The organism is Citrobacter gillenii, assembly GCF_013337685.1.
GTDB lineage: Bacteria > Pseudomonadota > Gammaproteobacteria > Enterobacterales > Enterobacteriaceae > Citrobacter > Citrobacter gillenii.
Map to the genome: position 1 here is coordinate 1 of NZ_SUQN01000011.1, position 57,671 is coordinate 57,671.

46 protein-coding genes (1 of these 46 running past the window's edge) are annotated in these 57,671 nt (G+C 52.7%); 21 read left to right on the top strand and 25 right to left on the bottom strand.

The features are described from left to right. Nucleotides 1-129: 129 nt before the first annotated feature. The gene (gene amiC / locus FCH32_RS21335; RefSeq protein ID WP_096755860.1) at nt 130-1,383 is read right to left on the bottom strand and encodes an N-acetylmuramoyl-L-alanine amidase AmiC; all 1,254 of its coding nucleotides are present in this window, start codon (nt 1,381-1,383) and stop codon (nt 130-132) included. Nucleotides 1,384-1,618: 235 nt separating this feature from the next. Here amiC and argA point away from each other — a divergent pair, with 235 nt between their 5' ends. Then, nucleotides 1,619-2,950, top strand: a complete 1,332-nt coding sequence (argA, locus tag FCH32_RS21340) for an amino-acid N-acetyltransferase (protein WP_096755859.1) — start codon at nt 1,619-1,621, stop codon at nt 2,948-2,950. A gap of 47 nt (nt 2,951-2,997) precedes the next feature. Here the strand turns inward: argA and recD are convergent, their stop codons facing one another. From recD to rppH, 12 genes are all read right to left on the bottom strand, one after another. Then, nucleotides 2,998-4,833, bottom strand: a complete 1,836-nt coding sequence (recD, locus tag FCH32_RS21345) for an exodeoxyribonuclease V subunit alpha (RefSeq protein ID WP_117343827.1) — start codon at nt 4,831-4,833, stop codon at nt 2,998-3,000. Then, nucleotides 4,830-8,375 carry an exodeoxyribonuclease V subunit beta gene (recB, locus tag FCH32_RS21350; RefSeq protein WP_174361481.1) on the bottom strand — a complete coding sequence of 1,182 codons (3,546 nt, stop codon included), beginning with the start codon at nt 8,373-8,375 and terminating at the stop codon, nt 4,830-4,832. The genes recD and recB overlap by 4 nt, the downstream gene beginning before the upstream one ends. Then, nucleotides 8,368-11,256, bottom strand: coding sequence for a pitrilysin (gene ptrA / locus FCH32_RS21355; protein ID WP_174361482.1), 2,889 nt, complete (start codon nt 11,254-11,256; stop codon nt 8,368-8,370). Before ptrA ends, recB begins: the two co-directional genes overlap by 8 nt. Before the next feature lie 177 nt (nt 11,257-11,433). Beyond that, nucleotides 11,434-14,802, bottom strand: coding sequence for an exodeoxyribonuclease V subunit gamma (gene recC / locus FCH32_RS21360; protein ID WP_174361483.1), 3,369 nt, complete (start codon nt 14,800-14,802; stop codon nt 11,434-11,436). A gap of 12 nt (nt 14,803-14,814) precedes the next feature. After that, the gene (locus FCH32_RS21365; RefSeq protein WP_096755854.1) at nt 14,815-15,138 is read right to left on the bottom strand and encodes a prepilin-type N-terminal cleavage/methylation domain-containing protein; all 324 of its coding nucleotides are present in this window, start codon (nt 15,136-15,138) and stop codon (nt 14,815-14,817) included. Next, entirely contained in the window at nt 15,123-15,530 is a 408-nt protein-coding gene (locus tag FCH32_RS21370) for a DUF2509 family protein (protein ID WP_146717863.1), read from the bottom strand. Before FCH32_RS21370 ends, FCH32_RS21365 begins: the two co-directional genes overlap by 16 nt. Further along, nucleotides 15,527-16,090, bottom strand: coding sequence for a prepilin peptidase-dependent protein (locus FCH32_RS21375; protein WP_137399910.1), 564 nt, complete (start codon nt 16,088-16,090; stop codon nt 15,527-15,529). The genes FCH32_RS21370 and FCH32_RS21375 overlap by 4 nt, the downstream gene beginning before the upstream one ends. Next, nucleotides 16,081-16,551 (bottom strand): prepilin peptidase-dependent protein, encoded by a 471-nt coding sequence (locus FCH32_RS21380; RefSeq protein ID WP_174361484.1) that lies wholly within the window; start codon nt 16,549-16,551, stop codon nt 16,081-16,083. Before FCH32_RS21380 ends, FCH32_RS21375 begins: the two co-directional genes overlap by 10 nt. A 184-nt stretch (nt 16,552-16,735) precedes the next feature. Then, a complete protein-coding gene (gene thyA / locus FCH32_RS21385; protein WP_174361485.1) occupies nt 16,736-17,530 on the bottom strand; it encodes a thymidylate synthase in 795 nt (264 codons plus the stop codon). Nucleotides 17,531-17,536: 6 nt separating this feature from the next. Then, complete coding sequence (gene lgt, locus FCH32_RS21390) at nt 17,537-18,412, bottom strand: prolipoprotein diacylglyceryl transferase (protein WP_115257571.1); 876 nt, start codon at nt 18,410-18,412, stop codon at nt 17,537-17,539. Between the two features lie 205 nt (nt 18,413-18,617). Beyond that, nucleotides 18,618-20,864 carry a phosphoenolpyruvate--protein phosphotransferase gene (gene ptsP, locus FCH32_RS21395; RefSeq protein ID WP_137363186.1) on the bottom strand — a complete coding sequence of 749 codons (2,247 nt, stop codon included), beginning with the start codon at nt 20,862-20,864 and terminating at the stop codon, nt 18,618-18,620. 12 nt (nt 20,865-20,876) lie between these two features. Further along, entirely contained in the window at nt 20,877-21,407 is a 531-nt protein-coding gene (rppH, locus tag FCH32_RS21400) for an RNA pyrophosphohydrolase (RefSeq protein WP_003825602.1), read from the bottom strand. Between the two features lie 684 nt (nt 21,408-22,091). Between rppH and mutH the strand changes: the two genes are divergently transcribed. From mutH to FCH32_RS21420, 4 genes are all read left to right on the top strand, one after another. Continuing rightward, nucleotides 22,092-22,784 (top strand): DNA mismatch repair endonuclease MutH, encoded by a 693-nt coding sequence (gene mutH, locus FCH32_RS21405; protein ID WP_174361486.1) that lies wholly within the window; start codon nt 22,092-22,094, stop codon nt 22,782-22,784. Nucleotides 22,785-22,862: 78 nt separating this feature from the next. Next, on the top strand, nt 22,863-23,576 hold the full coding sequence (locus tag FCH32_RS21410) for a TerC family protein (RefSeq protein WP_096755846.1): 714 nt from the start codon (nt 22,863-22,865) through the stop codon (nt 23,574-23,576). A gap of 144 nt (nt 23,577-23,720) precedes the next feature. Next, the gene (gene ygdR, locus FCH32_RS21415; protein WP_000758660.1) at nt 23,721-23,939 is read left to right on the top strand and encodes a lipoprotein YgdR; all 219 of its coding nucleotides are present in this window, start codon (nt 23,721-23,723) and stop codon (nt 23,937-23,939) included. A 107-nt stretch (nt 23,940-24,046) separates the two neighbouring features. Then, nucleotides 24,047-25,087: an NADP(H)-dependent aldo-keto reductase gene (locus FCH32_RS21420; protein ID WP_096755845.1), complete on the top strand. Its 1,041-nt coding sequence runs from the start codon at nt 24,047-24,049 to the stop codon at nt 25,085-25,087. A gap of 102 nt (nt 25,088-25,189) precedes the next feature. Here FCH32_RS21420 and lplT read toward each other — a convergent pair whose 3' ends face one another. Together lplT and aas are read right to left on the bottom strand one after the other, a co-directional pair. Then, complete coding sequence (gene lplT / locus FCH32_RS21425; RefSeq protein WP_174361487.1) at nt 25,190-26,383, bottom strand: lysophospholipid transporter LplT; 1,194 nt, start codon at nt 26,381-26,383, stop codon at nt 25,190-25,192. Continuing rightward, the gene (gene aas / locus FCH32_RS21430; RefSeq protein ID WP_115257566.1) at nt 26,376-28,535 is read right to left on the bottom strand and encodes a bifunctional acyl-ACP--phospholipid O-acyltransferase/long-chain-fatty-acid--ACP ligase; all 2,160 of its coding nucleotides are present in this window, start codon (nt 28,533-28,535) and stop codon (nt 26,376-26,378) included. The genes lplT and aas overlap by 8 nt, the downstream gene beginning before the upstream one ends. Nucleotides 28,536-29,137: 602 nt before the next feature. Between aas and galR the strand changes: the two genes are divergently transcribed. Continuing rightward, a complete protein-coding gene (galR, locus tag FCH32_RS21435; protein ID WP_174361488.1) occupies nt 29,138-30,166 on the top strand; it encodes an HTH-type transcriptional regulator GalR in 1,029 nt (342 codons plus the stop codon). A gap of 13 nt (nt 30,167-30,179) precedes the next feature. Further along, the gene (locus FCH32_RS21440) at nt 30,180-31,190 is read left to right on the top strand and encodes a LacI family DNA-binding transcriptional regulator (protein WP_096755840.1); all 1,011 of its coding nucleotides are present in this window, start codon (nt 30,180-30,182) and stop codon (nt 31,188-31,190) included. Between the two features lie 140 nt (nt 31,191-31,330). Here the strand turns inward: FCH32_RS21440 and lysA are convergent, their stop codons facing one another. Then, a complete protein-coding gene (lysA, locus tag FCH32_RS21445) occupies nt 31,331-32,587 on the bottom strand; it encodes a diaminopimelate decarboxylase (protein WP_174361489.1) in 1,257 nt (418 codons plus the stop codon). A 116-nt stretch (nt 32,588-32,703) separates the two neighbouring features. On the opposite strand from lysA, the gene FCH32_RS21450 reads away from it, so the two are divergent. The 5 genes from FCH32_RS21450 (at nt 32,704) to FCH32_RS23370 (ending at nt 39,046) form a co-directional block, all read left to right on the top strand. After that, nucleotides 32,704-33,627, top strand: a complete 924-nt coding sequence (locus tag FCH32_RS21450) for a LysR family transcriptional regulator (protein WP_174361490.1) — start codon at nt 32,704-32,706, stop codon at nt 33,625-33,627. A gap of 289 nt (nt 33,628-33,916) precedes the next feature. Continuing rightward, complete coding sequence (locus tag FCH32_RS21455) at nt 33,917-34,624, top strand: fimbria/pilus periplasmic chaperone (protein WP_174361491.1); 708 nt, start codon at nt 33,917-33,919, stop codon at nt 34,622-34,624. 30 nt (nt 34,625-34,654) lie between these two features. Next, nucleotides 34,655-35,164, top strand: a complete 510-nt coding sequence (locus tag FCH32_RS21460; protein ID WP_174361492.1) for a CS1 type fimbrial major subunit — start codon at nt 34,655-34,657, stop codon at nt 35,162-35,164. Nucleotides 35,165-35,243: 79 nt separating this feature from the next. Further along, nucleotides 35,244-37,940, top strand: coding sequence for a TcfC E-set like domain-containing protein (locus tag FCH32_RS21465; RefSeq protein WP_174361493.1), 2,697 nt, complete (start codon nt 35,244-35,246; stop codon nt 37,938-37,940). An 11-nt stretch (nt 37,941-37,951) separates the two neighbouring features. Continuing rightward, the gene (locus FCH32_RS23370) at nt 37,952-39,046 is read left to right on the top strand and encodes a CfaE/CblD family pilus tip adhesin (RefSeq protein ID WP_338075332.1); all 1,095 of its coding nucleotides are present in this window, start codon (nt 37,952-37,954) and stop codon (nt 39,044-39,046) included. A 69-nt stretch (nt 39,047-39,115) separates the two neighbouring features. Here the strand turns inward: FCH32_RS23370 and FCH32_RS21475 are convergent, their stop codons facing one another. After that, on the bottom strand, nt 39,116-39,808 hold the full coding sequence (locus FCH32_RS21475; RefSeq protein WP_174361521.1) for an aspartate/glutamate racemase: 693 nt from the start codon (nt 39,806-39,808) through the stop codon (nt 39,116-39,118). Between the two features lie 143 nt (nt 39,809-39,951). Here FCH32_RS21475 and FCH32_RS21480 point away from each other — a divergent pair, with 143 nt between their 5' ends. The 5 genes from FCH32_RS21480 to FCH32_RS21500 all read left to right on the top strand — a co-directional run bounded on the left by FCH32_RS21480 (nt 39,952) and on the right by FCH32_RS21500 (nt 44,984). Continuing rightward, on the top strand, nt 39,952-40,278 hold the full coding sequence (locus tag FCH32_RS21480; RefSeq protein ID WP_137363195.1) for a cupin domain-containing protein: 327 nt from the start codon (nt 39,952-39,954) through the stop codon (nt 40,276-40,278). 480 nt (nt 40,279-40,758) lie between these two features. Next, complete coding sequence (locus FCH32_RS21485) at nt 40,759-41,649, top strand: carbohydrate ABC transporter permease (RefSeq protein ID WP_096755836.1); 891 nt, start codon at nt 40,759-40,761, stop codon at nt 41,647-41,649. Continuing rightward, the gene (locus FCH32_RS21490; protein ID WP_096755835.1) at nt 41,642-42,544 is read left to right on the top strand and encodes a carbohydrate ABC transporter permease; all 903 of its coding nucleotides are present in this window, start codon (nt 41,642-41,644) and stop codon (nt 42,542-42,544) included. The genes FCH32_RS21485 and FCH32_RS21490 overlap by 8 nt, the downstream gene beginning before the upstream one ends. Nucleotides 42,545-42,556: 12 nt before the next feature. Continuing rightward, nucleotides 42,557-43,684 (top strand): ABC transporter ATP-binding protein, encoded by a 1,128-nt coding sequence (locus tag FCH32_RS21495; RefSeq protein ID WP_096755834.1) that lies wholly within the window; start codon nt 42,557-42,559, stop codon nt 43,682-43,684. A 13-nt stretch (nt 43,685-43,697) separates the two neighbouring features. Beyond that, nucleotides 43,698-44,984, top strand: coding sequence for an ABC transporter substrate-binding protein (locus FCH32_RS21500; RefSeq protein WP_096755833.1), 1,287 nt, complete (start codon nt 43,698-43,700; stop codon nt 44,982-44,984). 86 nt (nt 44,985-45,070) lie between these two features. Here FCH32_RS21500 and araE read toward each other — a convergent pair whose 3' ends face one another. From araE to kduI, 3 genes are all read right to left on the bottom strand, one after another. Next, entirely contained in the window at nt 45,071-46,489 is a 1,419-nt protein-coding gene (araE, locus tag FCH32_RS21505; RefSeq protein WP_096755832.1) for an arabinose-proton symporter AraE, read from the bottom strand. A gap of 314 nt (nt 46,490-46,803) precedes the next feature. Beyond that, nucleotides 46,804-47,565 carry a 2-dehydro-3-deoxy-D-gluconate 5-dehydrogenase KduD gene (gene kduD / locus FCH32_RS21510; RefSeq protein WP_096755831.1) on the bottom strand — a complete coding sequence of 254 codons (762 nt, stop codon included), beginning with the start codon at nt 47,563-47,565 and terminating at the stop codon, nt 46,804-46,806. A gap of 57 nt (nt 47,566-47,622) precedes the next feature. Then, nucleotides 47,623-48,459, bottom strand: coding sequence for a 5-dehydro-4-deoxy-D-glucuronate isomerase (gene kduI / locus FCH32_RS21515; RefSeq protein ID WP_096755830.1), 837 nt, complete (start codon nt 48,457-48,459; stop codon nt 47,623-47,625). Between the two features lie 459 nt (nt 48,460-48,918). Between kduI and FCH32_RS21520 the strand changes: the two genes are divergently transcribed. Continuing rightward, nucleotides 48,919-50,094 carry an oligogalacturonate lyase family protein gene (locus FCH32_RS21520; RefSeq protein WP_096755829.1) on the top strand — a complete coding sequence of 392 codons (1,176 nt, stop codon included), beginning with the start codon at nt 48,919-48,921 and terminating at the stop codon, nt 50,092-50,094. 167 nt (nt 50,095-50,261) lie between these two features. Here the strand turns inward: FCH32_RS21520 and FCH32_RS21525 are convergent, their stop codons facing one another. From FCH32_RS21525 to FCH32_RS21535, 3 genes are all read right to left on the bottom strand, one after another. Then, nucleotides 50,262-50,945, bottom strand: a complete 684-nt coding sequence (locus tag FCH32_RS21525) for an oligogalacturonate-specific porin KdgM family protein (RefSeq protein ID WP_096755828.1) — start codon at nt 50,943-50,945, stop codon at nt 50,262-50,264. A gap of 474 nt (nt 50,946-51,419) precedes the next feature. Continuing rightward, the gene (locus FCH32_RS21530) at nt 51,420-52,598 is read right to left on the bottom strand and encodes an acetyl-CoA C-acetyltransferase (RefSeq protein WP_096755827.1); all 1,179 of its coding nucleotides are present in this window, start codon (nt 52,596-52,598) and stop codon (nt 51,420-51,422) included. A 103-nt stretch (nt 52,599-52,701) separates the two neighbouring features. After that, the gene (locus tag FCH32_RS21535; RefSeq protein ID WP_174361494.1) at nt 52,702-53,586 is read right to left on the bottom strand and encodes a LysR family transcriptional regulator; all 885 of its coding nucleotides are present in this window, start codon (nt 53,584-53,586) and stop codon (nt 52,702-52,704) included. 101 nt (nt 53,587-53,687) lie between these two features. On the opposite strand from FCH32_RS21535, the gene FCH32_RS21540 reads away from it, so the two are divergent. Continuing rightward, nucleotides 53,688-54,143, top strand: coding sequence for a multidrug/biocide efflux PACE transporter (locus FCH32_RS21540; RefSeq protein WP_115257555.1), 456 nt, complete (start codon nt 53,688-53,690; stop codon nt 54,141-54,143). 142 nt (nt 54,144-54,285) lie between these two features. After that, nucleotides 54,286-55,515, top strand: a complete 1,230-nt coding sequence (locus FCH32_RS21545) for an amino acid permease (RefSeq protein WP_135911457.1) — start codon at nt 54,286-54,288, stop codon at nt 55,513-55,515. A 52-nt stretch (nt 55,516-55,567) separates the two neighbouring features. On the opposite strand, the gene rcnR is transcribed toward FCH32_RS21545, so the two are convergent. Next, entirely contained in the window at nt 55,568-55,840 is a 273-nt protein-coding gene (rcnR, locus tag FCH32_RS21550) for a Ni(II)/Co(II)-binding transcriptional repressor RcnR (RefSeq protein ID WP_016154292.1), read from the bottom strand. Nucleotides 55,841-55,959: 119 nt separating this feature from the next. On the opposite strand from rcnR, the gene FCH32_RS21555 reads away from it, so the two are divergent. After that, nucleotides 55,960-56,865 carry a nickel/cobalt efflux protein RcnA gene (locus tag FCH32_RS21555; protein WP_174361495.1) on the top strand — a complete coding sequence of 302 codons (906 nt, stop codon included), beginning with the start codon at nt 55,960-55,962 and terminating at the stop codon, nt 56,863-56,865. A 51-nt stretch (nt 56,866-56,916) separates the two neighbouring features. Here FCH32_RS21555 and FCH32_RS21560 read toward each other — a convergent pair whose 3' ends face one another. Continuing rightward, a protein-coding gene (locus FCH32_RS21560) for an amidohydrolase family protein (protein WP_174361496.1) crosses the window boundary here: on the bottom strand, nt 56,917-57,671 show its 3' portion. Its footprint extends 628 nt past the window's final position; the window shows 755 of its 1,383 coding nt (coding positions 629-1,383); the start codon falls outside the window, past its right edge; the stop codon is at nt 56,917-56,919.

A 57,671-nucleotide genomic window follows, 5' to 3' on the forward strand; every position in this document is an offset into this window, starting at 1 on the left:
GCTCGTCGGGCTCATAACCCGAAGGTCGTCGGTTCAAATCCGGCCCCCGCAACCAATACATTAAGCACCCTGACGGGTGTTTTTTTGTTTTTACGGCCCGTAAAAAAAGCGCTTTTCAGCGCTTTTTTGTTATCCCCTTCTTGCCAGCGTCGCCCCATCGGCAAAATACGCTTTGATCCCTGCCAGAATCGACTCCGCCACTTCCTGCTGGAACGTCGCTGTTTTGAGCTTACGCTCTTCTTCAACGTTACTGATAAATGCCGTTTCCACGAGGATAGACGGAATATCAGGGGCCTTCAGTACCGCAAACCCGGCCTGTTCAACCTGGTTCTTATGCAGATTATTCACCTTACCGAGTTTATTCAGTACCGCTTTACCAAACTTCAGGCTGTCGGCGATAGTCAGTGACTGCACCATATCAAACATAGTGTGGTCGACGTAGCGGTCACCACTCTTGCTGACGCCACCAATAAGATCCGAGGCGTTCTGGGTTTGCGCCAAAAATTTTGCGGCCGTACTGGTCGCGCCTTTGGTGGAGAGTGCGAACACCGACGAACCGCTGGGCTGTCGGCTGGTAAACGCATCGGCGTGAATAGAGACAAACAGATCGGCACGCTGTTTCTGAGCTTTAGCCACGCGCACCTTCAGCGGAATGAAGATATCTTCATTTCGCGTCATAAAGACCTTCATGTTGCCTTCTTTCTCAATCAGCGCGCGCAGACGGCGGGCAATTTGTAGCACCACGTCTTTTTCGCGCGTCTTGTATTTCCCCACGGCACCGGAGTCTTCTCCGCCGTGACCGGGATCGAGCATAATGACAATCGGACGATCGCGCCCCGCTTTACCCGGCTGTGGACCACTTTGCGCAGGCGGCACCTGCTTATCCAGATCGCCCTTGTTGTAATCTTCAAGCAACGCCAGCAGAGGATCCTGTACATCCTGGGCATTGGCCGGATAGAGATCCATCACCAGTCGTTCTTTAAAGCCCGCTACCGGTGCCAGCGCAAAAAGCTGTGGCTTCACGTTTTGCTTCAGCTCAAACACCATACGCACGGTCTGCGGGTCAAACTGTCCGACTCTTGCCGACTTGATGTACGGATCGTCCGGGCGGATCTGCGTCCCAATACCCTTAAGCACCGAGTTCAAATTGACGCCTTCAATATCTACCACCACACGCTCAGGATTACTCAGGGCAAACTGTTTGTATTTCAGCAGACGATTGGATTCTACCGTGACGCGGGTATAGCTGGACGCTGGCCATACGCGCACCGCAACGACCTGACTCACGGCAGCCAAACCGACCTGACTGACGCTCAAAAGCCACATAGCACCCGCACCTTTCAGTAAACGGCGGCGACTGATTGCTGAATTGGATCCCGACATGCTTCTCCCGAGCAAAAGAAATCTTTAGTAGAGGTAATACGTAAAACGTCCGATTTGACCGGAAACTTTAACGAATGACGCATAATCTGTCATCTACAAAAGGGTAAACATTCTTTTTATATTCACGGCATTACTGGGAAAAATCTTTAGCAGGAATAAAAATTACGCTTGCGCACAACGCAAAAACAGAATAAAAATACACAAATTACGAATAATCATGCAATAGAGGTGTGCCGTGGTGAAGGAGCGTAGAACCGAGCTGGTACAGGGATTCCGCCATTCTGTTCCCTATATCAATACCCATCGGGGAAAAACGTTTGTCATTATGCTGGGCGGCGAAGCCATCGAGCATGAAAATTTTTCCAGTATCGTCAATGATATTGGACTCCTTCATAGCCTCGGCATTCGCCTGGTTGTGGTGTATGGCGCACGACCACAGATTGATGCCAATCTTGCTGCGCATCATCATGAGCCGGTGTATCACAAGAATACGCGCGTGACCGACGCCAAAACGCTGGAGCTGGTCAAACAGGCGGCTGGTCTGCTCCAGCTTGATATTACTGCACGCCTGTCGATGAGCCTGAACAATACGCCCTTACAGGGTGCGCACATCAACGTGGTCAGCGGGAATTTTATTATCTCCCAGCCGTTGGGCGTGGATGACGGCGTCGATTACTGCCACAGCGGGCGCATTCGTCGTATTGATGAAGAGGCGATTCACCGCCAACTGGACAGCGGCGCCATTGTTCTGATGGGACCTGTCGCCGTTTCCGTGACCGGCGAGAGCTTTAACTTGACGTCTGAAGAGGTCGCCACTCAGTTAGCCATCAAACTGAAGGCAGAAAAGATGATCGGCTTTTGCTCCTCGCAAGGGGTCATTAACGATGATGGCGATATTGTGTCCGAACTGTTCCCCAACGAGGCCCAGGCGCGCGTTGAAGCCCAGGAAGCGATCGGTGACTACAGCTCCGGTACCGTGCGCTTCCTGCGGGGTGCAGTCAAAGCCTGTCGTAGCGGGGTACGCCGCTGCCACCTGATTAGCTATCAGGAAGACGGCACGCTATTGCAAGAACTGTTCTCACGTGACGGGATTGGGACGCAAATCGTGATGGAGAGTGCCGAGCAGATCCGTCGCGCAACCATTAATGATATCGGCGGGATCCTGGAGCTGATCCGTCCGCTGGAGCAGCAAGGTATTCTGGTTCGCCGCTCGCGCGAACAACTGGAAATGGAGATCGACAAGTTCACCATTATTCAGCGCGATAACCTGACCATCGCCTGTGCCGCGCTGTACCCTTTCCCGGAAGAACGAATTGGCGAAATGGCCTGCGTGGCGGTGCATCCGGACTATCGTAGTTCGTCGCGTGGCGAGGTTTTGCTGGAGCGGATCGCCGTGCAAGCCCGACAAATGGGGCTCAGCAAGCTGTTCGTGTTGACCACGCGCAGCATTCACTGGTTTCAGGAGCGCGGCTTTACCCCGGTGGATATCGACCTGCTACCGGAAAGTAAGAAAGAGATGTACAACTATCAGCGGCGGTCAAAAGTGCTGATGGCAGATTTGGGATAGAGGTCGTTGCCGGATGTGGCATAAATGCCTTATCCGGCCAACAAAACCTACTCTGTAATGCCGTCATTAAACAGCGCAGACAGCCCGCTGCGACGTTCCGTGCGAATAGCAACAGCCGCAGTTAATATCCGCTCATCGGCGTACAACGACAGGCGGCGTCGCGCGCGGGTAATGGCGGTATATACCAGTTCGCGGGTGACAACGGGCGAGTGCTGGCTAGGCAAAATCAACGCCGCATGATCAAATTCAGACCCTTGCGATTTGTGAACCGTCATCGCCCAGGTGGTTTCATGTTCCGGCAAACGGCTGGGCTGCACCGACTTGATGGACCCATCCGGCAAAGCGAACCATACCCGCAGCCCTTGCCCACGATCGAGCGCAATACCGATATCTCCGTTAAACAGCCCCAGCGAACTGTCATTACGCGCAATCATTACCGGTCGCCCCTCGTACCAGCGGGTATGCGCGGAACGCTGGATTTTACGTTTTTGTACCATCACCTGTTCAAGGCGTTCATTCAGTCCGCTTACGCCGAATGGCCCTTCTCGCAGGGCGCACAGCAGCTGATATTCATTAAATGCCTGAATGACAGCCCCCGGCTCTGCGCCTTCGCGCAACAACGTCAGGTAGCGGCCATATCCGGCTAACGCCTCTTCGAGCATAGCGACATAGTCTTCCCCGCTGCGCAGGGTACGTTTTTCAATATCGCTAAATCCCTGCTGGAATACCGTTTTCAGCGCGGCTTTATCACCGCGATTAATCGCCGACGCCAGCTGGCCGATACCGGAATCACTGCCGAAACGGTAGCTTTTTTGCAGCAGACAGAGGCTGTCCCGCAAAGAGGCGGCCTGGGTGCCCACGCCCGCCGGAATGGTGCTGCCGGTCAGCCGACTCAGCTGTTTTGCGCGTTCGGGGGTAAACCCGGCATTCACAAAGGCACAGATATCCCCCAGCACCGCGCCCGCCTCAACGGACGCCAGCTGGTCGCGATCGCCAAGAAAAATCACCCGCCCGTGCGGCGGTAGCGCATCAATCAGGCGTGACATCATGGGCAAATCAATCATCGAGGCTTCATCCACCACCAGCACATCAAGATGCAGGGGGTTGCCCGCATGATGGCGCAGGCGCTGGCTGCCGGGCTGCGCACCCAACAGCCGATGCAACGTACTGGCATCATCCGGAATGCGTTTCTTTTGCTCATCGGTCAGCGGCAGCTCACGCAGTGCCGCGCCCAGCGATGCGGTCAGACGCGCCGCCGCTTTTCCCGTCGGTGCCGCCAGGCGAATACGACAGCGCTCGCCGTCGGTCATCTGAATCAATGCCGCCAGCAGCCTCGCAACCGTGGTGGTTTTACCGGTGCCCGGTCCGCCGGAGATCACCGATATACGGCGAGTCAGCGCCACGGCCGCCGCCACTTTTTGCCAGTTAACGCCCTCTTCTGTTCGCGGAAAAAGCGTCTCCAGCGTCTGGGCCAGCCGCGACTCATCGACGTCGATGGCCTGGTTAACTTCACTGAAAAAACGGGCGACCGTACGTTCGTTATTCCACATCCGGTTCAGGTACAGGCGATCGCCGTACAGCACCAGCGGAGTAGGACGCTCGCCACGACTCACCGCCACGGAGGCTAGCAGGCATTCAGTCCAGTCTGCTGGCTCACCTGCTTCGCCTAGCCATGCGCTCAGCAGAGGATGGGCGTCTTCGCTTAAGGATAAACGGGAAAGCGGTAAACAGACGTGTCCCTCACCCGCTTCACGACTGAGTAGCGCCGCTGCCAGCGTGACCGCAGGGTTATCGTTACCGGCAACCGCCAGCGCAAACTGGGCATCCAGCGCCCGGAGCTGCTTTTGCTCTACCGCCTCCAGTAATCGCGTTTGGATTGTCATAACGCCTCCTCCAGTGTCGCACCGGCAAACATCTCGTCCATCAAAGCGACCAATTCTGCGTCAGGTCGGGTCGCGTAAATCCCCTGCCGCGGTTGTTCGCTGTCAACGCCGCGCAGGAAGAGGTAGATGACGCCGCCAAAATGACGTTCATAGTCGTAGTCTGCAATGCGATGACGTAAATAGCGATGCAGCGCCAGGGTATAAAGCTGATATTGCAGATCATAGCGATGCGCCTGCATAGCAGCGGCCATCGCCTGCTGGGTGTACGCCGTACTGTCTTCACCCAGCCAGTTAGACTTGTAGTCGAGCAGGTAATAACGCCCCTGATGACGGAACACCAGGTCGATAAACCCTTTCAGCATGCCGCGTACCTGCATAAAATCCAGCGGAGGACAGCCCGCCGAGAGCGGGTCATACTGGCGGATCAACGCATCCAGTTGGCTGGCAATCAGCGGCTGCGAAATCGGCAGATAAAACTCCATCTCCACCTGTTTTTCATGCGCTGAAAGTGCGCTCAGGCTCACGCCAGTTTCGTTGAGCGGCGCATGCAAAATGGCCTCCAGCCACGGGGTCAGAACCGGCGCCCAATGTGCGTCATACCCGCCAAGCGCGAGTTGTTCCTGCACCCAAAGCGGGTCCACCGGCTGGGTAAAATCAAGCGCTTCAAACAGGCTATGCAAAAATGTTCCCGGTGACGCCCCACGCGGGAACTGGTGCGGCGTGAGTCCGGATTCCACAATCGCTTCACCGACGCCCGCCGCATCAACGTCCAGCCGGGGGATCAGATCCTGCGCGATACCGTGCCCGCGCTGTTGCAGGCCGGAATAACTGGTAACGCGCCAGTTATCGCCTGGCAGGCGCGGCAGCGTCCGCGCGCTCAACGGCTCGCGGCTTTCTTCAGCAGAAAGCCAGCGTTCGGTGTCCGGTTCATCAGGGACCCGACAGGCAATATCGTCACTACAAAGCGCATCAATGGCGGCGCGCAGTCCGGCAGCGTCCATCGGCTCGCCTTTTTGCAACAGACGGCCCAGCGCGCTTTGATGCACATCGGTGTCACCTTTTTTATCTCCCCGGCGGCGTACCAGCGGCGCAACGCCAAGGCTGCAGTGCCATACCGAACGGGTCAGCGCGACGTAGAGCAAACGCAGGTCTTCCGCCAGACGTTCAACCTCAGCCAGCTCGATGCTCTCATCAGCCTGGCTGAGATCCAGCACCGCTTCAAACGAACGGCGATCGTGATAGAACGCCTGATCCTGCACGCGAAAATGAGTGATGAAAGGCAGCCAGACCAGCGGGTATTCCAGCCCTTTCGATTTGTGAATAGTGACGATTTTGACCAGGTGCTTATCGCTTTCCAGCCTGAGCTGCTGGCTGGATGCATTGCTGTCCGGCTCAAGAATATGCTGGGATAACCAGCGCACCAGCGCATGCTCGCTTTCCAACTGCGAACCGGCTTCCTGTAGCAGCTCGCTGATGTGTAAAATATCAGTCAGGCGACGCTCGCCTCCCGCCGTTGCCAGCAGGTTTTCCGCAATCTGACGCGCCGACATCAGCGCGCGAAGCATCGGCATCACGCCGCGCTTGTGCCAGAGCTGACGGTAGCCGTCAAACTCCTCGACTACCGCATCCCAGGCATGCTCATCATTATTGAGCGTTTCGATATCCTGCGCATTCAGCCCCATCATCGACGTTGCCAGTGCGCTACGCAGCGTATTTTCACGCTCCGGCGTCATCACCGCCTGCAATACCCACAGCAGTTCCTGCGCTTCGAGGGTATCAAAGACGCTGTCACGGTTGGAAAGATAGACCGACGGGATCGCCAGTTGCGTCAGCGCATCGCGGATGAGCGCTGCCTCCTGGCGACTGCGCACCAGCACGCTGATATCCGACGCGCGTACCGGTCGTGATGTTTTAGCGCTCGTCAGAAGCGCCTTGCCCGCGTGTCCGGCTTTCAGCCAGTCACGAATTTGCGTCGCACAAACCCGGGCCATGTAATTCTGATAGTCACCGACACCGCAACTTTCCCCGTTCATCAACCACATGTTGATCGCTGGCTGTGTTTCACCGTTCAGGACAAACCGCAACGACTGATTTTTTTCGGCGGATTTCACCGGACTAAAGGGGATCTCGCGGAACATAAAGGCGTCGGTCATCTGGCTAAACAGCGTATTCACACCATTAACCATGCCAGGCGCCGAGCGCCAGTTGGTGTCGAGCGTGTAGTGCGCGCTCACTTCGCTGCGCGCCTTCATATAGGTAAAAATATCCGCGCCGCGAAACGCGTAAATCGCCTGTTTCGGGTCGCCAATCAGCAGCAGGGCCGTATCCGGCTGATGCTGCCAGATACGGCGGAAAATGCGATATTGCTGCGGATCGGTGTCCTGGAATTCATCAATCATTGCCACCGGAAAACGGCTACGGATGGCTGTCGCCAGTGCGTCGCCGCTTTCACTGCGCAGCGCCGCATCGAGACGACTGAGCATATCGTCAAAACCCAGCTCACCGCGTCGACGTTTTTCTGCAGCCACCGTTTCGCGGATCTCCGCCAGTGCCCGTGTGATCACCAAATCGCGAATGGTCAGCGGCTCAGCGAGCAGTTCATCAATGGCAACAAAGAGCGGATGCTGTGGCGTGATGCCGCCCGCTTTGGTACGTTCTTCCAGAAAACGCTGGGAGAATTTTTCCAGGGCATCCGGCAACTGATAACTTTGCGTTTCTTCCTGCGCCCAGGCGCTTATCTTCTCAATCCACTTGCCCTGATTACCCCGGTTAAATTTACGTCTGTCGATCCCCGAGGCTTCCAGCAATCCGTCCAGCTCATCAACCGAATCGCACCATTGCTGCTTGATTTGGTTGATGCGTGCGAGGATTTTTTCGTGTCGGGATGCCAGCGTTTCATCTGCTGACGGCGGTGCTTTAATGACCGGCGCTTCCCCTTGCAAGTAGCGATCGATATCCCTCAACAGCGCCTGCGGCCCTTTCCACGTTTCAAAAACCACCTGCGCAATATCGCGAGACAGTGGGTAGCAATGCCGACGCCAAAAGTCCGCGCAGGCCTGATAACGCAGCAGTGATTCATCTTCAATCAGCTGTTGTTCAAACAACATGCCGGACTCAAAGGCATTGAGACTGAGCATGCGCTGACAAAAACCGTGGATGGTAAACACCGCCGCTTCATCCATCTGTCGTTCAGCCAGCAGCAGCCACTGCGCGGCCTGCTTTTTATCGGCAATTTCATCTAACAGACGGACGTACAGCGGGTTTTCGGTGGTTTCACGCAGGCAAGCAATGCGCAGTTCATGGATGTTGCTACGAATACGTCCACGCAGTTCTTCAGTAGCCGCCTCCGTAAAGGTGACCACTAATAGCTCTTCGACGGTCAGCGGACGGGGAAAGGCGGCAGAGCCGCCCAGTCCAAGCAGTAAACGTAAATACAGGGCGGCGATGGTAAAGGTTTTACCGGTGCCTGCGGAGGCTTCAATCAAACGCTCGCCCGTCAGGGGCAAGCGGAGAGGATCAAGGGACTCAGCGGCATCATTCATTCTTTTCACTCATCAGGGGTAAGGTTTGCTGCAACGCGCTGACGGTCTGCCACACTTTCCAGCCTTCCGGGTGCACATAGTCTGCTTTCCCGTTCTGACTGCCGGAAACCTGTGACAGTATCGCCATGCCTTGCGGCTCAACCACCGCCTGATGGAAGAAATCGGCAAGCTTTTGCGGCGTCAGCAGTTTAATCTGAGCCACGATTTTATCACGTGAATCGAAGCGCATATTACCCCGATCGAAATCTTTGCTTAACTGCGAAGCTTCTGCCCCTAACGTTTGCGGCGCCTGCAGCATTTGCGCAATGATAGCCTGCTGAATTTGCGCGAACTCATCGGCTTTCATCGCCCGCAGCTTCGCTTCCGCCGTGGGGAAAAATGCTTTGTAGCGGTCCCACAGATAAGACGGCTGCTTGTCACTGCTTTGCAGCAGGAAGCCCATCCCCCACTGACGGCCTACGCTCATCGGGAAGGCAAATACGGCATATCCCAACTGCTCTTCGGTACGCAGCTGATTGTAGAACCACGGCTGCACAATCTGTCCTAACATGGCGCTGTAGGCTGAGCTGGTGTATTCATCGTAGCCGGTGGGGACAAATACCGCCGCCAGCGCGGAGTCTGTACTGCTGCCCGCTTTTTCAAAGATAACGGACTGCTTTTTGTCCACCACCACATCTTTGTTACGACACCACTCCGAGCCGTTAGCACCCAGCTGTTTCTGGATGTCCCGCGCCATGGTCTTCGCCTGCGCCTCGCTCATATTACCAATCACGAGGAATTCAGGTCGCGCCCCGGCTTTTAACGTGTCACGGTAGGTCATCACCTCATTTAAGGTAATAGAAGGCAGCAACTTACGGCGCTCATCACGCGAGAAGTACGGCACCTGAGAAAGCATCTGTACCGGCATAATCGCCTGGTCGTAGGCTTTGCCTTTTTCCGCAGAGTCCATCATCTGCGCGTACCAGGATTTCGCCTGTTCCAGTTGTTCCTCCGTAGAGGTATAGCTGAAATAACCGCTCAGCAGCGCCTGAAAAAGCTGCGGTAAACGTTGCGTATAACCGTTAGCGTTGAGCATCAAACCGTTGTTGGCGTTGGTCGAGAAGCCAATACCGCCCACCGCAGCCTGATTACTCAACTGGTCAAGCGCAATGCCTGCCAGGTAATCGTTAAGCGCGAATAACACCTGGTTTTTGGCACTGTCCATCGCCTTCGGGTTACGCAGGATCACGCTGACGTCGGCTTTCGGCTCAGTGGCAAAATACTGGCTCGGCGCATAGACCACGCGTAAATCCGGCTCATCGGCAATCAGATCCGGACGCGCATATTTTTTATCCGCTTTAATCAGCGTGAAATCGTCAGGAATATAGGGGTTTAACTCCGGCAAAGACAGCGCAATGCCCTGCGCTTTTTGCTGCCAGTCAGCGAAGGTTTTATCGCTTATTTTATCGACCTGATAAGGCGCATCAACAAAGTATGCGGTTTTGTTGTGCGGCTCTTTTGGACTGATGTACCAAATACGCGCGTTCTGCGGCGTCATCATCGCCAGACGCTGCTGCACGGCTTTCGCATCGTACTGGTCGGCAATATTTACCGCATCCAGCGTATGTTCTACCGGAACGCGGATCATGGTATCTGCCAGCCATTCCACATAGTCCATATCACGGGTGATGGACGGATAGCGGAAGTCGAGATCCAGCACGTGCGCCAGTTCGTCGAAATAACGTTTATCGACGCCTTTATCGCGTAACAGGTTGAGATAGCTAAAGATGGCCGCGACCACTTCATCGCGATTCGCCAGGCCTTTGTCGGTTAAGGTCGCGGAAATGGCTAATACACCGCTGTTACCGTTGACCACCGGGTCAGAGTCCGCACGGATGCCTTCCACTAATCCCTGCTTTTGCAGCCAGTCAGACAAGGTACCTGGGCTGCGGTTGCCAATCAGGTACGTCACCAGCTCATCGGTTTTACTGCGAAACTGTGCGCTATTGTTATCAATACGAAACTCAATGCGCAGCACTTTACGCGGCATCGCCGGGACATAGTGGATTATGATGCCCTTTTGCGCGTCGGTAACTACCGGGACGGTGATTTCCGGCTTTTCGATATTTTTGTTCGGCACCCGTCCGAAGGTATCAGCGGCTATCCGCGCCAGTTCTGGCAGCGGTTTATTGCTGTAAATTACCGCTTTCATCACGTTTGCCGAGTAGTACTTTTCATGAAACGTCTGTAAAGCCTGCAGCACCGGATTACCCGGCTTGTCGCTCAGCGTTTGCAAGTTACCGCCGGAGAAGCGCGAGCCCGGGTGCGCCGGGTTGATGGTCTCGGCACTCACCTGCGCCATACGCATACCGTCACGGGTACGCGCCAGCGTCAGCTCAGAGTTAACGGCATTACGCTCGCGATCGGCATATTTTTTATCCAGCAACGGTTCGGCAATGGCATCCGCCAGACGATCCACCGCCCCGAGCAGCGCGTCGTTTTCAACTTCAAGATAGAAAGCCGTGCGATAAGGCGCCGTGCTGGCATTGTGGCTGCCGCCGTGCATTTTAAGGAATTCCGCTAAGCTATCCGGCTGCGGGTATTTTTTCGAGCCCATCAGGCACATGTGTTCGAGGTAATGCGCCAGCCCCTGATGATCGTCGGGATCTTCCAGAGACCCAACGGGCACCACCAGTGCGGAAAGGGATTTCACGGCCTGGGGATCGGATACCAGCAACACGACCATGCCGTTGTCCAGGCGCACGGCCTGATACTGGCGGGTATCTTTATCGCTTTTACGGATGGTTTCAGCTAAGGGCTGCCAACCGGTATCTGCCTGACTTACGGGCGCCCAAAGGGCGACGAACAACAGTATTGCGCAAAACCAGGTGCTGCGGGGCATTCACAAACCTCATCATTAACGTATTCACCTGTTCACAGCAAACCACGCAGAAAGGCGGGGTCTGAACAGGGCAAGACTTTGTGCTGAACGAGTCAGCATCTTATGTGTAAGAATCAGTCCGTGACAGAAAGCGCATCATAGAGGAAGCCATCGAATTGCGCAATTTTTATACAATCATCATGACTGATTAAAGCGAAATAACGGTAACAAAAAGCGCTGAGACTGCGCCACGATGGCCTCCAGCGTATCCGGCTCCAGCTGACGCCACAGGCGTTGATACCAGATATCGTCACCCTCACCGCGTACCATCATGTTGCCTTCATAGGCCTGCAAAAACTTACTACGCGCTTTTTGCCGCGTGTCGTCATCCTCTAACATGGCATCATTTGCGGCGTCATAACAGGTTTTTATCCATGCCCCACCGCTTTCCGGTAGCACCAGCAACGGCGATGACATGCCCTCGCGATACCCGTCAACAAGCTGCGCCAGGTAGCGCATTGCCTGCTCGGCATCCAGTGGAGGAAAACGCCACTCTGCATCTTTACGCAGGAACAGCCGGCTCTCACCCGTTCCACCACTGGCACAATAGACAAGATGTTCCAGCCAAAGTTGCACGCCCTGAGAAACGCTTAACAAAGATGGGCGCCAGCGCAACAAACCGTCCTGCTGAACCTGCGGTAGCCACCCGGTGATTTGCACGCCGTTGCAGTTGAGATCGATCTCCATACTCTGACCCGGCTGGCGACAAGCGATAATACGCTCGGCCAGCGACTGCATTTCCTGGCGCTGGGCATCCCATAGGATTTCGCCAAATGCCCCGAAAGGCAGCGAGCCTGCCGCACGGAAGTGACGGAACAAACGCTCCGGATCATGCTCTTCAACCAGCGTGTTAAGCAGCTGCTGATTAAGCTGATAGCGGGTTAATCCTTCAAGGATAAAGGGTTCTGTCTCCGGTATATCACTCTCTTCAGAGCGGAAGTTCACCTGTAGCCGCATCTGGAAAAAAGCCCGCACCGGGTGTGCCCAAAATCTCTGCAGCGTCTCTAGTGTCAGGATTTCAGGCATGACATATGGCAGTGGTTGCACAAAATCAGTGTGTGCTTTGCCTGTCAGGCTCGCCGCGGGCAGCCACTCCCGGGCATAACTTTGCTGCTCTCCCGGCAGATAGTTTTGTGCGTCAAAAGGCATGCGGGTATGCAAACGGGTTATGTGCGCTTTTACCCGGGCCTCGCTTTCATCACAGGTGAGCGCTTCATCACCCGGCAAATAGTGGCTTTGCCCAATATAGTCCAGCAACTCTTGTACCAGCACCGACGGAAAGCGTTCGCTGTTGTCCTGGATTGAACGACCAATGTAGCTGATGTAGAGCGTTTGCTGCGCCGAAATCAGGGCTTCCAGAAACAGATAGCGGTCATCATCGCGGCGGCTTCGATCACCACGCATCGGCTTTTGGCTCATCAGATCGAAACCCAGAGGCGCAAGCTGGCGCGGATAAACGCCGTCGTTCATGCCCAGCAGACACACTACCTTGAAAGGAATCGATCGCATCGGCATCAGGGTACAGATATTGACCGGACCTGCGAGGAAACGCTGGCTAATGCGTTCCTGATCGAGCCGTTGTGCCAGCTCATCGCGTAACAGCGAAAGCGGCACGGCCTCGCCGTATTTAGCCCCCAGACCTTCAGCGATAATGGCCTGCCACTGATCTTTAATCAGCGTCATTGCTGCTTCGGTATCCACATCCGGCAGGAAGAAATCATTAAGCATGTCGTTGCAAACAGGCAACCACTCTTCCAGCGGACGTTCCTGCGCCAGACCCCGACGCCAGAGATTCAGTTTCATCAACAGCGAAGCCAGATGCCCCACCAGTTCGGCGATCAAACCGCTGGACTCATCATACGGCAGTACGGATTGCCACTCCCCCTGCGCACTTTCCATCGCATAGCCCAACAGCATTCGCGTCAAACCAAATTGCCAGGTGTGTTGGCCTGTCGGCGGCAGTGCCAGTTCACGCACGTTGTCATCGTCAATGCCCCAGCGAATGCCTGACTCATTCACCCATAAGCGGAGATAGCGCAGCCCTTCTTCGTTGATGTTGAAGCGCGCCGCCAGCACGGGAACATCCAGTAATGCCAGCACATCCTCGGAGACAAAGCGGCTGTCCGGCAGCGACAGCAGGCTAATAAACGCCTGTAAAACCGGATGGGACTGGCGCGCACGACGGTCAGAAATGGCATACGGTAAATAGCGATCGGCCGGCGCGCTGCCAAAAACAGCCTGAATAAAGGGGCTGTAGCTGTCGATATCCGCCACCATGACGATGATATCGCGCGGCGTCAGCGTTGGGTCCGCCGCCAGCATCGCCAGCAGGCGGTCATGAAGAATTTCCACCTCACGCTGTGGACTGTGGCAGACGTGAAACGTTACGCTGGTGTCATTCGGCTCAAGTAAGCGCTTATTATCGCTGCGCGAATACTCCTCCAGATTAACGCCCGCCACGGCCCGGCTTTCCAGTTCAAGGATATCCGACTGAATGTTATGCAAAAGATTGTCAGGCGTGATATCCACAAACGCATCCAGCTCCTGGCTGTTTTCCAGTTCGGAAAGCAGGTAAATATAGTCCCGCCCCAGTTTGCCCCACGAGGCCAGAAGCGGGTTACTGACATCCTGTTCGCCGTCGCTGTTAAACAACTCTTCAGCATTCTGGCTATCACGAAACAGCGGCAGATGACGTTCTTCAAAGCTATGCCGACGCTGACGTGCCAGCAGCTTTGCCAGATACGCGGGGTCTTTAATATCACCCCAGTAGTAACGACATGGATTAGTAAACAGCAGATGAATTTCAATATGCTTCCCCAGCGCCTGCAGGGCCTGAAGATACACGGGCGGCAGTGCGGAAATGCCGCAAATAAAGACGCGAGCGGGCAGCCCCTGCGGACAGCTTGAGGCATTTTCCAGGGTCTGAATAAATCGCTGATATAAATTGGCGCGATGCCAGCGCTCTTGCCCCAACTCTGCGGTGTATTCCACCAACGCTTTCCACAACGGTGCCTGCCAGGCCTGAGACTCCCCCAATCCTTCAACCTGTTTCCCCGACTCCCACTGCGTCAACCAGTCAGGGCGGTAGACTAAGTACTGGTCAAACAGGTCAGCGGCACGTGAGGAGAGCTGAAACAGCTTACGCTTGTCGGTATCGTCTGTCAGATACTGGCGCAGCAACGTGAACGCCTCGTCATCCAACAACTGCGGCAGCAGCGTCATCAGCTTCCAGCTCATACTCTGCTTGCTGAACGCACTTTCTTTTGGGATATCCGGCAGTACCCGCACAAACATATCCCAGATAAAACTCGCAGGTAGCGGGAAGTCAATATTGGCGGCAATGCCGAACTTCTGTGCCAGAGTCATTTGTAGCCATTGCGCCATGCCGGTACTTTGAACCAGGATCATTTCAGGTTCAAAGGGATCGATGAGCCGGTCGCGCTCAACGATATATTCCATTAACGCTTCCAGCACATCCAGACGATTGGAGTGGTAGACCCTTAACATAGCGGCTCCTGACTACTGACTGTTTGGGCAGTGCAGACGCGTCATTTGACCTTGCCTGCCCAAGGGTGAAGAAAGTTTGACGTTGATGCTGACACATCCCGCCCGCGTTGTCTGCATTCGGTTTACCTGCCAGTTTAACGGCGACGGAAATGCCGTCATTTGGGTTTGCATCCACGCATGACGCCACAGCTGCTGGTACTGACTTCTGATGAGGAAACTGTTCATTAATACCCTTTGATACCCCGACAATGCGGTCACAATCATGACCATAAGTACCATTGCCAGCATCACTTCTGGCAGGCTAAAACCGCGTTGCCGGTTCAGGGTAGCAGGCACAGAGCAGCCTCTCTTAGCGGGCAGAAATCGCTCCAGCCATGTGCGGAAAATACAATATTGCCATCGATAACCTCGCCCTGCCGCCATAGTGACATCCCTTCATAGTCGGTAATAAGCAACACGTTATTCTCGCCATGTAATCGCAGGCATACGGCTGCATTCGCGGTTGAATCTCGCCGGCATTGCACGGCCGGTTGCCGTTGCCAGGACTGCATACGTCCCCATTCCATGGCGGATTGCACCACAGCCTGGTGCTGCAAAGCCTGGCTTTCCGTGGCAACGCGCGAAGCAAAACTGGCTTCCTGTTGGCTAAGCCCCTGGAGCAGCAGACCGCCGAGCAGCAGAAGCAAAAGCACCATCGCCAGGGACGATACGCCGCGTTCCCGGTTCACAGGTTAAACCCCGTCACGCTATAGCGCGCTTCAATAACCTTTTGTGGCGCACTTTTGCTGGCTCCGCGCAGACGCAAGGTCAGGATGGGCGCAAATCCGCTGATGTTCTGGCGTTCAACCTGAAATGTCTCAATCAGAACAGTGTCAGGATCGGTCATTTTATCCCAGCCCTTTCCATCGCAGGATGTCGCACCACGCAAGGTTTCCAGCACCTGGTCTTGTAAACGAAAACCTATCTGGTCCGCGTCTTTAGCTGGGGTTGTCTCCCAAATGCCGTTACCGTTAGCGTCCCAACGCGCAATTACGCAATCACCGTGTCCTGATATCACCAGCCCTTCACCGCTACAGTTTCCGTGACAGTACCCTGCCCGCTGGAGATGTTTAGCCACCGTATAGGCTCGCTGCCAGAGCTCATCTTCAAGGGCTAACTGGCGCGTGTTGAGCAATATATCGTGCTGAAGCGACGGTAAAAAGCGCGCAGCCCCCAGTAGCAAAACGCTGCTGATAGCCATCGCGATCAGCACCTCCAGCAATGAAAAACCGCGTTCGTTTACCGACATACATCTGCCTCATCACGCTCACAAAGCCGAATTCGCCCCCAGGTCGATATCACCACCCACCGTTCACCCGCTGCATTTTTTAGGCCTATATGTCCAGCCCATGCGGTGTTGCGCAGGCCAAAAAAGGCCAGCGATGGCGTGATGTCTGCCATCTCAACATCATCCCAGCGCGGGATTAACACCAACGCAGAAGCGGGCTTACAGGTATTTTGAGCCGCAGCAGAGCTGACCAGACACCATGACGTTCCCTCTCTGATAACGCCGATGACATGGTCACGGTTATGCCAGTTGGCATCCTCGCGCAGTTGCAGCAGGTAGTCCTGCACCTGAACGACGGTTTGCCACAATCGTTGCTGTTGCTGCCAGCGTTGCCAGCCATATAGCCCTGACGCGCTTAGCGTCACGATGATGAGCATTGCCACCAGCGTTTCAATTAGCGTATAGCCCTGTTGTTTTTTCATGCCGCCAGTATGGCGATAAGGAAAATAATCACGAGTGGGGAATTCGGGTTGTTCGGCGAGCTTCGGGGAATATTTGCTTCGTTTCAGCGCATTGCAAAATTTCAGGAATCAGCGTCGAAAAACTGAAATCAGGGCAAAAAAAACCGACGCGCGAGGGCGTCGGTCGTGGCAGGGTAGCGGTCGATTAGATAGCAACCGGCGCTTTAATACCAGGGTGCGGATCGTAACCTTCAATCTCGAAATCATCGAAACGATAGTCGAAGATAGAGTCAGGCTTACGCTTGATGACCAGCTTCGGCAAGGCACGCGGTTCGCGGCTGAGCTGCAGGTGCGTTTGCTCCATGTGGTTGCTGTACAGGTGCGTATCGCCGCCGGTCCAGACAAAATCACCGACTTCCAGATTGCACTGCTGCGCCATCATATGGACCAGCAAAGCATAGCTGGCAATGTTAAACGGCAGGCCGAGGAACACATCGCACGAACGCTGATACAGCTGACAGGAGAGCTTGCCGTCTGCCACATAGAACTGGAAGAACGCATGGCACGGCGCCAGCGCCATCTTATCCAGTTCGCCTACGTTCCACGCAGAAACGATAATACGGCGAGAGTCCGGATCATTCTTCAGCTGGTTAACCACCGTAGTGATCTGATCAATATGGCGGCCATCTGGCGTTGGCCACGCGCGCCACTGTTTACCATAGACCGGGCCCAGATTGCCGTTTTCATCTGCCCACTCATCCCAGATAGAAACGTTGTTTTCGTGCAGGTAGGCCACGTTAGTGTCGCCCTGCAAAAACCACAGCAGTTCATGAATGATAGAGCGCAAATGGCAGCGTTTAGTGGTAACCAGCGGGAATCCTTCCTGCAGATTAAAACGCATCTGATGACCAAAAATGGAAAGCGTTCCGGTTCCGGTACGGTCGTTTTTCTGTGTGCCTTCATCCAGCACTTTTTGCATCAGTTCTAAATACTGTTTCATGATTCCTCAGGAAGCGTGTTGCTGTGGGCTACGGCGGTACGCCCAAACCATCATAATGATACCGGCGACAATCATCGGGATAGACAGGATCTGCCCCATGCTGATGTACTGTACCCATTCGCCGGTAAACTGCTGATCCGGCTGGCGGAAAAATTCAACGATGATACGAAACGCGCCGTAGCCAATCAGGAACAGACCGGAGACCGAGCCCATCGGACGCGGTTTACGAATGAACAGGTTAAGAATGATAAACAGCACCACGCCTTCCAGCGCCATCTCATAAAGCTGAGACGCGTGACGAGGCAGCGAACCGTAGGTATCGAAAATAGATTGCCACTGCGGGTTGGTTTGCAGCAGTAAGATGTCTTCGGTACGCGAGCCCGGGAACAACATGCTATATGAGAAGTTAGGGTCAACGCGTCCCCACAGTTCGCCGTTGATAAAGTTGCCCAGTCGTCCCGCACCCAGACCAAACGGAATCAAAGGAGCAATGAAGTCAGAGACCTGGAAGAACGAACGCTTGGTGCGTTTGGCGAAGATAATCATCACCAGGATCACACCGATGAGACCACCGTGGAATGACATTCCGCCATCCCAGACGCGGAACAGATACAGCGGATTATCAAGGAACAGCGGGAAGTTGTAGAACAGTACGTAACCGATACGCCCACCGAGGAACACCCCGAGGAAGCCTGCATAGAGTAAGTTTTCAACTTCGTTTTTGGTCCAGCCACTTCCTGGGCGATTAGCGCGGCGCGTCGCCAGCCACATCGCGAAAATAAACCCCACCAAATACATCATGCCGTACCAGTGAAGTGCGACGGGTCCAATTGAGAAAATGACCGGATCGAATTCCGGAAAATGCAGATAGCTACTGGTCATCTGTCACCACAAGTTCTTGTTATTTCGCTGAAGTCAGACAGCAATTGATAAGCGCGCCTGTATGATACAGGCGCTCCGAAGGTGCGAATGATAGCACAAGGGGATCACCACGCATGCCGGGAAGATGTAAAAGATCTGTATAGTTAAGCCAGACACCAACAGGGATGCCAGATGAAACAGTGATGATCAGGCCGACAATTCAGACTTACAGCCCCCCGCGAATCAAACCGCCCATACCGCGGCGTTCCATAAATGCCGCCACCTGATGGCGCACTTCCGTCGCCAGTTGCGCTTCCAGGCTGCGCTGTGCCAGCGTTTTCGCTTCATCAAAATCGATGTGGCGCAGCAGATATTTCACTCGTGCCACAGAACGACCGTTCATTGATAAGTGGCGAAAACCCAGACCGATTAAAATGGTCACACACATTGGGTCACCCGCCATTTCGCCGCACAGGCGTAAATCGATGCCGCTTCTCTCGGCTTCCTGGGCAATCATCGCCAACGCACGTAACATCCCAGGATGTAGACTGTCATAAATGCTGGCGACCCGCGTATTGTTACGATCGACTGCCAGAATATATTGGGTCAGATCGTTGGTACCCACCGAGATAAAATCGACCCTGTTCGCCAGATGCGGCAGCATAAAGACCATCGACGGGACTTCCAGCATGATGCCGATACGCGGTTTCGGGATCGCGTAGCCGATCATCTCTTCCACTTCGCGCCCGGCGCGCTCAATCAAGCGCCGCGCTTCGTCAACTTCATCAATACTGGTGACCATCGGCAGCAAAATACTCAGGTTGCCGGTTGCCGCGTTGGCACGCAGCATTGCGCGGACCTGGATCAAAAAGATCTCCGGCTGATCGAGCGTAATGCGGATCCCGCGCCAGCCAAGGCACGGATTCTCTTCACTGATGGGCATGTAAGGCAGTTGCTTATCAGCCCCGACGTCCAGCGTACGCAGAGTCACCGGCTTGTCGTTAAACATTTGCAGCATGCCCTGATACTGGGCAACCTGTTCTTCTTCTGACGGAAACCCGCTTTGTAGCATGAACGGAATTTCGGTGCGATACAGCCCGATGCCGTCGATCCGGCTTCCCAGTTTTTGCTCGTGTTCCGGACTCAGCCCGGCGTTGAGCATCACCTTAACGCGCTCGCCGCTTTTCAACTGGGCTGGCTGGTTAACGTCATCTTCTGCCAGGCGACTGAGTTCAATCTCTTCACTGATAAGTCGCTGATATTCCTGAATCAAAACCGGTTCAGGATCAACCAGCAGCTCGCCGCGATAACCGTCCACCACCAGCGTACGGCGGTGGAGTACCGACGGCTGGATGTCGGCCCCCATCACAGTCGGAATACCCAGCGCGCGCACCATAATTGCCGCATGGGAGTTGGCAGCGCCGTCTCTGACCACCACACCAACTAGTCGGTCCTGCGGAAGCTCTGCCAGCGTGGTCGCGGAAAGCTCATCTGCCACCAACACGAAACGTTCCGGCCAGGCATTTGGCCCCTGAATCGAATCGTCAAGATGGAACAGCAGACGCTGGCCGAGCGCACGTAAATCCCCGGCCCGCTCTTTGAGATAGTTATCACTGAGGGCGGCAAACTGTTCAGCGAACTTCTCGATAATCGTTTTAACCGCCCACTCTGCCACCGAACCGTTGTCCACTTCTGCAAACAGCTCGCGGCGCAGACGGGTGTCGGAAAGCAGGTGCGAGTAAAGATCGAAGATCGCCGCCGTCTCTTTTTGTGCTCCCGCCGTAAAGCGCTTACTGTAGCGGCGGAATTCATTGGCGGCTTCTTCCAGCGCCTCAGTCAGTCGTTCGCGTTCTAGTACCGGATCCAGCGTTGACGCCTGATACACCTGCTCCATCAGCGGCAGCGTGGCATCCTGCCAGCCTTCGGCAATCGCCACGCCGGGTGCGGCAGGCAACGCACGAATGCGCGTTTGCCGGTATTGACCAAACAACGCGGTGAGCTGCGACTGAGAAAGAATGGCGGCCATTTGCGTGGCGAGTGTCACCAGGAATGACTCTTCGCTTTCATCGTACTGGCGCAGTTCACGCTGCTGGACCACCAGCACACCCAATAGCTGGCGGCGCTGAATGATCGGCACGCCTAAGAAGGCGCGGAATCGCTCTTCTTTTACTGAAGGGATGTATTTGAAGCTGGGGTGTTTTTGCGCATCGGCGAGGTTAATTGGTTCCGCCAGCCTGCCAACCAGGCCAACGATACCTTCATCAAACGCAAGCGCAACGGTGCGACCGCGTGGTTTTTTGAGTCCCCGGGTCGCCATCAGGTAATAACAACGTCGGTCGTGATCGGCCAGATAAACCGAACAGACCTCTGTATCCATCGCAAGACAGATGTCGGTAACCAGAATATTCAGCGCCTCATTAAGACGCGGAGCACTGGCCACCTTTTCGACTATTTCGCGCAGGCGGGTGAGCATAATTTGCGTAGCTTAACCTCTTTTACGTCTGTACGCAGGTGCGCTTTGCGGCTTTGGGGTACTCTCCTGAAGCGCCATCACAACACTTGCGAATTCTTTCATCACCCTGCGATAGACATCGCGTTTAAATGACACTACCTGTCGAACCGGATACCAGTAACTCACCCAACGCCAGCCATCGAACTCGGGCGTGCTGCTGGTTTGCATATTGATCTCAGCATCGCTGCTTACCAATTGCAGAAGGAACCATTTTTGTTTCTGGCCGATACAAACCGGCTTCGTGTCCCAACGCACCAAACGTTTCGGTAACTTGTAACGCAACCAGTTACGAGTAGAAGCCAGGATCCGCACATCTTTACGACTGAGGCCCACTTCTTCAAACAGTTCCCGGTACATCGCCTGCTCTGCTGTCTCTCCCGCGTTTATCCCACCTTGCGGGAATTGCCAGGAGTGCTGACCAAATCGCCGGGCCCACATGACCTGCCCCTGGCGGTTACAAATTACTATTCCTACATTCGGGCGGTAGCCATCGTCATCAATCACCGGACTACCTCAACATAAACCTTATATATAAACGATTGTTTCACACTCCTGAGAGGCGGTAAACCACTGTGTTAAGTACACGAGACTCTAATAACAATTGAATAACTCACAGCAAAGGACTGAGTTATAAACAGAGGTAGGCTGAGTTAGGCGATTTTATTCACCTTTTCTGTGGATATAGTTGTGAAGAAGTACGGAATTACTATGGGAAAACCCGGAACAGTCTGAATATGACCTTTGTCACATATAAAAATTAGTCGTCTATATTCATTGAGTTAAAAGCAAATACTGTCACCTAACACACAGAAATGTGATGTACATCACGCATACGATCCTCGAGCTGATGAAAGATCAACCAGCGTTGGTTTTATCCACAGATTGTGCCAATAAGTTAGGCACAATTTGTGTGAAAATTCGATTTTCGTCGCACGTCAAGGCTGTAAATTGAAACAGTAGTGGGGGTTTTTCACAGTTATCCCATCTTTCTGTGGATAACATGGTGTAAGATCCTGTTCATTGTCAGTGACCAGAATTGGAAAACCTCATCGGTTGTTGCGCAACTCTTGATTATGAAATTTAAAAATCAATATAAATCAGATAATTGAGTAAAGCTTGTGGAAAAAGATAAACTCTGTCCACTCGGTATAAAATCATTGCTCATTTTTTCGCCTAAGGGTTAACTCAATGTCAGAACTCCAGCCACTGCTTTCTCCCCCTGAATCCGAAGCCCTGCTGCTTGCCCAGGCACGGCGGCTTTCGGGCTACACGTTAGGGGAACTGGCGGCAATGGCGGGGATTGTAACCCCCAACGATTTGAAACGGGACAAAGGCTGGATCGGCGTACTGCTGGAGATCTGGCTCGGCGCCAGCGCGGGCAGCAAGCCGGAGCAGGATTTTGCGGCGCTAGGCGTAGAGCTGAAAACGATCCCTGTGGACAGTCTTGGCAGACCGCTGGAAACCACCTTCGTTTGCGTAGCACCATTAACCGGCAATACCGGCGTAACATGGGAAACCAGCCATGTCCGCCATAAACTTAAACGTGTGCTGTGGGTACCGGTGGAAGGGGAACGCAGCATCCCGTTAGCCCAACGTCGCGTAGGATCCCCGCTGTTATGGAGTCCGAATGAAGAAGAAGACCGGCAATTACGCCTGGACTGGGAAGAATTGATGGACATGATTGTGCTGGGCCACGTCGAACGCATCACCGCCCGCCATGGGGAAGTGTTACAGCTACGCCCAAAAGCCGCCAATGCGAAAGCGCTAACCGAAGCCATTGGCGCAAATGGTGCGCCAATTCTGACCCTGCCACGCGGTTTTTATCTAAAAAAGAACTTCACGCGCGCACTGCTGGAGCGTCATTTTTTATTCCAGACGTAATAGGCACAGCCCGGCCTTTCGCCCGCCGCGTTACGCGCCTATAATTAGCGCTTCTTTTTTTTGGCAGGACTTTGTTCGATGTTATTTGCATGGATAACCGATCCTAACGCCTGGCTGGCGCTCGGTACGCTGACGCTGCTGGAGATCGTTCTGGGGATCGACAATATTATTTTCCTTTCTTTGGTCGTAGCTAAACTCCCGACCGCACAACGCAGTCATGCCCGACGTATCGGGCTGGCGGCAGCGATGATCATGCGTCTGGCACTACTGGCGTCTATCGCCTGGGTCACGCGTCTGACCAACCCGCTGTTTGAGGTGTTTGGCGAGGCGATCTCAGCGCGTGACCTGATCCTTCTGCTTGGTGGATTGTTCCTGATCTGGAAAGCCAGTAAGGAGATTCATGAGTCTATAGAAGGTGAAGAAGAAGGGCTGAAAACGCGCGTATCCTCGTTCCTCGGGGCAATTGTGCAGATCATGTTGTTAGACATTATCTTCAGCCTGGACTCCGTCATCACCGCAGTAGGCTTGTCCGATCATCTGTTTATCATGATGGCGGCGGTAGTTATTGCCGTCGGCGTGATGATGTTTGCGGCACGCCCGATTGGTGAATTTGTGGATCGCCATCCCTCGGTAAAAATGCTGGCACTCTCTTTCCTGATCCTGGTCGGCTTCACGCTGATTCTGGAAAGTTTCGATGTGCATGTGCCGAAAGGGTACATTTATTTCGCCATGTTCTTCTCTATCGGTGTAGAGACCCTGAACCTGTTGCGCAATAAAAAGAACCCGCTCTGACCCCATCAGTCGCTCTCCCACAAGGGGAGCGACGACCCACATCACCTTTTCTTCTCACAGATTAAGATTTTACTGCTTTCACCCGGCATAACTTCGCGTTATTACTAAACTAGTGTCAGACGCAGGCCACGTGAGGATAAATAGATGAAAAAATGGGCAGTTTTAATTTCCGCGGTAGGATTGGCTTTCGCCGTTTCTGGATGCAGCAGTGATTATGTGATGGCGACCAAAGATGGTCGGATGATCCTGACCGACGGTAAACCCGAAATTGATGATGATACCGGTCTGGTGAGCTATCACGACCAGCAAGGCAATGCGATGCAGATTAACCGCGACGACGTATCTCAAATCATTGAGCGTTGATGGTTGAGGTCAGCCTCGCTGCTGGCCTTAACAATTTTGCTTCCCTTTTTCCCTTCCCTCAGCCATTTTTATAATCCTTATGTTGTGATTATAAAAAGGAAACGGCTATGCAATATCACCGTATACCCCACAGCTCGCTGGAAGTCAGTACACTGGGGCTGGGCACAATGACGTTTGGTGAACAAAACAGCGAAGCCGACGCACACGCACAGCTTGACTATGCCGTAGCACAAGGCATCAATTTAATCGACGTTGCCGAGATGTATCCGGTCCCGCCACGCCCGGAAACCCAGGGCCTCACGGAAACCTACGTCGGCAACTGGCTCGCTAAACACGGCAGCCGTGAAAAACTGATCGTCGCCTCGAAGGTCAGCGGGCCGTCGCGTAATAATGACAGCGGCATTCGCCCGAATCAGGCGCTGGATCGTAAAAACATTCGCCAGGCACTGAACGACAGCCTCAAACGCCTGCAAACCGATTATCTGGACCTGTATCAGGTTCACTGGCCACAGCGCCCAACCAACTGCTTTGGCAAGCTGGGCTACAGCTGGACAGACTCCGCTCCGGTAGTCACTCTGCTGGAAACGTTGGAAGCGCTAACAGAATTTCAGCGCGCCGGGAAAATTCGCTATATCGGCGTGTCCAACGAAACCGCATTTGGCGTCATGCGCTATTTACACCTGGCGGACAAACACGACCTGCCGCGCATTGTCACTATCCAGAACCCCTACAGCCTGCTGAACCGTAGCTTTGAAGTGGGATTAGCGGAAGTCAGCCAGTACGAAGGCATTGAACTGCTGGCCTACTCGTGCCTGGGCTTTGGCACATTAACCGGTAAGTACCTGAACGGCGCGCAGCCTGCCGGCGCACGCCATACGCTGTTTAGTCGCTTCACGCGCTACAGCGGCGAACAGACGCAAAAAGCCGTCGCCGCCTACGTAGATATCGCCAAACGCCATAACCTGGACCCGGCGCAGATGGCACTGGCCTTTGTGCGTCGCCAGCCGTTTGTCGCCAGCACCCTGCTGGGGGCGACAACTATGGAGCAGCTAAAAACCAATGTCGAAAGTTTGCATCTGACGTTAAGCGAAGAGGTACTGGCAGAGATTGAAGCGGTGCATCAGGTTTATACCTATCCTGCACCGTAACGTGTAGTGCCTGATGGCGCTACGCTTATCAGGCCTACAAAAACAAGCCGTACTGTAGGCCGGATAAGGCAACGCCGCCATCCGGCAACAGCACGTAACAGGCTAATGGCGACGTTGCCAGATCCACAGCGCCGTAATCGCCAGCGCGAACAGCCCGCCAAAGCCAATTCCGATAGCAACTGCCGGAATGCCCACCAGCACCGCCAGCGAGTAAATACCGAGCATCAGCAGCATGGCGCTGTTTTCACCCAGATTTTGCACCGCGATGGCATTACCCGCGCCGACGCTTTTTTTGCCTCGCTCTTGTAGGAGCGCATTCAGCGGCACAACAAAGAAACCGCCCAGCACACCAATAAGCATCAGCAGCCCATAGGACGGCAACAGCGCATGCTGCAGAGATAAGAACAGTACGCCGACGCCAATCAGGATCCCCGCGGGCATACAGCGAGACACTGTCTCCAGCGTGACCAGCTTCGCCGCAGCACCCGCGCCAACAACAATCCCAATTGCCACCATCGCGTTGAGATAGGTCGGTGTGGCATTATCGGTAATCCCCAACGCTACCGGCACCCACAGTACCAGCAGAAAACGCAGCGTCACCCCCGCGCCCCAAAACAGGCTGGTTCCCACCAACGAGAAACGCGTTTCACCGTTGCGCCACAACGAAGACGCCGCGCAGAAGAAGCTGCGCGTCATTTTCCCCAGATGCCACGACTGACCAGGACGCGCGGCAGCAAGCTTCGGGATTGACAGGTTAGCCACCACCGCACCCGCATAGGCCAGTGCGCAAACCGAGAGCGCGGCTATCACATGCCTGTCGGCAAGCACACCGCCAGCCACCGAGCCCAGCAGAATAGCAGCGATGGTTGAGGCTTCCATCAGACCGTTAGCTTTCACCAGTTTATCGCCGGTGGTCAGTTCCCCGAGAATGCCATACTTGGCCGGTGAATACGCCGCCGCGCCAACTCCCACTAGCGTGTACCCCAGAAAAGGGTTAACACCGAAGCAAATACTTGCCGCCCCCAGCAGTTTGAGACCGTTGGCGAACATCATCACTCTGCCTTTGGCAAAGCTGTCCGCCACCTGCCCGACAAAAGGGGCGAAAAGAATGTAAGCACCCACAAACACCATTTGCAGGATCGGCTGGCTCCAGTCCGGATAGAATTGCTCTTTCAGCAACGCCAGGGTGGCAAACAGCAGCGCGTTATCGCCAAACGCCGACAGAAACTGCGCGGCGATAACGGACATCATCCCTTTGGACCAGATTGAAGTGTTAGTGTGTACTGACTCACGCATGTTGTTGTTCCGGTTCATCAACCCAGCTTTTCAGCGTTACAAAGTCCGGCTTACCGCTGCCGAGGAGAGGGAGTTGCTTCAGGTGGCGAATATCACGCGGCACGGCAAGCTCAGGGATGCCGTGGGCCCGCGCATGCTGCAGCAGTTTTTCACGCGTCAGCTCGCTGTCTGTGGTGAACAACACCAGCGCCTCACCTTTGCTGGCATCACTCTTGATAGCCGTGGCGTGCATTTTGTCAGCAGAGACCGCCAGCGCCAGCTGCTCCACCATTTCCAGCGATACCATCTCACCAGCAATTTTCGCAAAGCGCTTGGCGCGCCCCTGAATCTGCACAAAGCCGTTCTCGTCAAAACGCACAATGTCACCGGTGTCATACCAGCCGCGCTCAACCTCGCCCTGTGCATTTTCTGCCGTCGGCACTTCCAGTACACCCGGGTTTTCAACGCGCAAATAGCCGCTCATAATGTTCGGACCTTTCAACTGCAAACGTCCGCCGTCTTCAATGCCTGGAACCGCCAGCAGTCGGGCATCCATACCGGGCAGAATACGCCCTACCGTGCCTGATTTTGCCGCCATCGGCACGTTAATCGACACCACCGGCGCACATTCCGTCACGCCATAACCTTCAAGCACACGCAACCCAAACTTCTCCTGCCACAGTTGCTTTGTGGTGTCCTGCAGCTTTTCAGCTCCCGCTACCACGTAGCGCAGGCGGTGGAAATCATAAGGATGGGCAAAGCGCGCGTAGTTGCCGAGGAACGTCGAGGTGCCAAACAACACGGTGCAGTTTCGGTCATACACCAGCTCCGGCACAATGCGATAATGCAGCGGGCTGGGATAGAGAAAGACTTCGGCACCGGTCAGGAGCGGCGTAAACAGCCCCACCGTCAGGCCGAAAGAGTGGAACAACGGCAGCGCCGACATAAAGCGATCGTCGGCGGTGAAGTCGGCAATGGTTTTAATTTGCTCGACGTTCGCCAGAATGCTTTTGTGGCTGTGCACCACACCTTTCGGATGGCCCTCAGAGCCGGAGGTAAAGAGGATCACCGCAGCTTCTTCAGGCTGCTGCTTCACCTGAGCCAGGTGCGGCATCAGCAGATGAGAGAAAATCCACACTTTATCGTTAAAGGTAACATCGGCTTTTAAATCTTCCAGGTACACCCAGCGCACCTGGGTAAGCTGTTCCGGCAGATGCCAGAGTTTGCCTTTGTCGAGAAACTGGCGGGAGGTAAAAATCGTTTTGATTTCGGAGGCGGTAATGGCGCTGGTCAGCCCTTTTACGCCCGCCGTGTAGTTCATCATGGCCGGAATACGTCGACGGGCAATAGCGCCAAAAATCACAGCCGCGCTAATCCCCGCATTGGGGAGCATCAGACCAATCTTCTCACCTTCTACGCTGTATTTTTCCAGAATACGGGCAACAAACAGCGTTTTGGTCAGCAGTTTGCGATAGCTGTCCGGGGTAAAGTTAACGTCTTCAATGCAGTTTTTTCCTGCGCCAAAGCGGTACTTCGCCGCCAGCAGAGACTCATACAACGTTTCACGCGGTCGTACGGCCATGCGCGCTTCCATCATAATCTGGTGCAGCATTTCACCGGCCATCTTGCGGCGATCGCGGGCGCGCGGCGCTTCTGGCATCGGTAACTGCGTAGGCGGCAGGATATGTAGCTGAATGCGTGGGAAGAAACGTCGTTTAACTAAACCTTTCAGGCGGCTAAAGTAGCTCAGCTCAGCGCCCTCAATGCGCACTGGCACCACCGTCGCGCCCGATTTCGCCGCGACAAATCCGGCACCGTCATAGATTTTCATCAATGAGCCGGTGGTCGAAATACGGCCTTCCGGGAAAATAACCACCGGACGTCCCTGCTCAACCAGGCGAACCAGATGCTTAATTGACATCGGTTTAGTGGGGTCTAGCGGCACGAAATCAATCAGCGGGGTGAGCCAGCGCATGTACCATTGCTGGCTGATCGAGGTATAAACCGCAAAGACCGGGCGAATCGGCAAAAACAGCGCCAGCAGCATACCGTCGATAAAAGAGACATGATTGGGAGTGATTAAGACGCGCTCTCCCCGTAGTGCACTGACATCGCCCGTAAGGCGAACGCGGAAAAGCACGCGAAACACATTGCGAAAAAACCCTAATAGCATTTCAACTCCCTGTACCATCAATTATCTAAAGATGAATGGTGGCAGATTATACGAGTTGTGGGGGAGGCGCGACAGGTAAATGGAGTCCGAAAAAAGAGGCGAAAAAAAACCTGCGCATCCGCGCAGGTTGGTGCAAGAGACAGGTACGAAATGCGTACCGAATAATCTCACCAATCAATACCTCTGGGATCTTGATTGTGGTCGCCACCGGGCCGATACGCCAGTCCGAAAACGCAAAGGAATGAACCCAAGTGCAACCAGTTGTGTAAATTATCGCTTACTGTTACAGATGCGCGTAAAGGCAAAAAAAAACCTGCGCATCTGCGCAGGTTGGTGTAAATCTTGTGATCAACCCGAAAGCTGATTTCACCTATCAATACCTCTGGGATCCCAACTCTAGCAATCCTGTCTTTCTCCTCGCCAGCGAACAATCGCAACAGGTCATCGCAAAGTGTAAGCAAAGATTTTCATTCTCTCTTTCTGTCTTACTTCGCTCGTGTGCGCTCACATTTGCGCAGTCCTGATGGGCAATCTGCTTGAACAACCAGCCATTTTCCGTAACACTGACGGAATGTAAGCGTTTACCCACAACAGGTACTATCATGGCGACTATAAAGGACGTAGCCCAACTCGCTGGTGTATCAGTCGCCACCGTTTCTCGCGTGATCAATCATTCCCCTAAAGCCAGCGAAGCCTCCCGCCTGGCTGTGATGAGTGCAATGGAATCACTCAACTACCACCCTAATGCCAATGCGCGTGCGCTGGCACAGCAATCCACCGAGACCGTCGGTCTGGTGGTGGGTGATGTGTCCGATCCATTCTTCGGGGCAATGGTTAAAGCTGTCGAGCAGGTGGCCTATAACACGGGTAATTTTTTACTGATTGGTAACGGCTACCATAACGAGCAGAAAGAACGTCAGGCGATTGAGCAACTTATTCGCCACCGCTGCGCGGCTCTGGTGGTTCACGCAAAAATTATCCCGGACGCGGAGCTGGCGTCATTAATGAAACAAATCCCCGGCATGGTGCTTATCAATCGCATCCTGCCTGGCTTCGAACAGCGCTGCGTTGCGCTTGATGACCGTTACGGCGCATGGCTGGCAACCCGCCACCTCATCCAGCAGGGGCATACGCGCATCGGCTACCTGTGTTCTAACCACAGTATTTCTGATGCAGAAGATCGTCTGCGGGGCTATTACGATGCACTGGCAGAAAGCAACATCCCGGTCAACGATCGGCTGGTGACCTTCGGTGAACCGGACGAAAGCGGCGGCGAACAGGCGATGACGGAACTGCTGGGACGTGGCAAGAACTTCACCGCTGTCGCCTGCTATAACGACTCAATGGCGGCAGGTGCTATGGGTGTATTAAATGATAATGGCATCGATGTACCGGGCGAAATATCACTGATCGGTTTTGATGATGTGCTGGTTTCCCGCTACGTGCGTCCACGGCTGACGACGGTACGCTACCCAATAGTAACGATGGCAACCCAGGCCGCCGAACTGGCGCTGGCGTTGGCCGACAACCTTCCGGCACCGGAAATAACGCATGTATTCAACCCTACGCTGGTCCGTCGACATTCCGTTTCGACGCTGACAGAATCAGGGAATTCTTCGTCAAAGGATTAATCAGGATAGCGTCATGACAACGATGTTGGATGTTTCTCGTCATGCTGGCGTATCAAAAGCGACCGTTTCGCGTGTGCTGAACGGAACGGGTCAAGTCAAAGAAAGCACGCGCCAGAAAGTCTTTAATGCCATGCAGGCCTTAGACTACCGCCCTAATTTTTTGGCGCGTTCGCTGGCGAATCGCACCAGTAACAGCATTGGCCTGGTGGTTTCCACATTCGATGGCTTCTATTTTGGCCGTCTGCTGCAACAGGCTTCACGCCAAACCGAATCCCACGGCAAACAGCTGATCGTGACCGACGGCCACGATACGCCGGAGCGCGAACAGGAAGCGGTACAAATGCTGGCCGACCGCCAGTGCGACGCCATTATTCTTTACACCCGCTATATGAGCGAAAAAGCGATTATGTCGCTGATGCATAGCATTAATATGCCACTGCTGGTCATTAATCGCGATGTCAGCCAGGCCCGCGACCGGGCAATTTTCTTTGAACAAGAAAATGCGGCGTATCAAGCGGTAAGTTACCTGATTTCACAAGGCCATAGCGATATTGCCTGTATCACCGTCCCGCACCATACCCCGACCGGTAAGTCACGCCTGATGGGTTATCGTAAGGCGCTGGAAAAGCATGGTATTCCCTGGGATCCCGCGAAAGTTAAATACGGTGATTCTACGATGATGAGAGGCTTCGAGGCCTGCCGTGAATTGCTGGAGGAAGGGGTGATTTTCAGCGCCCTCTTTGCCTGTAACGATGATATGGCATTAGGTGCCTCAAAAGCATTACATCAGGCCGGGCTGAAGATCCCGCAGGATGTATCGCTGTTTGGTTTTGATGATGCCCCCAGCGCCAAATGGCTGGAGCCGGGGCTGTCGACCGTCTATCTGCCGATTGATAGCATGATCACCACAGCCATCGACCAGGCCGTCCGCCTGGCGAACGGTGAGAACGTTGAACCCATCCCGCCATTTACCGGCACGTTGATATTGCGTGATTCGGTCACAACAGGGCCGTTTTACGAATAGTTCCGGGATACATTCGTGCATATTTGTAGACCTGATAAGCGTAGCGCCATCAGGCATCACCGCGCACATTGCCGGATGGCGGCTACCGCCTTATCCGGCCTACACCCGGCCAAGCGCAGCGCCGCCGGGAATCCCATCTATCAAATAAGCTCCAGCGCCAACAGCTCTTCAATCGTCTGTCGACGACGAATCAGTCGCGCCACGCCGTTATCAAACAGCACTTCCGGTAGCAGCGGTCGGCTGTTGTAATTCGACGACATCGACGCGCCGTACGCCCCGGTATCGTGTAGCACCAGATAATCGCCCGGTACAACCGCTGGCAGCAGACGCGTTTCGACTTTGCCGCCCTCCTGCTGGGTAAATACATCACCGGATTCACATAGCGGCCCGGCAACCACTGTGTCAATCTGCGCGGCCTGCTCTAACGAACGACCATCACCCGCCAGCGCCGAAATGTGGTGATAACTACCGTACATCGCCGGGCGCATCAGATCGTTAAAACCGGCGTCGATCAATACAAAATGGCGGCTACCCATCTCTTTAACGCTGCGTACTTGCGCCACCAGCACACCCGCTTCGGCCACCAGAAAACGCCCAGGCTCGATCTCAAGTTTCACCGGATGCCCCAGATGTTTAGCAATTTGCTCACGCGCGGCGTTCCACAGACCAAAGTAGTGATCGGTATTGATCGCCTCTTCCCCTTCACGATACGGGATCGATAAGCCACCACCCGCCGAGATCGCGTCAAGATCCTGGCCAAACTCCACCACCTGACGCACCATCGCGCCGCACACCTGCTCCAGATGACCGTAGTCCACGCCGGAGCCAATATGCATATGAATACCGACCAGTTTTAGCTGGTAGCGCTGGATCACTTCCAGCGCCGCCGGAAGGTCGCTATACCAGATCCCGTGCTTGCTATTTTCACCGCCGGTATTGGTTTTCTGGCTGTGCCCATGACCAAAACCAGGGTTAACACGCAGCCACACGCGGTGACCCGGCGATACCTGGCCCAGTTGCTCAAGCATATCCACCGACCCGGCGTTAACGGGGATTTGCAGCTCATGCACCCGTGCCAGCGTCGCTTCATCAATCATATCGGCGGTAAAGACAATCTCATCGTTACCCGGCACGAACCCCGCCGCCAGCGCACGTTCAATCTCGCCTAATGAGACGGAATCCACCTTCACGCCCTGCTCACGCATCAGGCGCAGGATATGAATATTTGAGCACGCCTTCTGGGCAAATCGCACCACGTCAAACTGGCCGAGTTTAGCAATCTGCGCACGGATGATTTGCGCATCGTAAACCCACACCGGACAGCCAAATTCGGCGGGCAGGCACAGCAGGTTATCAGCGGTCAGGTCAGTATCGGTATTGTTGAGTGGACGTGGCATAGCGAACTCCGGTATCTGTTTTTTATGATTACGCCACAGCCTGAACAGAATAAAAAATATCGTTTTATCGCGAGTCTATGCAAAAATGATATGGACTGTTTATTCGAGGATTACCCATGCCTGCCGTTAACCTGCGCCATATCGAAATTTTTCACGCCATTATGACGGCGGGTAATCTGACGGAAGCCGCGCGGATGCTAAATACCTCGCAGCCGACCGTCAGCCGCGAGCTGGCGCGATTTGAACAGGTGCTAGGATTAAAGCTTTTCGAGCGCAGCCGTGGTCGCCTGCACCCAACGGTGCAAGGGTTACGGTTATTTGAAGAAGTGCAGCGTTCCTGGTACGGCCTAGACCGCATCGTCAGTGCCGCAGAAAGCCTGCGCGAGTTCCGCCAGGGGGAGTTATCGATTGTCTGTCTGCCGGTCTTTTCACAATCCTTTTTGCCCTCGCTGCTGCAACCGTTTCTGGCGCGCTATCCGCAGGTGAATATTCAGATTGTGCCGCAGGAGTCTCCACTGCTGGAGGAGTGGCTGTCGGCACAGCGTCACGATTTAGGCATAACGGAGACGCTGCATACTCCCGCCGGAACCCAACGCACGGAGTTACTCTCGCTTGATGAAGTTTGCGTATTGCCGCAAGGGCATCCGCTGGCTGAAAAAACGGTCTTAACACCGCAAGATTTTCAGGGCGAAAACTATATTAGTCTGTCCCGCACCGACAGCTACCGCCAACTGCTGGATACCCTGTTTAACGAGCATCAGGTCAAACGCCGGATGGTGATTGAAACCCATAGCGCCGCCTCTATTTGCGCGATGGTACGCGCAGGCGTGGGGATCTCTGTTGTGAATCCGCTGACGGCGATGGACTATGCCAGCAGTGGGATCGTTATCCGCCGATTTAGCGTTTCGGTGCCGTTTACCGTAAGTCTAGTGCATCCTTTACATCGCCCTTCATCAGCGCTGGTTGATGCTTTTAGCAGTCATTTAATACATCAAACACCTAATATCATTGAATCTTATAAATGCTGGCTAAATTCATAAAATCCCAAAAAAACCATGTAGCACAAATAGCTAAAGAAGTGTTTTTTATTTATAACATAATGAAACCAATAAATAAGATATTATATAACATTGAAATCCATTCACGCAAAATATGATTTAATCTTTCCTTAATATACTTTTTAGGAAAACACACTTTATTGCGAATCGTAAAAAGTATAATTTTACCTCATTCCATAACACTTTCTTACTTTAAATATTAAACCATAACTAGCGCATTACTTATTCAACAGGATGCTGAATAACAGAATGACTAACAGGGAATTATAACATGACACTAAAGTTAAACCTGTGTGCTATTTCACTAGCATGTTTGGCCCCGCTCTGCCACGCAAATATGTCCGTCTATCCCATGTCAGTTGATATGAACGATCAAGGCGAAAGCAGCGTGCGTGTTATTTCTCGCTCCAGCGATGTGCAATATATTAAGACGTCAATTCTTAATATTACCGGTATCGGCACAACCCAAGAAAAAGAAACTGAAATTAAAAATGGCGATCCTACCGCGATTGTCGTTATGCCTCCCAAATTCGCCCTCCCCGCTGGCGCCACTAAAATGGTACGACTGGTCGCAATGGAGCCGGTAAAGGAAGAGACAACCTACCGTGTGAAGTTCGAGGCAGTACCGCAGCTTGATGACCCGCTTGAAGGGACTCAAAATACCAAGTCGCAGTTAACCATTAATCTTATCTGGGGTGTACTCGTCAGCGTCCCACCAGAAAACCCGCAGCTAAAAATCAACCTACTTGCCGATGGAAAAATAACAAACACCGGTAACCAGCGTTTTAAAATATTAAAAATAGGATTGTGTAAAAAATCACAATCAGACAAAGACTGTGCATGGCAGGATGTTGGTAATAATATTTACCCACGCGCTAGCTATGTACCTAAAAACATATTGAATTACGACCGGATCGTTGTTCAGTATTGGAACTGGATTGACAAGTCAAAGCACTCGCAGGACTTCCCAATTCATTAATCAGTAATTTATTACATGGAATATAAGTAAATGAAATCAGTTATCTCTAAATCCTTACTCGCTTTGGCAATGGTTTCTGTAATGGGTTCTGCAATGGCAGTACAGAAAGATATTACCGTTACTGCAACCGTTGATGCCGCGCTGGATATGACTCAGGTTGATAACTCTGCGCTGCCAAAAAACGTTGATATGCAGTATATCCCAGGCACCGGTCTGGTTCCTTACCAGCTGCAGACCAAAATCTGGGCAAACGACGTGACAAGTGATGTCATGATGCAGTTGACCAGCGATGCCGTTCTGGTTAACAGCCTGGGTGGTGACACCGTTCCGATGACCGTTTCCTGGGGCGGCGAAGCGCTGTCTACTACCGCGGTAACTCTGGCAGCAAAAGAACTGTTCCCGAATGCTGATACCGCACTGAAAACAGGTTCTGTAGCTAAAGCCCTGCAGATCGCACAGACCACGCAGGAACCTCTGACTACCGGTACCTATCAGGGTATTGTCAGCATCTATCTGTACCAGAACGCCGGCACTATCTAATTTTTACTGCAATAAACCCAATGAACCGAAGAAAAGTCTTCGGTTCATTTTTTACTATATCAAGGAAGATGATTGAGTAATGAAAAAATCAATTCTTGGGCTATTAATCTTTTCCATACTCAATGTCGCTCATGCACGTACAGACTCAATTCCACCAGGATTTGAAGCCATCGTGCAGGGCCAGCAGGAATATATTGACGTCCATCTTGCAGGACGCAATCTGGGTAAGTTTTACGCCACCGTGAACCTTGATACCGTTAAGTTTGAACAGCCCCAAAAGATTATCACCGCAATGGCCCTGGGTAACGATCAAGATCGTATCAAAACCGTTGTAGCAAAACTCAGCCAGCCTCTTGAACGTCACGGTGAACTTGCCTGTTCGACGGTAAACAGCGGCGCTGGTTGCGGTTATCTCACCACTAACGACGTCGCACTGATTTATAATGACGAGCAGAACGCCGTCAATCTCTTCTTAAATAAAGAGTGGTATCCCGACAGCACCCAAACCGCTCTCTATCTGAAAGCAAGCCAGGATGATGATATCGTTAACGCGTTCATCCATCAGCAGGATATTAACGTCGCCATCCAGGACGATTTTAAATCGGCATATCTGCAAGGTACGGGCGCATTAGGCATCACCGATAACAGCTACATTGGCGGTTACTGGAGCCTGAATGGCAACGAGAGCGATGGTGAAACCGAGACTGATGTTGACGTCAGCGAACTGTACTATCGCTATGATCTCATGAGCCGCTTTTACGTTCAGGGCGGGCGAATGGATAGCCGCAGCCTGTTTAATCTTGATGGCGGTAACTTTAATTTCACCTTCCTGCCGCTTGACGCCTTTGACGGGGTTCGCGCAGGATCGACCTTGAGCTATCTCAACCGCGAACAGGCGGGCCAGGGCACACCGGTCAACGTATTGCTTTCGCGCAGCTCACGCGTTGATGCCTATCGCGATAACCAACTGCTCGGTTCGTTTTACTTAAACGGCGGCAATCAGTCACTCGACACCAGCTCGTTCCCGTCAGGGAGCTATACCCTTCAGCTGAAAATTTATGAAAGCAATCAGCTTGCCCGTACTGAAGTGGTTCCTTTTACCAAAACGGGGAGCATAACGGACGGCCATGCCCAGTGGTTTATCCAGGCGGGTAAACTGGCGGATGACTCCAGTTCATCAACAAGCTATAGCGATGACGGTTCCACCTCTGCCCAGGCTGGCGTGCGGCTTCCGGTAACGGCACAAAGCGAGCTGATGCTCGGCGTGGCCTCGGTAGACAATAACTTTTCTGCGGAAGTTAACGGTCATATAACCCCGGCACTGGGTGCTTTGGGTGATATGGATCTGCAAACCGGCTTTTTCTATAACGACCAGGGTGGCCGCGGTAACATGCAGCAGCTCAACTGGCGGGTGGAGAACTTGCCCTCACTGAACTTGTACCGAAAAGATACTAGCGGCGGTCAGTGTTCCGGCGATACTGATTCTGAAGATTACGATCTCAACTGTTTTGAAAGCATCAGCGCAGGTCTATCACAAAACATCTTAAGCTGGAGCCTTTCCTTAAACTGGAACCGCACCCGCAACCATGCGGACTATCGCACGCGCTGGGACAACGACGAAGACTTTAGTGATAACTATTTCAACCAGGCAAGCGCTAATTCCACCTCAGATACTATCCAGTTTAGCGCCTCACGCTCTTTCAGCCTGACTAGCTGGATCCTGAACACCAACCTCGGCGTATTTACGCGTAACAACAACGACAGCACCGGCAACGATAACGGTGCCTACTTTATGTTTACCTTCAGTGAGATGCCGCGCCAGGATAATAACGCGCGCAGCCGTAGCACCACCATCGGTGCCGATTATCGCACTAGTAAAAACAGTAGCGACCAGACATCCTGGAATCTGGCACGGACCTGGTATGACGATAACGTCAACCATAAAGAAGTGGGTGTGAGCCTTGGCGGTATTAATACTGATACCCTCGACAGCGGCGTCAACGGTCGTATTGATGGTCTGTATGGCAACCTCAGCGCCTATCTCACCGACAGCTACGACACGCAGGACCGCGATCACAGTACCGCCTTTACCGGCAGCTACAGCTCCACGCTTGCCGTCAGCCGCCACGGGGTGCAGGTTGGCCGCGCGGGTAACGGTGACCCATCGGCAGCCGTGCTAATCGCGGTGAAAAAAATGGACGACACCGATGCCGATGATTTGTCCGTGGATGCCACCACAAATGGCAGTAAAGCCAGCCTGACCGGCGATGAATCGGTCCTGTTCCCTTACACCGGTTATGAAATGGGTTACGTCGACGTCAACGACAGCGCACGTAAAAACCAGACCGGTACCACCAACCTGATTACCGGTTCAGGTAAACAGAGCCTGATGTTGCTGCCAGGTAAACTGCGCTATCGCGAGGTGTCCGCTACCTTTAACTACAACTATATTGGCCGACTGCTGCTGCCGGAAGCGCTGAAAAAATATCCAGTCATTGGGGTAAACAGTGCGATGTTGCTGATGGCAGATGACGGTGGGTTCACGCTGGAAATGCAGAGCTCTTCACGCGATCTGTACGTATTGGCTGGTCAGTCATTCCTGAAATGCCCACTGAAGGTACTGAAGAAACGCGCCAGCATTCGCTTTGCCGGAGATATTCAATGCTCTGTGGTGACCTACGATCAGTTGCCTTCGCCAATTCAGGTACAGGCACAGCTTAAGCAATCACAGCGCAGACAAGCGCTAGAAACCGCACAAAGGGAGAGTGTGCAATGATGAAAATCACGATGTTATTAATCCTGTGCGGCGCACTCATTAGCGGTTCTGCCAGCGCCGATACCTATACCGGGCCAACCCCTAATGTAACAGCCACACAAGATTATGTTCTCCCTTCAGGGGCACCAGCAGATTATTACCTTTGGAAAGACGATTACATTGGTGCCTATGGGTATAGCTTATCATTCGGTACCTATACATGCGCATATGCAGATATTCAGCAAACATGTACCCACCAGAGCAACTCATCGACTATCAGCATAATAGTCAAAGAAAAGCGTAGCGGAATGAGCCATGTTTTAAAATTGCAGGCTTATCTACAAGGACTGATTTACGATACAACAGACCCAAGTCAGTCATTTACGTGTGGGGGTCACAGACCACTCAATTTCTCATACCAAGCATCTTGTAATTCAATTAGTGCAAACTCCAGGACATTGACGGTCTGGATGCCCCAGGACGAGATGAATAACCTACCCGTTGGCGGCGTGTGGGAAGGCCAGCTTAAAGTTGGTTTTAACAAAGCTGATACCGTTGTGAATTACTCTGCTGACATAGTTTTGAAAGGCAAAGCCACTGGCAAACAGGATATTTACTTCCCGGAATTTAACGGCGCTAACCCACTGGTTCAGCTTGATCTGCACCCGACCGGATCGGTCACCAGCAATAGCTATGTTGAAGATGTCACGACGCTCGATATGTGTCTGTACGACGGCTTCAACTCCAACAGCGACAGCATGACGCTATCGTTTAAAGATGAAGGTAAAGCGGCGGCGGCCCGCCAAAACGGTTATTTCTCTATCTACAACACCGCCACGGGCGGAACAGATGAAGCCGAACGAGTCGATTACCGCGTGGAAATGTTCGATCCTCACAGCAAAGGCTGGAGAACGGTTAAAAACAACGATTCCTTCACTCTACAAGCCGGAGAAAACGGTCAGGATCAAGTACGTCCGGTACGACTACCGTCGATTACCTATCCTGTCCTTTGCTCCCCTGCACCGCTGCGGCTGATTGTGGATAAATTCCGCGTCACCGACAAAGCCGCCGGATACTATAAAGGCGTACTGACCGTGGAATTTAGCCCCAGCCTGAACAGCATCTAACAACGCGCTTATCCGGCCTGCCCCATAATGTAGGCCGGATAAGCGCAAGCGCCATCCGGCACCCCAGCATCAAGACAGCATAAACTCCACCGCATCAGCCGCATGAATCGCCGCCGTATCAAACACCGGTAGTGGGCTTAATTCTGCTGGCACCAGCAGACCAATCTCGGTACAACCAAAAATCACCCCTTGCGCTCCCTGGCTCGCCAGTTCACCTATCACACTCAGGTAATAATCACGCGACGCATCGCTGAACTCGCCAAGGCATAGCTCTTCAAAAATTATCCGGTTAATTTTCAGGCGTACGTCTTGTTCGGGAATCAAGGTGCTAATACCAAATTCATCCTGTAGGCGACCGCGATAGAAATCCTGCTCCATGGTGTAGCGCGTACCCAACAGCGCCACATTACTCATATTCTGCTGACTGATGGCGCGTCCTGTTGCATCCGCAATATGCAGAAAAGGCACATTACAGGCGGCTTCAATCGCCCCGGCTACCTTATGCATGGTGTTGGTACACAGCACAATGCCCTCGGCACCGGCCTGTTGAAGTCCCCGCGCAGCCTGCGCCAGAATGTCGCCCGCTTTATCCCACTCGCCACGACTCTGACACAGCTCAATCTCATGGAAATCCACGCTGTGCAGTAGGATCTGCGCCGAATGCAGGCCACCCAATCGCTGTTTTACGCCTTCGTTAATCAAGCGATAATAAGGAATGGTCGATTCCCAGCTCATACCACCTAACAGACCGATCGTTTTCATCATTTTCCCCGCGTTCGTTACCGTCATGCCAGTGAAGCAAAGATGTGATCAACTTTCCACATCTGTGAGCAAGCGTTTCTTTTTTTACTCTTTCTGATATAAATTTAATGAAACATTGTTTCAACATACTACAGGACTGCCGGATGTTTATTTTTCATAAAGAAACCACCCTTGAAGATTTGGGCAATGGCGTGAGCCGCCGCATTCTGGCTCACGATGGCAAAATGATGGCCGTTGAAGTCAACTTTGAACAAGGCGCAGTTGGCCCAATGCACTGCCACCCGCACGAGCAGCTAACCTACGTGCTGTCAGGTGAATTTGAATTTACCATTGGCGAAGAAAAGCATGTCGTGCGCGCCGGTGACACGTTATATAAACAACCCAATATTATGCACGGCTGCGTGTGTTTAAAGCCGGGAACATTACTGGATACCTTCACACCGGTACGTGAAGACTTCCTGAAAAGATAATGTCCCCCTTTATTTCAAGCCTTCCTTAGTGGAAGGTTTTTTTATGCCCGCAATAGCATTGTTAGCATGTTAATAATATAACTTTCATTACTTTAACCCGCCAAAAAAGCTGCCATACATGTCGTCATAACCCATAGAAATCCGGCAGGAATTTTTAAAATATGACGCGCACCTCACCTATTTGAAACGCCGTTTCGACTTTGATCACATTTCCATCATTATGTGAATGACGTAGAAACAAATCGCAATAAAATAAATTAAAACGATGTTTTACAAATCAAGAACGGCGGTTCATTCATGTTGATCGTTAGGATGAAAACCGGTTAATGACAACATTAAAAGCATTGTATATCAATCATTAACAGGGAGCATTGGTATCGCAAACAGACACAGAACGCCGACACACCGGGCATCCAGAGAGTATGTCCGGTTCGTTACAACCGAATCCGTATTAAACCATTACTCGCCAGGTAGGTATGTATGAATGAAAACAGAATGCTGGGATTGGCGTGGATATCACCCTATATCATAGGGTTGATAATCTTTACCGCCTTCCCATTCGTTTCATCTTTCTTCCTCAGTTTTACTGAGTATGACTTGATGAGTCCGCCGGTGTTTAACGGCATCGAGAACTATCGCTACATGCTGACAGAAGATGCTCTCTTCTGGAAATCCATGGGCGTGACGTTCGCCTACGTATTTTTGACAATCCCATTAAAACTGGCATTTGCATTAGGGATTGCGTTTGTTCTTAACTTTAAATTACGCGGTATCGGCTTCTTCCGTACGGCTTACTATATTCCGTCCATCCTCGGTAGCTCCGTGGCTATCGCCGTGCTGTGGCGTGCGCTGTTTGCCATCGACGGTCTGCTGAACAGCTTTATCGGTGTATTAGGCTTTGACCCGGTTAACTGGCTGGGTGAACCCTCGCTGGCACTGATGTCCGTGACCCTGCTGCGCGTCTGGCAGTTTGGCTCCGCGATGGTTATCTTCCTCGCGGCGTTGCAAAACGTACCGCAGTCTCAGTACGAAGCGGCAATGATCGATGGCGCATCCAAATGGCAGATGTTTATGAAAGTCACCGTGCCGTTGATTACGCCGGTTATCTTCTTCAACTTCATCATGCAGACCACACAGGCATTCCAGGAGTTTACTGGCCCGTACGTGATAACCGGCGGCGGACCAACCTACTCCACTTACCTGTTCTCCCTGTACATCTACGACACGGCCTTCAAGTACTTTGACATGGGCTACGGCGCGGCGCTGGCCTGGGTATTGTTCCTGGTTGTTGCGGTCTTTGCGGCCATTGCCTTCAAGTCTTCGAAATACTGGGTGTTCTATTCCGCCGATAAGGGAGGCAAAAATGGCTGATATCCAACAAATCTCTGAAGCTCAGAGCATCGCTGAGCGTGAAGTTGCCCGCACCCTGCGTCGGGAAAAAATTAACGCGGCCATCCGCTACGTGATCCTGCTGTTGGTAGGGCTGCTGATGCTGTACCCGCTGGTGTGGATGTTCTCGGCCTCGTTCAAACCGAACCACGAGATCTTCACCACCCTGAGCCTGTGGCCTGCAAACGCCACCTGGGATGGCTTCGTCAACGGCTGGAAAACCGGTACCGAATACACCTTCGGCCATTACATGCTGAACACCTTTAAGTATGTGATTCCGAAAGTCATCCTGACCATTATCTCTTCCACCATCGTGGCATACGGCTTTGCCCGCTTCGAGATCCCATGGAAGAAATTCTGGTTCGCCACGCTCATCACCACCATGCTGCTGCCAAGCACCGTCTTGCTGATCCCGCAGTACCTGATGTTCCGTGAAATGGGCATGCTGAACAGCTATATGCCGCTGTACCTGCCGCTGGCCTTCGCCACGCAAGGGTTCTTTGTCTTCATGCTGATTCAGTTCCTGCGCGGCGTACCGCGTGACATGGAAGAAGCGGCGCAGATTGACGGCTGTAACTCCTTCCAGGTGCTGTGGTACGTGGTGGTGCCGATTCTGAAACCGGCCATCATCTCTGTCGCTCTGTTCCAGTTCATGTGGTCAATGAACGACTTTATCGGGCCGCTGATTTATGTCTACAGCGTGGATAAATACCCGATTGCACTGGCGCTGAAAATGTCCATCGACGTTACCGAAGGTGCGCCGTGGAACGAAATTCTGGCAATGGCGAGTATCTCCATTCTGCCATCCATCATTGTGTTCTTCCTGGCACAACGCTACTTCGTACAGGGCGTTACCAGCAGCGGAATTAAAGGTTAAGAGGGAAATATCATGGCTGAAGTGATTTTTAATAAACTGGAAAAAGTGTACTCCAACGGCTTCAAAGCGGTACATGGTATCGACCTGAAAATTGCAGAAGGGGAATTCATGGTGATTGTCGGGCCATCCGGCTGCGCCAAGTCCACCACCCTGCGTATGCTGGCAGGTCTGGAAACCATCAGCGGCGGCGAAGTGCGTATCGGCGAGAAGATTGTGAACAATCTGGCACCGAAGGAGCGCGGGATTGCGATGGTATTCCAGAACTATGCGCTGTACCCGCACATGACGGTGCGTGAGAACCTGGCGTTCGGCCTGAAGCTAAGCAAAATGCCGAAGGCACAGATTGATGCCCAGGTAAACGAAGCAGCGAAGATCCTCGAACTGGAAGAACTGCTGGAGCGCCTGCCTCGCCAGCTCTCCGGTGGTCAGGCACAGCGTGTGGCCGTTGGCCGTGCGATTGTGAAGAAACCGGACGTGTTTCTGTTCGACGAACCGCTGTCCAACCTTGATGCCAAACTGCGTGCCTCAATGCGTATCCGTATTTCCGACCTGCACAAGCAGTTGAAGAAATCCGGCAAGCCGGCCACCACCGTGTACGTGACCCACGATCAGACCGAAGCGATGACCATGGGTGACCGCATCTGCGTGATGAAACTGGGACACATCATGCAGGTTGATACCCCGGATAACCTGTACCACAAGCCGAAAAATATGTTCGTGGCTGGCTTTATCGGCGCACCGGAGATGAACATTCGCCCCTGCAAGCTGGTGGAACAAGAGGGACGTCTGCACATTGCCATCGGCAATGAAACCATGCCGTTGAACGACGAAAAGCAGGAGAAAGTCTCTTCTTATGTCGGTCAGGATGTCTTCTACGGCATCCGTCCGGAATTCGTCGACGTCGCCGAAGAGCCTTTTGCCGAAGGCAACTGTAGTGGCGAAATGGTACGCGTGGAAAACATGGGCCATGAATTCTTTGTTTACCTGAAAGTGGCAGATTACGAACTGACTGCTCGCATCCCTTCAGATAAAGCTAAGCCAATGATTGATAAAGGTCTTAACCGCAAGGTGCATTTCAAGTTCGATATAAATAAATGTCATCTCTTTGACGCAAAAACTGAAAAGAACATCTCTCTCTAATGGAGTTATAAAAATGAAAAAAGTGCTTTTAAGCGCCGCTATCTCCGCCACTCTGGGCCTGACCGCGCTGCCTTCTATGGCAAAGGATGTTGATTTACGTATGTCCTGGTGGGGGGGCAATGGCCGCCACCAGGTCACGCTGAAAGCGTTAGAAGAGTTTCACAAGCTGAACCCGGATATCACCGTCAAAGCCGAATATACCGGCTGGGATGGTCACTTATCCCGCCTGACCACGCAGATTGCGGGCGGTACCGAGCCGGATGTGATGCAAACCAACTGGAACTGGCTGCCGATTTTCTCGAAAAATGGCGACGGTTTTTACGACTTGAACAAAATGAAGGACGTGATCGACTTAAGCCAGTTCGATCCAAAAGAACTGCAGTCCACTACCGTTAACGGCAAGCTGAACGGGATCCCCATTTCCGTCACCGCGCGCGTGTTCTACTTTAACGATGAAACCTGGAAAAAAGCGGGCGTTGAATACCCGAAAACCTGGGATGAGTTGATGGCTGCGGGCAAAACGTTCGAAAGCAAGCTCGGCAAACAGTACTACCCGGTGGTACTGGAGCATCAGGACACGCTGGCGCTGCTGAACTCGTACATGATCCAGAAGTACAACATTCCAGCCGTAGATGAAAAGACCAAGAAATTCTCCTACTCCAAAGAGCAGTGGGTTGAGTTCTTCCAGACCTATAAAAAGCTGGTTGATAGCCACGTAATGCCAGACACCAAATACTATGCGTCGTTTGGTAAGAGCAACATGTATGAAATGAAGCCGTGGATCCAAGGCGAATGGGGTGGAACCTACATGTGGAACTCCACCATTAACAAGTATTCAGATAACCTGAAGCCACCGGCGAAGCTGGATCTGGGTAGCTACCCGATGATGGAAGGTGCCACGGACGCAGGGCTGTTCTTTAAACCTGCGCAGATGCTGTCTATTGGCAAATCCACGAAAAATCCGGAAGCCGCCGCGAAAGTGATTAACTTCCTGCTGAACAGCAAAGAAGGTGTCGAAACGCTGGGTCTGGAGCGCGGCGTGCCGCTGAGTAAAGCAGCCGTTGAAATCCTGACGCAAAACGGCACCATCAAAGAAAACGATCCGTCCGTCGCTGGGTTACGTCTGGCGCAGTCGCTGCCAACCAAACTCACCGTGTCGCCATACTTTGATGACCCGCAGATCGTGGCGCAGTTCGGTACGTCACTGCAGTACATCGACTACGGTCAGAAAACCGTGGAAGAAGCTGCTGCAGACTTCCAGCGTCAGGCTGAGCGTATCCTGAAACGCGCGATGCGCTAAATAAAAAGCCGGGTGGCGGCTTCGCCCTACCCGGCCAATGCGAACCTGTCGGCCCGGTAAGCGAAATCCGCCACCGGGCATTAACATTACACACCGATGTTCCGCAACTTCTCTCCCGCCATCAGTTTGCGTTCGATATGTTCCAGGGTGACATTTTTGGTTTCAGGAATAAGCCAGAACGTAATACCAATGAATACGACATTCAGCGCGGTATAAAGCCAGAATGTACCGGCCGCGCCAATACTGTCGAGCAGCGTCAGGAACGTTGCCCCGATGATCATATTCGACACCCAGTTGGTGGTGGTGGAACAAGTGATACCAAAGTCACGGCATTTCAGCGGCTGAATTTCCGAGCACAGGATCCACACCACCGGTGCGGCGCTCATCGCATAGCCGGCGATACACATCATGGTCATGCCGACGGACAGCCACGATAACCCGCGGGATGCCGTGCCGTTATCAAACTGCATCAGGCAGTAGCCCAGCACCAATGTTCCCAGCGCCATCACGGTAAAACCAATTTTCAGCGCCGGTTTACGCCCGGCTTTATCGACGGTAAAGACGGCGATAAACGTAGCAAACATAAAGGTTAAGCCAACCACCAGGGTGGCAATCATCTGCTGTTCTGTGGTGGTAAAGCCCGCCATCTTAAAAATCCGCGGCGCGTAGTACATGATGATGTTCATCCCGGTGAACTGCTGCATCGCCTGCAGCAACATACCGAGGAAAACCGCACGACGCACGTTACTGTTGATCTTAAACAGCGCCCATCCGCCCTGCTTTAGCTTCAGGCTTTCGCGGATGTCATTCAGTTCATCGCGGGCTTTTTCCGAGGTATCTCGCAGCATACGCAGCACTTCTTCAGCTTCAATATGACGCCCTTTTTGTGCCAGCCAGCGCGGGCTGTTCGGTAAAAACACCACCAGAACAATCAGCACCACCGCAGGCAGGGCCAGCACGCCGAGCATAGCCCGCCAGTTGCCGGTGTAGCTGAACGCCGTATCGGATAAAAAGGCCAGCACAATGCCCAGCGTGACCATCAGCTGGTACATGCTGATCATTTTTCCGCGCACGTTTTCACTGGCCATTTCTGAGAGATAAAGCGGCGCGGTATAGGAAGCAATCCCGACGGCAACCCCCAGTACTACCCGGGCGGCGATCAGAAGCTCAACGCTTGTCGCTAATGCCGATCCCAACGATCCGAGAACAAAGAGGATTGCCCCGACCATCAGACTGTATTTTCGTCCGAGGCGGAAAGAGAGCCAGCCATTGAACAGTGCGCCAATTGCCGCACCCAGCATCATGCTGCTGACTACCCACTCCTGCAAACGACTGCTTAGCGCAAAGTGTTCAGTGATAAACGGCAGCGAACCCGCGATCACCCCAATATCCAGACCAAATAATAATCCTGCGACAGCAGCGGAAACTGAGACAAACAGATTCATACGTCGCGTGTCGCGCATTGCGCGCGGTGCTAAAGCAGCATCATGATTAATTGAGACCATTTTTTCCTGCCAGAAACAGAGTAAGACATAAAACTGAAAATAAGGGATCCCTTGCCAGGGGCGTCAGGCTGGAAACGGCATAGTTATGGATAAAATAGCTAGCTCATACCGTTATGTGATGGACATTACAATTTTAAAATTTATAGATAATTACTCAATAAAATTTAATACACTGATATTAAAGAGTATTAAATATTACCGTTTCATACATATGAAATTATTTATGGATTAATTTATAACCATAATATGGATTAAAATAACTTAAAACCAAAAAAAACCTGCCGTTGGCAGGTTTTTTAATACTGGAGAGGGAATTAACGCGCCAGCCAGCCGCCGTCTACTGCAACGGTATAACCATTGATGTAGTCAGATGCGCTGGAGGCCAGGAATACGATTGGCCCCTTCAGATCGTCAGGCAGACCCCAACGGCCTGCCGGGATACGATCGAGGATTTCTGCGCTACGCTGCTCATCAGCACGCAGCTGTTGCGTGTTGTTGGTCGCCATGTAGCCCGGTGCAATCGCATTGACGTTGATGTTGTGTTTTGCCCACTCGTTCGCCATCAGGCGGGTTACGCCCATCACGCCGCTTTTTGATGCGGTGTAAGACGGCACGCGGATGCCACCCTGGAAGGAGAGCATAGAGGCTATGTTAATAATTTTCCCGCCGTTGCCCTGCGCGATGAAGTGCTTCGCCGCCGCCTGGGACATAAAGAATACGCTCTTAATGTTCAGGTTCATGACGTCGTCCCAGTCTTTTTCGCTGAAATCGATCGCATCATCACGACGAATAAGACCCGCATTGTTCACCAGAATATCGATATGGCCGAATTCTGCCACCGCGCGCTCCAGCAGTGCCGGAATACCGTCAATCTGACGCAGGTCGGCAGTCAGGCTTAAAAAGCGACGGCCCAGGGCAGTAACACGTTCGATAGTTTCTGTCGGCTCAACAATGTTGATACCCACGATATCGCAGCCCGCTTCCGCCAGACCCAGCGCCATACCCTGGCCCAGACCGGTGTCACAACCTGTCACAACGGCGACTTTACCTTCAAGAGAGAATGCATTCAAAATCATTGTTAATCCTTATTTTTTATAGTGCCCATCACCGACAGGCTGAGTGGCCGCCCGCGACTAGCGCAGATCTTTTACTGCAACGTGATCCATGTCATCAAAGACCTGGTTTTCGCCGACCATACCCCAAATAAACGTATAGGCTTTTGTGCCCACGCCAGAGTGGATAGACCAGCTTGGAGAAATAACAGCCTGCTCGTTGTGCATCACAATATGGCGCGTTTCCTGAGGCTGCCCCATCATGTGGAATACACAGGTGTCTTCTTCCATATTGAAGTAGAAATAGACTTCCATGCGGCGTTCATGGGTATGGCACGGCATGGTATTCCACAGGTTACCCGGCGCCAGTTCAGTCAGACCCATGCTCAACTGGCATGTTTCCAGAACATCCGGCACAAAGTATTTGTTGATGGTACGGCGGTTACTGGTGAGATCATCGCCCAGCGTCACCGGCGCAACGTCTGCTGGCGTGACTTTTTTGGTTGGGTACGCGGTGTGTGCCGGTGCACAGTTGTAGTAAAACTTCGCCGGAGTTGCCGCATCAAGGCTGGCAAACACCACTTCTTTGGCACCTTTACCGACATACAGCGCATCGCGGTGACCGATTTCATAGCATTGACCATCGACGGTAATCGTGCCCGGACCACCGATGTTGATCACGCCCAGCTCACGGCGTTCGAGGAAATACGTTACGCCCAGCTGTTTGCCAACTTCACCACCAACGGAAACGGTTTTGGCCACCGGCATAATCCCGCCGACAATAATACGGTCGATGTGGCTGTAAACCATGGTGTATTCGTCTGCGACAAATACCTGTTCTACCAAAAATTCGTTACGCAGCGCCTGGGTGTCCAGGGTTTTAGCATGCGCACTGTGGATACTTTGTCTTACGTCCACATTTACCTCCAGTGATAAATTGACCGTGAATACGTTATCGGATAGCGAAACATCGTTCCGTTTTTCCTAATGCGTTAATGATATCTCTCTCGGAACGCGTTTTCAATTACAACTAAAACGATGTTTCACTTTTTCTGCATCTTATTATCAAAAGTGTAGTTGCGATCACGCTAGTGACGGAAAATCGGCAGATAACAAAAAACAACTGGATTTAAAAACCATATAAAACAGATAGATGCAAAATAATAAGAAATGATAACTCCATGGAGGTAGAGATAAAGCATTCAACAACCTCTCGCCGCAGAAATGCTTTCTTATGCTTTTTGTTACAAATTGCGTCATCAATCACACATGATGAAACACTGTTTTGATAAATTATCACTTGGTTTTTAAATTCATCATAAATCTGGGTGCTGACGCAGATTGCTAAAATCCTGCGTACGGTAAAAGGAGTGCATTATGGCTAAAGGCATGCGGGTCAAGCTGAACTATGAGATCAGCCGCGATCCGGATACAGGCGTGGAAGTCACCCGACTGACCCCACCGGAAGTAACCTGTCATCGAAACTATTTCTATCAGAAATGCTTCTTTAATGATGGCAGTCACCTGCTGTTCGCCGGTGAGTTTGATGGTCACTGGAACTACTATTTACTGGATCTTGCCAAAGCCGAAGCCGTTCAGTTGACCGAAGGCGCAGGTGATAATACCTTCGGCGGTTTTTTATCGCCGGACGACAGCGCCCTCTACTATGTCAAAAACGACCGCACCCTGCTGGAAGTGAATCTCAAGACGTTGGCAGAACGCGAAGTGTACCGCGTGTCTGATGACTGGGTGGGCTACGGTACCTGGGTTGCCAACAGCGACTGTACAAAACTGGTCGGTATCGAAATTGCTAAAAGCGACTGGACACCGTTAAACAGCTGGCAGCTGTTCCATGACTTCTTCCATAAAGGCCCGCACTGCCGACTGCTGCGCGTCGATTTACGTACCGGCGACAGCGCGGTGATTCACGAAGAGAAAAACTGGCTGGGTCATCCGATTTACCGTCCGTTCGACGATAACACCGTCGCTTTCTGCCATGAAGGTCCGCACGATTTGGTCGATGCGCGAATGTGGCTGGTCAATGAAGACGGCAGTAACGTGCGTAAAGTTAAGGATCATGCGCAGGGTGAAAGTTGCACCCATGAATTTTGGGTCCCGAACGGCTCGGCACTGGTCTATGTCTCGTACCTGAAAGGTCAGCAAGGACGCACCATCTCCAGCTACAATCCTGATACCGGCGTTAATGAAGCCGTAATGTTAATGCCTGCCTGCTCGCATTTAATGAGCAATTTTGATGGCACGTTGCTGGTCGGCGATGGTTCAGGTACACCGGTAGACGTGAAGGATACTGGCGGTTACACCATCGATAACGACCCTTATCTGTATGGATTTGATGTAGCGAAGAAAAGCTGTTTCCGCATCGCACGCCACGATACTTCCTGGGCTACCGTGGCAAACAGCCGTCAGGTCACCCACCCGCATCCGTCGTTTACACCAGACGATCGCGCGGTACTTTTTAGCTCAGACAAAGATGGCAAACCGGCGTTGTACATTGCCAAACTGCCCGAGCAGCCGGAACTGTTTCAACTGTAGTCCCCGAAATGATTGTGCCCTGTTTTTAATTTAATGTTTCTGTAACTGGCCTTGCCCTCCTCGCGGAGGGCTTTTTTTATTAATAGAAAAGCTCAATACTATAAATAATAAGCAGCAGAAAACCCCGGCCAACATCTCCGGGGTATTTCGCCAGCTATTGATGGTATTTAGAAAGAATAGGCGACGCCCATACGGAAACGAGTTTGACGCTCATCCGTTGTTTTCACACCCACGTTCCCGACTTCAACATACGGTGCCCAGTTTTTATCCCACTTATAGGCTAACTTGGCATTATATTCATTGGAGTAGGTTTTATTATTATTACGCGCTACACCTTCGGTGCTTTTGGCGTAAACATAGTTCAGCTCAGTACGCCAGTCACCCAGCACAAAACCAACCCACGCATCCCCACGGTTTACCTTATCATCTTCTTTATTGGAGCTTGAAGGATAGCGTGTATATTCATAACGATAGCGGGTAGCGACATAGAAACCATTCTCAAAACTGTACTGCAGGTGCAGGTTCGGTTTGTAGATGGTGCGGCTGTCATTACTTTCAAGTGTCAGACCTGGCGTTACCGCAATATTGCTGGTTGCTTTCCAACGCCAGTTAATTGAGTCTTCATGACCGTTACCCACTACATCAGCAAAAGGCTGGTCAGCTTTATCACCACCCGATTTCCATTTTGCTTCAACGGTAAAACCTAAACCATTTTCAAAACGATGCGACACCGACACGCGATCAGCATTAGACCCGCTATCAATATATTCATGTCGTAAGTCAACGGTGACAGCCTGCGCTGCAAATGACGCACCAATTAAAGACGCAAGCACCAGAGTGTTCTTAAACATATGCTACCCTCAAATTAAAATGATGTTCCTTTTTTATGGAATTGCATTTTATTTTTTTAACACCACTATTTTAGTGATCATGATCGTAATTATTTGTTTCAAAAAAAATGGACAACAACAGCGTGATGAATATCAAACAAAAATCATCTAAAAACCCGAAAACAAAGATCATGATCACGGTTCATTTTATTTAAAATGAATAGCAGAAGTATTAATCACAACAATTGACATTAAAAACAATGAGATACAATAAAACACGCAGTTAATAACGCAAGTTATATTACCTGTGATAATTATACGCTTTTGTATTATTAATTAAGTTATAAGCGAAAAGGGTAAATCAGAGGAAAGATTTTGCTTCAGAGTTTTTCTGAATAGATTTTACTTATTTCAAAATATAACAGGTGAGCGCTGTCACATTTGCATGGACAGCGCGGCAGGAAGGCGTATTTGAGAGGATTAATTTAGAGCGGATCAGTCACGTTCGATGGCCAGCGCCACACCCTGACCGCCGCCGATGCACAGCGTTGCCAGACCTTTATGCGCCCGGCGTTTCACCATTTCATGGACCAGTGAAACCAGAATACGGCAGCCGGACGCCCCAATCGGATGACCGAGCGCAATGGCCCCACCGTTCACATTCACCCGGCGTTCATCCCACTCCAGCATTTTGCCGACAGAAAGCGCCTGCGCGGCAAACGCTTCGTTGGCTTCGATAAGATCAACATCCGCCAATTGCCAGCCAACTCGTTCCAGGCAACGTCGCGTCGCGTACACCGGCGCAATGCCCATCAACGCAGGATCAACCCCGACGCTGGCAAAGGCACGAATGCGCGCCAGCACGGGTAAGTTCAGCTCTTGGGCCTTGGCTTCGCTCATCATCATCACGGCAGCAGCACCATCGTTTATTGATGACGCGTTACCCGCCGTAACGGACCCCAAACGATCAAAGGTAGGATCCAGACGCGCCAGCCCTTCTGCGCTGGCATCGGTTCTCGGCTGTTCGTCGGTATCCACCACTATCGATTGCCCGTTACGCTGAGTGACCACGGGCACAATTTCATCTTTAAACCGCCCAGCATCGATCGCCATACGCGCTTTGTGTTGCGAGTGAAGCGCGTAGGCATCCTGTAATTCACGGCTGATACCGTATTCCCGCGCCAGGTTTTCCGCGGTAACGCCCATGTGATAATCGTTGAAAGCATCCCACAGACCGTCGTGCACCAGGCTATCGACCAGTTGACTATTACCGAGTTGCGCCCCGGTGCGACTGTCGGTCAGGACATGTGGGGCACGGCTCATATTCTCTTGTCCACCGGCAATCACAATGTCGGCTTCACCGCACTGGATAGCCTGCGTCGCCAGATGCAACGCCTTCAGGCCCGAGCCACAAACGTCGTTAATGGTGATGGCGGAAACGGTGTTGGGGAGTCCTCCGTTAATGGCAGACTGGCGTGCCGGATTTTGCCCTGCCCCCGCCGTGAGGACCTGACCCAGGATCACTTCATCAATAGAGTGAACATCCACCCCGGTGCGTTCCATTAACGCCCTGACCACCATACTGCCTAACTCAACGGCAGAGTGGCGTGCCAGCGTACCCTGGAAACAGCCAATCGGTGTCCTCAACGCCCCCACTATCACAACCTCTTTCATCACTACCTCAGCGCAAAATGACAGCGCAATAGTAGATGATTGTTAAGAATAGTTATCTTAGTTGTTTAAAAAATGGTGAGTTTTATCACAAAGGAAATGTGTATCATTTATCTATCATCGAAACGCCACCCTGTTGTAAGTGATCGCGTAGCCAGCTTCCCGCCACGCCAGGCGGCGATTTCTTGTTCCACAGCAAATCGATAGAGATAGCCTTAGGCCAGCCAGGTACCTTCAGCTGTGCCAGCGGTTTTTCCGCTGCAAACTCCTCCACCAGCGCACAAGGCAGCGTACACCAGCCAAATCCCTGCACCGCCATACTGAGCAACAATAAATAGTTAGGCGCTGACCACACCGGACCGCGCGCCACGTTAGTGCCGCTTTCCAGATAGGTATTTAGCCGCAGTTCGCGCCAGGTACGCAGTTGCTCCCACTGCAGTTTTTCCTGCACCGCCAGCGGGTGCGAAGCCGCCACGTACAATCCCATCAAGGTTTGCATCGGCAGGCGCGTGACACCCATGTCCGTGGGGTAATCCTCGCGCGCTTCAAGGAGACCAACCTGCGCACGTCCCTTTTGCAGCAGATCGATTACGTCCTCATCTTCGCCAATCAGACATTCAAACTCGGTGTGCGGAAACAGTCGGTCAAACTGCACCATCAAATCTTCCAACACATCCGGATGCAGGGTGTCCGAAAGCACAAAAGTCAGACGTGCTTCCGTTGCACCCGACAGCGAAATCGCCGCCTCGTCCAGCCGCTCGCTGGCCGACAGAATCGCCTGCACATAGCCAAGAATCCGTTTGCCTTGCTCGGTGAGCGTGGGTTGACGTGAAGAGCGGTCAAACAACGCAAAGCCGAGATCGGCTTCCAGATTGGCTATCGCCGTGCTGATGGTGGACTGACTTTTGCGTAACCGCCGCGCCGCCGCAGAAAATGAGCCGCAGGAGACGGTCTCAACAAATGCCGTTAATGCTTCAGGAGAGTAGCGCATAAACTATCTACTTTATCGATGGATCCTATCTTTTAGATATCACATAAAACGATAAAATTACCACTATTCCGTTATCCGGGCATCAAAGAAGGTTTCAGATTATGCAACACGATACAGTCCAACGCCGTTCGTTAATGGAACGTATTTTTCACGCCGTCTGTTTTGAGGGTATTGCCACCGCCGTTCTCGCGCCAACCGCCGCGTGGTTGATGCAGCGCTCAGTGCTGGAAATGGGCGGATTGACCATACTTCTGGCGACCACGGCGATGATCTGGAATATCATTTATAACGCCCTGTTTGACCGCTTATGGCCGACTCACCTGGTAAAACGTACGGCTAAGGTCCGCGCATTTCACGCGTTAGGTTTTGAAAGTGGGTTTATTGTGATTGGGGTGAGCATTATGGCGTATGTGCTGAACGTCAGCCTGCTGCAAGCATTCACCCTGGAAATTGGTTTCTTCCTGTTCTTCCTGCCGTACACCATGTTTTATAACTGGGCGTATGACACATTACGCGAGCGCGTAATGAAACGTCGCCAGCAGCGCGTTACTGCCTGATAATCCAATGAATAGTCGGAATTATCTCCATTCCGGCTATTCATCCCTTCTCCCGCCCACATGCTCACACCTCCCCCAGCCCCGCTCATTTGTGGTAAATTGCGCTTCTTTTTGTTTATTTTATAGTTGATACGTTCAAATAATGTCGAAAATTTGGTCAAAAGAAGAGACTCTCTGGAGCTTCGCGTTATACGGGACTGCCGTCGGCGCAGGAACCCTTTTCCTCCCCATACAGCTGGGTTCTGCTGGTGCGGTGGTGCTGTTTATCACCGCACTCGTCGCCTGGCCTTTAACCTACTGGCCACATAAAGCGCTGTGCCAGTTTATTCTGTCATCCAAAACCTCAGCGGGTGAAGGGATCACTGGCGCAGTCACCCACTATTACGGCAAAAAGATAGGCAGCCTGATTACCACCCTCTATTTTGTGGCCTTCTTTGTGGTGGTGCTGATCTACGCCGTGGCGATCACCAACTCACTCACCGAACAGCTGGCAAAACATATCGAGATCGATCTCCGCGTACGTATGCTGGTCAGTCTCGGCGTAGTGCTGGTGCTGAATTTGATTTTTCTGATGGGTCGCCAGGCCACCATTCGGGTGATGGGTTTTCTGGTATTCCCGCTGATCGCTTACTTTTTGTTTCTGTCGCTCTACCTGACCGGAAGCTGGCAGCCAACGTTACTCACCGGCCAGATGTCGTTTGATCAGCACACGCTGCATCAGGTCTGGATATCGATTCCCGTGATGGTTTTCGCTTTTAGCCATACGCCGATTATCTCCACGTTTGCTATCGACAGACGTGAGAAATACGGCGAGCAGGCCATGGGTAAATGCAAAAAAATCATGAAAGTCGCCTACGTTATCATCTGCCTGAGCGTGCTGTTTTTCGTCTTCAGCTGTCTGATGTCGATTCCGGTAAATTACATTGAAGATGCGAAGCACGAGGGCGTGACCATTCTGTCCGCGCTGTCGATGATGCCCAACGCGCCCGCATGGCTGTCGATTTCCGGGATCATCGTCGCCGTAGTGGCGATGTCAAAATCGTTCCTCGGCACCTACTTTGGCGTGATTGAAGGGGCGACAGAGTTGGTCAAAACGTCGCTGCACCAGGTTGGTGTGAAGAAAAGCCGGGCCTTTAACCGCGCCCTGTCTATTATGCTGGTCTCCACCATCACGTTTATCATTTGCTGCATTAATCCAAATGCAATTTCAATGATTTACGCGATTAGCGGGCCGCTGATCGCCATGATTTTGTTCATCATGCCGACGTTGTCTACCTATCTGATCCCGGCCCTGAAGCCGTACCGCTCGGTAGGCAATCTGATCACCCTGATTGTCGGTCTGCTGTGCGTATCTGTGATGTTTTTTGGCTAGAACGTGTTGTTTAACGGCTCATTCCACTATGTGGATGAGCCGTTAAACTGAATTATTTGATGTAGGAGTCCAGCACCTTCAGCACGACGTCCAGATCCTCTTCACGCTTGATTTCATCACCCTGATGCACGATATGCTCGGTCAGATGACCTTTAATCACTTCACGCATTAATCCGTTTACCGCGCCGCGAATTGCCGCAATCTGCTGTAAAACGGCGGCGCATTCATGCGGTTCATCAAGCATAGTTTTCAGCGCGGCTACCTGCCCCTGAATCTTACTCGCGCGGGCTTTGAGCTTTTGTTTGTCGCGGATCGTATGTGACATCGTCCTGTCCCCGTTGCATAAATCATGACGTACTATACCGTGCCGATCTACTGGGGGGTAGTATTCGGTACTGGGGGGGAGTAGAATCTGACGAAACAAACCAACTAAGAATCATTCTCATGGGTGAATTTTCGACGCATCTTCAGCAGGGCAACGCCTGGTTCTTTATTCCCAGTGCGATTTTATTGGGCGTGCTGCACGGCCTGGAGCCGGGGCATTCCAAGACCATGATGGCGGCCTTTATCATCGCCATTAAAGGCACCATCAAACAGGCGATCATGCTGGGACTGGCGGCGACGCTGTCGCACACCGCCGTGGTGTGGTTGATTGCACTGGGTGGGATGTATATCAGCAAAGCCTTCACCGCCCAGGCGGTCGAACCCTGGTTACAGTTTGTCTCGGCGATTATTATTCTGAGTACCGCATTGTGGATGTTCTGGCGCACATGGCGCGGGGAGCAGAACTGGCTGGCCGACGCGCATCACGACCACGGGCACGATCATCACCATCACCATGATCACCACCATGACCATGACCATGACCATGACCACCATCATCATGCTCACCACGACGCTCATCATCATGATCATCACCACGAACACGATCATGCCGCGCTGGCAGGCTTTGCTGAAGGTTCAAAAGAGTATCAGGATGCCCACGAACGGGCGCATGCCACGGATATCCAGCGCCGCTTTGCGGGTAAAGAGGTTACCAACGGGCAAATTTTGTTGTTTGGCCTGACCGGCGGGCTGATCCCGTGCCCTGCCGCCATCACCGTATTGCTGATTTGCATCCAGCTCAAAGCTTTTACGCTGGGGGCCACCATGGTGTTGTGCTTTAGCGTCGGTCTGGCAATAACGCTGGTTACGGTGGGTGTAGGCGCGGCCATCAGCGTGCAGCAGGCAGCCAAACGCTGGAGCGGGTTTAACACGCTGGCGCGCAAAGCCCCCTATTTTTCCAGTGTGTTGATTGCTATGGTCGGCGTATATATGGGCATTCACGGTTATATGGGGATCGTGGGGTAACACGAGTCACAATAGCGCGCAACGACCTTTGCCGCTGCGCGTGAAACCTGACTAGCTCGCCACATTCCCCCACACCAGTTGGCCTTTATGGAAGGTTGCGGTACGGGGAGAGATTCGAGCGACAGCCTCGGCAGAACAGGAGGCATCCACCAACACAAAGCTGGCCTCATCCTGTGCTTTTGGCCATACGCGTTCGCCTTTATCGTTGAGCGGCAGCACATCGCCGGTAGCAAGGAACAGCGCCCGCGACAGGTTGAGTTCGTTAGGGCGAATATAAAGCTGCGCGTACAGATTGGCCTTTTCCAGCATGTCCCCCAGCCCGTACGGCGACCAGTGGTCGATCACGCTGTCGGTGCCGGTAATCACCACTACACCTTTGTCGCGCAGCTGTTTCAGCGGCATGTGCATCGTGCCAATCGGCACCGTCGAAGCAATGGTAATTTGCTGCGCCACCAGGCGGGTCGCCAGTTCATCCACCTGCTGCTCGTTCAGCGTAGACAGCGCAAACGCATGGCTGATGGTCAGCTTGCCCTTCAACTGCGGGGTTTTCTCTACCGTTTCCACCATGTAATTCACCGCCGCCATGCCTGCCGGGCTGGTTTCATGCAGATGGATATCCACGCCTTTATCGTAATCGAGCGCAATCTGGAACATGGTATCGAGGGATTTCTCCATCGCCCCGTCCACGCTGGTTGGGTCCAGCCCACCTACGTACTGCGCCCCCGCCTGCATCGCTTCACGCATCAGCGGTTCAGACTTCGATAACAGCAGGCCATGCTGCGGAAATGCCACGATCTCACAGGCAA

What these genes read in the sequence shown, in the direction of transcription:
- amiC (WP_096755860.1), bottom strand. Translation starts at nt 1,383, where the DNA reads ATGTCGGGATCCAATTCAGCAATCAGTCGCCGCCGTTTACTGAAAGGT.
- recD (WP_117343827.1), bottom strand. Translation starts at nt 4,833, where the DNA reads ATGACAATCCAAACGCGATTACTGGAGGCGGTAGAGCAAAAGCAGCTC.
- recB (WP_174361481.1), bottom strand. Translation starts at nt 8,375, where the DNA reads ATGAATGATGCCGCTGAGTCCCTTGATCCTCTCCGCTTGCCCCTGACG.
- ptrA (WP_174361482.1), bottom strand. Translation starts at nt 11,256, where the DNA reads ATGCCCCGCAGCACCTGGTTTTGCGCAATACTGTTGTTCGTCGCCCTT.
- recC (WP_174361483.1), bottom strand. Translation starts at nt 14,802, where the DNA reads ATGTTAAGGGTCTACCACTCCAATCGTCTGGATGTGCTGGAAGCGTTA.
- FCH32_RS21375 (WP_137399910.1), bottom strand. Translation starts at nt 16,090, where the DNA reads ATGTCGGTAAACGAACGCGGTTTTTCATTGCTGGAGGTGCTGATCGCG.
- FCH32_RS21380 (WP_174361484.1), bottom strand. Translation starts at nt 16,551, where the DNA reads ATGAAAAAACAACAGGGCTATACGCTAATTGAAACGCTGGTGGCAATG.
- thyA (WP_174361485.1), bottom strand. Translation starts at nt 17,530, where the DNA reads ATGAAACAGTATTTAGAACTGATGCAAAAAGTGCTGGATGAAGGCACA.
- lgt (WP_115257571.1), bottom strand. Translation starts at nt 18,412, where the DNA reads ATGACCAGTAGCTATCTGCATTTTCCGGAATTCGATCCGGTCATTTTC.
- ptsP (WP_137363186.1), bottom strand. Translation starts at nt 20,864, where the DNA reads ATGCTCACCCGCCTGCGCGAAATAGTCGAAAAGGTGGCCAGTGCTCCG.
- mutH (WP_174361486.1), top strand. Translation starts at nt 22,092, where the DNA reads ATGTCAGAACTCCAGCCACTGCTTTCTCCCCCTGAATCCGAAGCCCTG.
- FCH32_RS21410 (WP_096755846.1), top strand. Translation starts at nt 22,863, where the DNA reads ATGTTATTTGCATGGATAACCGATCCTAACGCCTGGCTGGCGCTCGGT.
- ygdR (WP_000758660.1), top strand. Translation starts at nt 23,721, where the DNA reads ATGAAAAAATGGGCAGTTTTAATTTCCGCGGTAGGATTGGCTTTCGCC.
- FCH32_RS21420 (WP_096755845.1), top strand. Translation starts at nt 24,047, where the DNA reads ATGCAATATCACCGTATACCCCACAGCTCGCTGGAAGTCAGTACACTG.
- lplT (WP_174361487.1), bottom strand. Translation starts at nt 26,383, where the DNA reads ATGCGTGAGTCAGTACACACTAACACTTCAATCTGGTCCAAAGGGATG.
- aas (WP_115257566.1), bottom strand. Translation starts at nt 28,535, where the DNA reads ATGCTATTAGGGTTTTTTCGCAATGTGTTTCGCGTGCTTTTCCGCGTT.
- galR (WP_174361488.1), top strand. Translation starts at nt 29,138, where the DNA reads ATGGCGACTATAAAGGACGTAGCCCAACTCGCTGGTGTATCAGTCGCC.
- FCH32_RS21440 (WP_096755840.1), top strand. Translation starts at nt 30,180, where the DNA reads ATGACAACGATGTTGGATGTTTCTCGTCATGCTGGCGTATCAAAAGCG.
- lysA (WP_174361489.1), bottom strand. Translation starts at nt 32,587, where the DNA reads ATGCCACGTCCACTCAACAATACCGATACTGACCTGACCGCTGATAAC.
- FCH32_RS21450 (WP_174361490.1), top strand. Translation starts at nt 32,704, where the DNA reads ATGCCTGCCGTTAACCTGCGCCATATCGAAATTTTTCACGCCATTATG.
- FCH32_RS21455 (WP_174361491.1), top strand. Translation starts at nt 33,917, where the DNA reads ATGACACTAAAGTTAAACCTGTGTGCTATTTCACTAGCATGTTTGGCC.
- FCH32_RS21460 (WP_174361492.1), top strand. Translation starts at nt 34,655, where the DNA reads ATGAAATCAGTTATCTCTAAATCCTTACTCGCTTTGGCAATGGTTTCT.
- FCH32_RS21465 (WP_174361493.1), top strand. Translation starts at nt 35,244, where the DNA reads ATGAAAAAATCAATTCTTGGGCTATTAATCTTTTCCATACTCAATGTC.
- FCH32_RS23370 (WP_338075332.1), top strand. Translation starts at nt 37,952, where the DNA reads ATGTTATTAATCCTGTGCGGCGCACTCATTAGCGGTTCTGCCAGCGCC.
- FCH32_RS21475 (WP_174361521.1), bottom strand. Translation starts at nt 39,808, where the DNA reads ATGAAAACGATCGGTCTGTTAGGTGGTATGAGCTGGGAATCGACCATT.
- FCH32_RS21480 (WP_137363195.1), top strand. Translation starts at nt 39,952, where the DNA reads ATGTTTATTTTTCATAAAGAAACCACCCTTGAAGATTTGGGCAATGGC.
- FCH32_RS21485 (WP_096755836.1), top strand. Translation starts at nt 40,759, where the DNA reads ATGAATGAAAACAGAATGCTGGGATTGGCGTGGATATCACCCTATATC.
- FCH32_RS21490 (WP_096755835.1), top strand. Translation starts at nt 41,642, where the DNA reads ATGGCTGATATCCAACAAATCTCTGAAGCTCAGAGCATCGCTGAGCGT.
- FCH32_RS21495 (WP_096755834.1), top strand. Translation starts at nt 42,557, where the DNA reads ATGGCTGAAGTGATTTTTAATAAACTGGAAAAAGTGTACTCCAACGGC.
- FCH32_RS21500 (WP_096755833.1), top strand. Translation starts at nt 43,698, where the DNA reads ATGAAAAAAGTGCTTTTAAGCGCCGCTATCTCCGCCACTCTGGGCCTG.
- araE (WP_096755832.1), bottom strand. Translation starts at nt 46,489, where the DNA reads ATGGTCTCAATTAATCATGATGCTGCTTTAGCACCGCGCGCAATGCGC.
- kduD (WP_096755831.1), bottom strand. Translation starts at nt 47,565, where the DNA reads ATGATTTTGAATGCATTCTCTCTTGAAGGTAAAGTCGCCGTTGTGACA.
- FCH32_RS21520 (WP_096755829.1), top strand. Translation starts at nt 48,919, where the DNA reads ATGGCTAAAGGCATGCGGGTCAAGCTGAACTATGAGATCAGCCGCGAT.
- FCH32_RS21525 (WP_096755828.1), bottom strand. Translation starts at nt 50,945, where the DNA reads ATGTTTAAGAACACTCTGGTGCTTGCGTCTTTAATTGGTGCGTCATTT.
- FCH32_RS21530 (WP_096755827.1), bottom strand. Translation starts at nt 52,598, where the DNA reads ATGAAAGAGGTTGTGATAGTGGGGGCGTTGAGGACACCGATTGGCTGT.
- FCH32_RS21535 (WP_174361494.1), bottom strand. Translation starts at nt 53,586, where the DNA reads ATGCGCTACTCTCCTGAAGCATTAACGGCATTTGTTGAGACCGTCTCC.
- FCH32_RS21540 (WP_115257555.1), top strand. Translation starts at nt 53,688, where the DNA reads ATGCAACACGATACAGTCCAACGCCGTTCGTTAATGGAACGTATTTTT.
- FCH32_RS21545 (WP_135911457.1), top strand. Translation starts at nt 54,286, where the DNA reads ATGTCGAAAATTTGGTCAAAAGAAGAGACTCTCTGGAGCTTCGCGTTA.
- rcnR (WP_016154292.1), bottom strand. Translation starts at nt 55,840, where the DNA reads ATGTCACATACGATCCGCGACAAACAAAAGCTCAAAGCCCGCGCGAGT.
- FCH32_RS21555 (WP_174361495.1), top strand. Translation starts at nt 55,960, where the DNA reads ATGGGTGAATTTTCGACGCATCTTCAGCAGGGCAACGCCTGGTTCTTT.